35 protein-coding genes, 1 tRNA gene and 1 pseudogene are annotated in these 42,578 nt (G+C 70.3%); 16 read left to right on the forward strand and 21 right to left on the reverse strand.

Going from position 1 to position 42,578, the window contains the following annotated elements; translation table 11 throughout:
- Window positions 1-154: 154 nt before the first annotated feature.
- Both ACIRVK_RS23025 and ACIRVK_RS23030 read right to left on the reverse strand, forming a co-directional pair.
- A complete protein-coding gene (locus ACIRVK_RS23025; RefSeq protein ID WP_404249862.1) occupies window positions 155-607 on the reverse strand; it encodes a DoxX family protein in 453 nt (150 codons plus the stop codon).
- Between the two features lie 89 nt (window positions 608-696).
- Window positions 697-1,596 carry an acyltransferase domain-containing protein gene (locus ACIRVK_RS23030; RefSeq protein WP_404249938.1) on the reverse strand — a complete coding sequence of 300 codons (900 nt, stop codon included), beginning with the start codon at window positions 1,594-1,596 and terminating at the stop codon, window positions 697-699.
- A gap of 81 nt (window positions 1,597-1,677) precedes the next feature.
- Here ACIRVK_RS23030 and ACIRVK_RS23035 point away from each other — a divergent pair, with 81 nt between their 5' ends.
- A complete protein-coding gene (locus ACIRVK_RS23035) occupies window positions 1,678-1,947 on the forward strand; it encodes a DUF6343 family protein (RefSeq protein WP_404249864.1) in 270 nt (89 codons plus the stop codon).
- A 1-nt stretch (window position 1,948) separates the two neighbouring features.
- Here ACIRVK_RS23035 and ACIRVK_RS23040 read toward each other — a convergent pair whose 3' ends face one another.
- The 4 genes from ACIRVK_RS23040 to rpsA all read right to left on the reverse strand — a co-directional run bounded on the left by ACIRVK_RS23040 (window position 1,949) and on the right by rpsA (window position 5,751).
- Window positions 1,949-2,335, reverse strand: a complete 387-nt coding sequence (locus tag ACIRVK_RS23040; RefSeq protein ID WP_404249866.1) for a tetratricopeptide repeat protein — start codon at window positions 2,333-2,335, stop codon at window positions 1,949-1,951.
- 50 nt (window positions 2,336-2,385) lie between these two features.
- Complete coding sequence (gene coaE / locus ACIRVK_RS23045) at window positions 2,386-2,991, reverse strand: dephospho-CoA kinase (protein WP_404249868.1); 606 nt, start codon at window positions 2,989-2,991, stop codon at window positions 2,386-2,388.
- A 45-nt stretch (window positions 2,992-3,036) separates the two neighbouring features.
- Window positions 3,037-3,975, reverse strand: coding sequence for a PAC2 family protein (locus ACIRVK_RS23050; RefSeq protein ID WP_404249870.1), 939 nt, complete (start codon window positions 3,973-3,975; stop codon window positions 3,037-3,039).
- 279 nt (window positions 3,976-4,254) lie between these two features.
- Window positions 4,255-5,751: a 30S ribosomal protein S1 gene (rpsA, locus tag ACIRVK_RS23055; protein WP_289915893.1), complete on the reverse strand. Its 1,497-nt coding sequence runs from the start codon at window positions 5,749-5,751 to the stop codon at window positions 4,255-4,257.
- Between the two features lie 300 nt (window positions 5,752-6,051).
- Here rpsA and ACIRVK_RS23060 point away from each other — a divergent pair, with 300 nt between their 5' ends.
- On the forward strand, window positions 6,052-6,951 hold the full coding sequence (locus ACIRVK_RS23060; protein WP_404249940.1) for a class I SAM-dependent methyltransferase: 900 nt from the start codon (window positions 6,052-6,054) through the stop codon (window positions 6,949-6,951).
- 4 nt (window positions 6,952-6,955) lie between these two features.
- Window positions 6,956-9,481: an ATP-dependent helicase HrpB gene (gene hrpB, locus ACIRVK_RS23065; RefSeq protein WP_404249872.1), complete on the forward strand. Its 2,526-nt coding sequence runs from the start codon at window positions 6,956-6,958 to the stop codon at window positions 9,479-9,481.
- Here the strand turns inward: hrpB and ACIRVK_RS23070 are convergent.
- The 3 genes from ACIRVK_RS23070 to ACIRVK_RS23080 all read right to left on the reverse strand — a co-directional run bounded on the left by ACIRVK_RS23070 (window position 9,471) and on the right by ACIRVK_RS23080 (window position 12,496).
- On the reverse strand, window positions 9,471-10,463 hold the full coding sequence (locus tag ACIRVK_RS23070) for a DUF3068 domain-containing protein (RefSeq protein ID WP_404249874.1): 993 nt from the start codon (window positions 10,461-10,463) through the stop codon (window positions 9,471-9,473). The genes hrpB and ACIRVK_RS23070 overlap by 11 nt on opposite strands.
- Before the next feature lie 21 nt (window positions 10,464-10,484).
- On the reverse strand, window positions 10,485-10,619 hold the full coding sequence (locus ACIRVK_RS23075) for an SPW_0924 family protein (RefSeq protein WP_404249876.1): 135 nt from the start codon (window positions 10,617-10,619) through the stop codon (window positions 10,485-10,487).
- A 146-nt stretch (window positions 10,620-10,765) separates the two neighbouring features.
- A complete protein-coding gene (locus ACIRVK_RS23080) occupies window positions 10,766-12,496 on the reverse strand; it encodes a lytic transglycosylase domain-containing protein (protein ID WP_404249878.1) in 1,731 nt (576 codons plus the stop codon).
- A 245-nt stretch (window positions 12,497-12,741) separates the two neighbouring features.
- On the opposite strand from ACIRVK_RS23080, the gene ACIRVK_RS23085 reads away from it, so the two are divergent.
- A complete protein-coding gene (locus ACIRVK_RS23085) occupies window positions 12,742-13,602 on the forward strand; it encodes a DUF4184 family protein (RefSeq protein ID WP_404249880.1) in 861 nt (286 codons plus the stop codon).
- 235 nt (window positions 13,603-13,837) lie between these two features.
- On the opposite strand, the gene ACIRVK_RS23090 is transcribed toward ACIRVK_RS23085, so the two are convergent.
- Window positions 13,838-14,197, reverse strand: coding sequence for a hypothetical protein (locus tag ACIRVK_RS23090; RefSeq protein WP_404249882.1), 360 nt, complete (start codon window positions 14,195-14,197; stop codon window positions 13,838-13,840).
- A gap of 211 nt (window positions 14,198-14,408) precedes the next feature.
- Complete coding sequence (polA, locus tag ACIRVK_RS23095) at window positions 14,409-17,135, reverse strand: DNA polymerase I (protein ID WP_404249884.1); 2,727 nt, start codon at window positions 17,133-17,135, stop codon at window positions 14,409-14,411.
- Between the two features lie 240 nt (window positions 17,136-17,375).
- Here polA and ACIRVK_RS23100 point away from each other — a divergent pair, with 240 nt between their 5' ends.
- The 8 genes from ACIRVK_RS23100 to ACIRVK_RS23135 all read left to right on the forward strand — a co-directional run bounded on the left by ACIRVK_RS23100 (window position 17,376) and on the right by ACIRVK_RS23135 (window position 26,843).
- Window positions 17,376-19,655: an FdhF/YdeP family oxidoreductase gene (locus ACIRVK_RS23100; RefSeq protein WP_404249886.1), complete on the forward strand. Its 2,280-nt coding sequence runs from the start codon at window positions 17,376-17,378 to the stop codon at window positions 19,653-19,655.
- A gap of 51 nt (window positions 19,656-19,706) precedes the next feature.
- Window positions 19,707-20,192: a PaaI family thioesterase gene (locus ACIRVK_RS23105; protein ID WP_404249888.1), complete on the forward strand. Its 486-nt coding sequence runs from the start codon at window positions 19,707-19,709 to the stop codon at window positions 20,190-20,192.
- 420 nt (window positions 20,193-20,612) lie between these two features.
- Entirely contained in the window at window positions 20,613-20,963 is a 351-nt protein-coding gene (locus ACIRVK_RS23110; protein ID WP_404249890.1) for a hypothetical protein, read from the forward strand.
- Between the two features lie 227 nt (window positions 20,964-21,190).
- Complete coding sequence (locus ACIRVK_RS23115; RefSeq protein WP_404249942.1) at window positions 21,191-22,411, forward strand: branched-chain amino acid ABC transporter substrate-binding protein; 1,221 nt, start codon at window positions 21,191-21,193, stop codon at window positions 22,409-22,411.
- A 142-nt stretch (window positions 22,412-22,553) separates the two neighbouring features.
- The gene (locus ACIRVK_RS23120) at window positions 22,554-23,483 is read left to right on the forward strand and encodes a branched-chain amino acid ABC transporter permease (protein ID WP_404249892.1); all 930 of its coding nucleotides are present in this window, start codon (window positions 22,554-22,556) and stop codon (window positions 23,481-23,483) included.
- A gap of 4 nt (window positions 23,484-23,487) precedes the next feature.
- Window positions 23,488-25,299: a branched-chain amino acid ABC transporter permease gene (locus ACIRVK_RS23125; RefSeq protein ID WP_404249894.1), complete on the forward strand. Its 1,812-nt coding sequence runs from the start codon at window positions 23,488-23,490 to the stop codon at window positions 25,297-25,299.
- Window positions 25,300-25,305: 6 nt separating this feature from the next.
- Window positions 25,306-26,130: an ABC transporter ATP-binding protein gene (locus tag ACIRVK_RS23130; protein WP_404249896.1), complete on the forward strand. Its 825-nt coding sequence runs from the start codon at window positions 25,306-25,308 to the stop codon at window positions 26,128-26,130.
- Window positions 26,127-26,843, forward strand: coding sequence for an ABC transporter ATP-binding protein (locus tag ACIRVK_RS23135; protein WP_404249898.1), 717 nt, complete (start codon window positions 26,127-26,129; stop codon window positions 26,841-26,843). The genes ACIRVK_RS23130 and ACIRVK_RS23135 overlap by 4 nt, the downstream gene beginning before the upstream one ends.
- Before the next feature lie 82 nt (window positions 26,844-26,925).
- On the opposite strand, the gene ACIRVK_RS23140 is transcribed toward ACIRVK_RS23135, so the two are convergent.
- Window positions 26,926-27,582, reverse strand: coding sequence for an ANTAR domain-containing response regulator (locus ACIRVK_RS23140; protein ID WP_404249900.1), 657 nt, complete (start codon window positions 27,580-27,582; stop codon window positions 26,926-26,928).
- 103 nt (window positions 27,583-27,685) lie between these two features.
- On the opposite strand from ACIRVK_RS23140, the gene ACIRVK_RS23145 reads away from it, so the two are divergent.
- Both ACIRVK_RS23145 and ACIRVK_RS23150 read left to right on the forward strand, forming a co-directional pair.
- Window positions 27,686-27,769 (forward strand) — tRNA-Leu (locus ACIRVK_RS23145).
- 87 nt (window positions 27,770-27,856) lie between these two features.
- Window positions 27,857-28,308: pseudogene (locus ACIRVK_RS23150) on the forward strand (helix-turn-helix domain-containing protein); the annotation flags it as partial.
- Between the two features lie 66 nt (window positions 28,309-28,374).
- On the opposite strand, the gene pyk reads toward ACIRVK_RS23150, so the two are convergent.
- The 9 genes from pyk to ACIRVK_RS23195 all read right to left on the reverse strand — a co-directional run bounded on the left by pyk (window position 28,375) and on the right by ACIRVK_RS23195 (window position 39,506).
- Window positions 28,375-29,811, reverse strand: coding sequence for a pyruvate kinase (gene pyk / locus ACIRVK_RS23155; RefSeq protein ID WP_404249902.1), 1,437 nt, complete (start codon window positions 29,809-29,811; stop codon window positions 28,375-28,377).
- 176 nt (window positions 29,812-29,987) lie between these two features.
- Window positions 29,988-30,707 carry an SIMPL domain-containing protein gene (locus tag ACIRVK_RS23160; RefSeq protein WP_404249904.1) on the reverse strand — a complete coding sequence of 240 codons (720 nt, stop codon included), beginning with the start codon at window positions 30,705-30,707 and terminating at the stop codon, window positions 29,988-29,990.
- Window positions 30,708-30,746: 39 nt separating this feature from the next.
- Window positions 30,747-31,907 carry a GDSL-type esterase/lipase family protein gene (locus ACIRVK_RS23165; RefSeq protein WP_404249906.1) on the reverse strand — a complete coding sequence of 387 codons (1,161 nt, stop codon included), beginning with the start codon at window positions 31,905-31,907 and terminating at the stop codon, window positions 30,747-30,749.
- Between the two features lie 52 nt (window positions 31,908-31,959).
- Window positions 31,960-33,375, reverse strand: a complete 1,416-nt coding sequence (locus ACIRVK_RS23170; RefSeq protein WP_404249908.1) for a lysine N(6)-hydroxylase/L-ornithine N(5)-oxygenase family protein — start codon at window positions 33,373-33,375, stop codon at window positions 31,960-31,962.
- Window positions 33,372-34,742, reverse strand: a complete 1,371-nt coding sequence (locus ACIRVK_RS23175) for a pyridoxal phosphate-dependent decarboxylase family protein (RefSeq protein ID WP_404249910.1) — start codon at window positions 34,740-34,742, stop codon at window positions 33,372-33,374. The genes ACIRVK_RS23170 and ACIRVK_RS23175 overlap by 4 nt, the downstream gene beginning before the upstream one ends.
- 190 nt (window positions 34,743-34,932) lie before the next feature.
- Entirely contained in the window at window positions 34,933-37,419 is a 2,487-nt protein-coding gene (pepN, locus tag ACIRVK_RS23180) for an aminopeptidase N (RefSeq protein ID WP_404249912.1), read from the reverse strand.
- A 69-nt stretch (window positions 37,420-37,488) separates the two neighbouring features.
- Window positions 37,489-38,019, reverse strand: coding sequence for a two-component system response regulator (locus ACIRVK_RS23185; protein WP_404249914.1), 531 nt, complete (start codon window positions 38,017-38,019; stop codon window positions 37,489-37,491).
- A 231-nt stretch (window positions 38,020-38,250) separates the two neighbouring features.
- Window positions 38,251-38,604, reverse strand: a complete 354-nt coding sequence (locus ACIRVK_RS23190; RefSeq protein WP_404249916.1) for a chorismate mutase — start codon at window positions 38,602-38,604, stop codon at window positions 38,251-38,253.
- A gap of 11 nt (window positions 38,605-38,615) precedes the next feature.
- Entirely contained in the window at window positions 38,616-39,506 is an 891-nt protein-coding gene (locus tag ACIRVK_RS23195) for a helix-turn-helix domain-containing protein (protein WP_404249918.1), read from the reverse strand.
- A 121-nt stretch (window positions 39,507-39,627) separates the two neighbouring features.
- Here ACIRVK_RS23195 and ACIRVK_RS23200 point away from each other — a divergent pair, with 121 nt between their 5' ends.
- Window positions 39,628-41,379 carry a beta-galactosidase family protein gene (locus ACIRVK_RS23200; protein ID WP_404249920.1) on the forward strand — a complete coding sequence of 584 codons (1,752 nt, stop codon included), beginning with the start codon at window positions 39,628-39,630 and terminating at the stop codon, window positions 41,377-41,379.
- A gap of 88 nt (window positions 41,380-41,467) precedes the next feature.
- Window positions 41,468-42,364 carry a hypothetical protein gene (locus ACIRVK_RS23205; protein ID WP_404249922.1) on the forward strand — a complete coding sequence of 299 codons (897 nt, stop codon included), beginning with the start codon at window positions 41,468-41,470 and terminating at the stop codon, window positions 42,362-42,364.
- Window positions 42,365-42,578: the final 214 nt, after the last annotated feature.

The following is a 42,578-nucleotide window of genomic DNA, read 5'->3' on the forward strand; positions in this document are numbered from 1 at the left end:
GGGGGCGCGGGGGGGGGGGGGGGCCCGCCCCGCGGGGGGGGGCGCCCCCCGGCCCGGGGTCCGGGGGGGGGGGGGGGGGGGGCGCCGGGCGGGGCCCCCGCCCCCCCCCACCGCCGTCGTGCGGACGTCGAGGACGTGGGCGACGTCACGGTCGTCACGGCCGCCGGCGCACCAGCCGCAGCAGATCCTGGTTCGAACCCCGCCGCGCCCAGGCGATGAGGACCAGCGGCACGATCAGGATCAGCGGGGTCGCGGCGTTCTCGCCATGGAAGACGATCATCTGGACGAAGAACGCGCCGAGCATCAGTGCGCTCAGCGCGGTCGCGGCCACCGACTGCAGCAGCGGGACCAACAGGGCCAGTCCACCGGCGAGTTCGAGCGCGCCGATGGTGTACATGCCCGCGCTGCCCCAGCCGATCCGGTGGAAGGAGTCGACGGCGTACTGGTTGGCGATCAGCTTGGGCAGGGCGCTGGCGACGACGTAGAAGAGGCCGAGCACCACCTGCAGGGTGCGCAGGGCGATCCGTCCGCGGCGCCGGCGGACGGCGGGGGTGGTGGAGGCGGAGGCGGAGGCGACGGTGGTGACGGGGACGGTGGTCTCGGACATCGGGTTCTCCTGTGGTGAGCGGTTCGTGTCGCTGTCACAGAGTTGGACCCGGGCTCCCGTCCGAACTCATCGGTCGCCGCGCCCCTTTCTCACAGCGGCATCCATCCGTGCCCGATGTACCAGTGCCCGCCCGCCCGCAGATGGTCGCCCACGACGCGTTCGACCGTCGTCCGCCGGGGCAGGCCCTCGATGGGCAACTCCGGGTCGCCGAACACGAACTGCACGGGTTCCCGGTCGGACGGCTCGGCGTCCACGCGAATGACCCGGAAGCGCTCCTGGAAGCCGACGATGTTGGAGTCCGCCGGCAGGTGCTCCGTCAACTGCGGGTCCAGCAGCCAGGAGTGGCACAGCCCGGCCCGGTACTTCTCCTCGGGAAAGTACCGGGCGAAGAACTCGGCGGCCAGCGCGAGCGAGCGGTCGCAGGCCTCGGGCGACAGCGGGCCGAGGAAGTCGGGGATGTGGAGGTTCAGGCACGGGGTGCCCGGTCCGGCGTCCAGCCCGGCCGCCGCGAGCGCCTCCCCCGTACGCTGCCCGAGCCGCGCCCGCTCGAACTGCAGCCGTCCCAGTTGGTAGAGCTCGCCCCGGAAGTGGTGGGCGAGCCATCGCGGGGCCTGCACACCGGCCAGCCCGTGGCATCGGCGGTGGACGGCCATGTTCCGCCCGAGGTCGGCGAGACTGCGCCGGGAGACGTCGTCGGGGATGCCCCGGGAGCGGTGGTAGGCGCGCGTGTGCGGCAGCACGGCCACGTAGACGTACGCGGGGAAGCAGCGTTGCAGTGGGCCCGACGCCCAGTCGAGCTCGGGCAGCTCGAGCGGGGCCTCGACCTCCCCGATGCCGCTCACGATCTCCGCGACCGCGGCCTCCAGTGCTCGTCGCAGCTCCGGGTCGTCGGTGATCCGTCGCCCCATGCGGACGACCTCGTTGATGTCCTCATGCGGCACGGCGAGGTCCACCAGCACCTCGGCGAGCTCGTCGGCGTCCGGCAGCAGCACGCGTTCCCCCTCGTCCAGACCTCTTTGGTGAACGTCCGCAACGAAGAGTACGTTGCAAACAGGAGTGGTGATCGGACGATGCGTACCGGCAGTGAGCCCACAACCGCGCGCAGTGCGCTGCGAGCGCGGTTCTGGCTGAGCGTGTGGGGCCTGGTCTGGACGGTCTTCGGCACGGCCGCGTTCGCGCTGGCGGGTCGGCCCGGGTGGGCGGCTGCCTGCGGGGCGCTGTGGCTCGTGGTCACCGTCGACATGACGATCATCCTCAGGCACATCCGCCAGGGCCCGCACTACCAGCCGGGCCCGGACGTCCCGCCCTACCGCCCGCCGGAGAGCCGGCCGCGCAACTGACTCACGCCGAGTCGTCGAAGCGCGCGGCCTTGAGGTACTGCGGGTTGGGGTCCAGTGCGGCCGCCAGCCGGAAGTGGCGCTTGGCCTGGTCGCCGCGCCCCTGGCGTTCGTAGGTACGGGCCAGGGCGAAGTGCGCGAACGAGTTGTCCGGCTCGCGCTCCAGGACGATGGTGAACTCCAGCTCGGCGGGCCGCAGTTGGGCGGCGGCGAAGAAGGCTCTCGCGCGCAGCAGCCGGGCGGCGGTGTTCTCGGGGTGCGCGGCGATCACCGGGTCGAGCAACTTCACCGCGCCCCGCGGGTCCCGTGCGTTGAGCAGCTGCTCGGCGGCACGGAAGTCGATGACATGCGTCTCCGGAGTACGTCCGGTCGAACCGCTGGTCTCGGGCACGGCAGAGTCCTTCCCTCACTGGCCGGTTTCAACGCACCGCGAGGGCACCGCTATTCCCCGAGCCGGGCTCTGCGCACGAGATCGGCCCAGACCTCCTTGACCCGGCGCTCCAGCTCCTCCAGCGGTACGTCGTTGTCGATGATGACGTCCGCGATCTCCCGGCGCTGCTCGCGGGTCGCCTGGGCGGCCATCCGCGCGCGTGCGTCCTGCCCGGTCATGCCCCGCAGCCGTACCAGCCGGTCGAGCTGGGTCTCGGGGCTCGCGTCGACGACGATCACGACGTCGTAGAGCGGGGCAAGGCCGTTCTCGGCGAGGAGCGGCACGTCGTGCACGACGACGGCGTCCTCGGCGGCGGCCTGCTCCAGCTCCCTGGACCGGGCGCCGACGAGGGGGTGCACGATCGAGTTCAGCACGGCCAGCCTGTCCGGATCGGCGAAGACGATCGACCCGAGCCGGGGCCGGTCGAGGCTGCCGTCGGCGGCGAGCACCTCCTGGCCGAAGGCCTCGACGACGGCGGCGAGTCCCGGCGTACCGGGCTCGACGACCTCACGGGCGATGCGGTCCGCGTCGATCAGCACCGCCCCGCACGCGACGAGCAGCCGTGACACCTCGCTCTTGCCGGCACCGATCCCGCCGGTCAGGCCCACTGTCAGCATGAGCGAAAGCTTAGGCGGTGCCACTGACAGCGGGACCGCCGGAGGTCAGTTGTCGCCCTCGCGCTCCGCCAGGAACTTCTCGAACTCACGCCCGATCTCGTCCGCCGACGGGATGTCCACCGGCTCGGCGAGCATGTTGCCCCGGCTCTCGGCGCCCGCGACGGCGTCGTACTGGTTCTCCAGGCCCGTGACGAGGGCGGTGAGTTCCTCGTCGCCCTCCTGGACCTGCCGGTCGATCTCGGTCTGGGTGCGGTGGGCGTCGTTGCGCAGGGCGTGCGCGATGCCGGGGAGGACCAGGCCGGTGGCGGCCGTGACGGCCTCCAGCACGGTCAGGGCCGCGTCCGGATACGGCGAGCGGGCGATGTAGTGCGGCACGTGCGCGGCGACGCCCAGGACGTCGTGGCCGGCCTCCATCAGGCGGTACTCGACCAGCGACTCGGCGCTGCCGGGGACCTGGGCCTCGTCGAAGGGGCTCTTGTGGCCGGGGACGAGGTCGGTGCGGTTGCCGTGCGGGGTCAGGCCGACCGGGCGGGTGTGCGGAACGCCCATCGGGATGCCGTGGAAGTTCACGGACAGGCGCACGCCGAGCCGCTCCACGATCTGCTGGACGGCCGCGGCGAAGCGTTCCCACTCCACGTCCGGCTCCGGGCCCGACAGCAGCAGGAAGGGCGCCCCGGTGGCGTCCTGGACGAGCCGCACCTCGATGGTGGGCTCCTCGTAGGCGGTCCACCGGTCGCGCTGGAAGGTCAGCAGCGGGCGGCGGGCGCGGTAGTCCACGAGCCGGTCGTGGTCGAAACGGGCCACGACCTGGTGGGGCAGCGAGTCGAGCAGCCGGTCGACGATCTGGTCGCCGGTCTCGCCCGCGTCGATGTATCCGTCGAAGTGGTAGAGCATGACAAGCCCGGCCGATTCCTGGGCGAGCGCCATGTCGACGACGGCCAGCCCCTTCGGCTCCCATGCGTACAAACCCTGCGGATCAAGCACAGTGACCGCTCCTCCTCGTGTTCATACGCTTCAACACCCCCTGGAGCAGCGGCATTCCCGCCAGGGCCCTTGATCAGCCATCTCTCGCGGACTTTCATGACTGGGCGCAGGGCAACGCCCTTTCTTCAGGGGCGCGGGGCTGTATCGATGTGCGGCTCCGCCGCGTGGGCGCGACAAGCCCCCACCGGCAGCCGGCCGAAACACAACCAGACCAACACTGAGGGGCCGCACCCTCGAAAGGTACGGCCCCTCAGTTCAGGAGCTACTGCTCAGTGAGCGTCAGCTCTGACCACCCGCGAGCTTCTCGCGCAGAGCGGCAAGCGCCTCGTCCGACGCCAGCGCACCGGAGGTGTCCGCACCCTCGGAGGAGTACGAACCGCCACCCGCGGCCGGAGCCGCACCCGCGGCGTCGCCACCCTCGGCAGCGGCGGCAGCGTCGGCCTCGCGGCTCTTGATGACCTGCTGCTGGTGCTGCTCGAAGCGCTGCTGCGCCTCCGCGTACTGGGACTCCCACGCCTCGCGCTGGGTCTCGTAGCCCTCGAGCCAGTCGTTGGTCTCGGGGTCGAAGCCCTCGGGGTAGATGTAGTTGCCCTGGTCGTCGTAGGACGCGGCCATGCCGTACAGGGTCGGGTCGAACTCGACCGACGCCGGGTCGGCACCGAAGGACTCGTTGGCCTGCTTGAGGGACAGCGAGATCCGGCGACGCTCGAGGTCGATGTCGATGACCTTGACGAAGATCTCGTCGTTGACCTGGACGACCTGCTCCGGGATCTCCACGTGGCGCTCGGCCAGCTCGGAGATGTGGACCAGACCCTCGATGCCCTCGTCGACGCGGACGAACGCACCGAACGGAACCAGCTTCGTGACCTTGCCGGGCACGACCTGGCCGATCTGGTGGGTGCGGGCGAACTGCTGCCACGGGTCTTCCTGGGTCGCCTTCAGCGACAGGGAGACGCGCTCGCGGTCCATGTCGACGTCGAGGACCTCGACCGTGACCTCCTGGCCGACCTCGACGACCTCGGAGGGGTGGTCGATGTGCTTCCAGGACAGCTCGGAGACGTGGACCAGACCGTCGACGCCACCCAGGTCCACGAAGGCACCGAAGTTGACGATCGAGGAGACCACACCGGAGCGGACCTGACCCTTCTGGAGGGTCGTGAGGAACGTCTGGCGGACCTCGGACTGGGTCTGCTCCAGCCAGGCACGGCGGGACAGGACCACGTTGTTGCGGTTCTTGTCCAGCTCGATGATCTTCGCCTCGAGCTCCTTGCCCACGTAGGGCTGGAGGTCGCGGACGCGGCGCATCTCGACCAGGGAGGCCGGGAGGAAGCCACGGAGGCCGATGTCGAGGATGAGACCACCCTTGACGACCTCGATGACGGTACCGGTGACGATGCCGTCCTCTTCCTTGATCTTCTCGATGGTGCCCCAGGCACGCTCGTACTGGGCGCGCTTCTTCGAGAGGATCAGGCGGCCTTCCTTGTCCTCCTTCTGGAGGACCAGGGCCTCGATCTCGTCGCCGACGGCCACGACCTCGTTCGGGTCGACGTCGTGCTTGATCGAGAGCTCGCGGCTCGGGATGACACCTTCGGTCTTGTAACCGATGTCGAGCAGGACCTCGTCCCGGTCGACCTTCACGATGACGCCGTCGACGATGTCGCCGTCGTTGAAGTACTTGATCGTCTCGTCGATCGCGGCGAGGAAGGCTTCCTCGTTACCGATGTCGTTGACCGCAACCTGCGGGGTGGTGGCGGTGGTCTCGGTGCTGCTCGTCATGTGGGAAAGGGCTCCGGTACGGACATTGAAGTCGTAGGTACTGCTTACGCCGGGAGCCCGTTTCGCTCTGCAGAAGCCGGACAGCCAAGGAAGCGCCACACAAAACCACTGGTGGCGCCTCGAGAACCGAGGGGACATACAACAGATGCGAGCGCAGCCTGCTACGTCTGAGGTGCGCAGGCCCGCAGCGCAACTTGTAGCATACGGGGGCAGCCAGGCAGGGTCAATGCGCGAAGGCGCACACCCGGGGCGGATCGCCGCATACCCGGCACAAGAACTGTCTCTGGAGGCCAAGCAGGCCTGCCAGACCCCTTCCGTGACACCTCCGGGCGTCGGGTTGGAGGGAAGAGCCCGCACACTAATACGAGGGAGCCGATCATCCAAGAGCCCGTTTCCTCCCAGCCCGCGTTCGAGCCGGAGGCCGTCCGACGCACGGCGGACGTCACGGAGAGCGCCCGGGCCAACCGGGGCTGGTGGGACCGCAACGCCGACGAGTACCAGGTCGAACACGGCACGTTCCTCGGTGACGACCGGTTCGTGTGGGGCCCCGAGGGCCTCGACGAGGTCGAGGCCGAGCTGCTGGGTCCCCCGGAGGAACTGAAGGGCAGGGACGTCCTGGAGATCGGCGCCGGCGCCGCCCAGTGCTCGCGCTGGCTTGCCGCGCAGGGCGCCCGTCCCGTCGCCCTCGACATCTCGCACCGCCAGTTGCAGCACGCCCTGCGCATCGGCGGGTCGTTCCCGCTGGTGTGCGCCGACGCCGGCGCCCTCCCCTTCACGGACGCCTCCTTCGACCTGGCCTGCTCGGCGTACGGGGCGCTGCCGTTCGTGGCCGATCCGGTGCGGGTGCTGACCGAGGTGCGCCGGGTGCTGCGCCCGGGCGGGCGTTTCGTCTTCTCGGTGACCCATCCCATCCGCTGGGCGTTCCCGGACGAGCCGGGCCCCGAGGGCCTGTCCGTCTCCGCCTCCTACTTCGACCGCACCCCGTACGTCGAGCAGGACGAGAAGGGACACGCGGTCTACGTGGAGCACCACCGGACGATCGGCGACCGCGTGCGGGACGTGGTGGCCGGCGGCTTCCGCCTGGTCGACCTGGTGGAGCCGGAGTGGCCGGCCTGGAACACCTCCGAGTGGGGCGGCTGGTCGCCGCTGCGCGGAAACCTGATCCCGGGCACGGCGGTCTTCGTCTGCGTACGAGACTGAGCAGGTGATCCGTTACGACGCCTTGGGCGCCCTGCCCGTACGCTCCGCGCTGCCCGCGCTGGTCGACGCGCTGGAGGGGCACGGCACCGCGGTGCTCGTGGCGCCCGCGGGCACGGGCAAGACCACCCTCGTGCCGCTCGCGCTGGCCGGGCTGCTCGACGACGGACCCGCTCGCCGGGTGCTGGTGGCCGAGCCACGCCGTATCGCCGCCCGCGCCGCGGCCCGGCGGATGGCGTGGCTGCTGGGCGAGAAGCCCGGCGGGAGCGTCGGGTACACCGTGCGCGGCGAGCGGGTCGTAGGGCCACGCGCGCGCGTGGAGGTCGTCACGACCGGTGTGCTGCTGCAGCGTCTGCAACGGGACCCGGAGCTGACGGGCGTGGACGTGGTGGTGCTCGACGAGTGCCACGAGCGGCATCTCGACGCGGACACCGCGGCCGCGTTCCTGTGGGACGTACGGGAGACGCTGAGGCCCGAGCTGCGGCTGGTGGCCGCCTCGGCGACAACGGACGCCGCGGGGTGGGCGCGGCTGCTGGGCCACGCGCCCGTCGTCGAGGCGTCCGGCGTCTCGCACCCGGTGGAGGTCGTCTGGTCGCCGCCGGACCGTCCCGTGAGGCCGCCGCACGGCACGCGCGTGGATCCGGCGCTGCTGGACCATGTGGCGTCGACGGTGCGGCGGGCGCTGCGCGAGCGGGACGGGGACGTGCTGTGCTTCCTGCCCGGGGTGGGCGAGATCGCGCGGGTGGCGGGGCGGTTGGGGGACCTCTGCGATGTCGACGTCCTCCAGGTGCACGGGCGGGCCCCGGCGGCGGTGCAGGACGCGGTGCTGACTCCGGGCGATCGGCGCCGGGTGGTCCTTGCGACGTCGGTGGCGGAGTCCTCCCTGACGGTGCCCGGGGTGCGGGTGGTCGTCGACTCCGGGCTGGCGCGCGAACCCCGCGTCGACCACGCGCGCGGGTTGAGCGCGCTGGCGACGGTACGGGCCTCACTGGCCGCGGGGCGGCAGCGGGCGGGACGGGCCGGGCGTGAGGCGCCGGGGGCGGTGTACCGCTGCTGGGCGGAGACCGAGGACGCGCGTCTGCCGCGTTTCCCCTCGCCGGAGATCAAGGTGGCCGACCTGACGGCGTTCGCGCTCCAGACGGCCTGCTGGGGCGATCCGGAGGCCTCCGGGCTGGCGCTGCTGGATCCGCCGCCGGGCGGGGCGATGGCGGCGGCGCGGTCCGTGCTGAGCGCCGTCGGGGCGGTGACCCCCGCGGGCGGGGCCACGGACCGGGGCGTGGCGCTGGCCCGGCTGGGCCTGCATCCGCGGCTGGGGCGGGCCCTGCTGGACGTGGGCGCCGAGCGGGCCGCCGAGGTGGTCGCCCTGCTCAGCGAGGAGGCGCCGCGCGAGTACGGTGACGACCTGGCCGGCGCGTTGAGGACCGCTCGGCGCGGCGGCGACAGTTACGCGGGACGGTGGCGGACCGAGGTCCGCCGACTGCGCGCGCTCACCACCGCCGCCGACAAGACACGCGCGCCACTGGCCCCTCCCCCGGACGACGCGTACCCCGCCTCCGGCGGCGACGACGCGCTTGCCGGCACCGTCGCCGCTCTCGCCTTCCCGGAGCGGGTCGCCAAGGCCGATGGCGGTTCCTACCTGATGGCCTCCGGGACGCGTGCCGAACTCCGCGCCGGCAGTCCCCTGCGCGGCGCCCCGTGGATCGCCGTCGCCGTCGCCGACCGACCCGTCGGCAAGGGGCACGCGCGTGTGCAGCTCGCCGCCGTGATCGACGAGGACGTGGCCCGGCGTGCCGCCGCGTCCCTGTGCTCGACTGTCCAGGAGGTCCACTGGGCCGGCGGGGACGTGGTGGCGCGGCGGGTAGAGCGGCTCGGGGCGATCGAGCTGGCGGTGCGGCCGTTGAGGGACGCCGACCCCGTCCTCGTACGCGAGGCGCTTCTCGAGGGGCTGCGGCAGGAGGGGTTCGGCCTGCTGCGGTGGTCGCCCGACGCCCTCGTGCTGCGGCAGCGGCTCGCGTTCTTGCACCGGCGGCTCGGGGAGCCGTGGCCGGACGTGTCCGACGACGCGCTCCACGCGCGCGTGGACGAGTGGCTGGAGCCGGAGCTCGGGCGGGCCCGCCGGCGGGCCGACCTCGCGCGGATCGACGCGGGAGGTGCGCTCGGCCGTCTGCTGCCGTGGGCCTCCGGGCAGGCCGCGCGGCTGGACGAGCTGGCGCCCGAGCGGATCGCCGTACCGAGCGGGTCCCGGATCCGGATCGACTACGGCGACCCCGAACAGCCCGTTCTCGCCGTGAAGTTGCAGGAGATGTTCGGGCTGCACGAGTCGCCCGCCGTGGCCGGGGTGCCGTTGCTCGTGCACCTGCTGTCCCCCGCCGGGCGGCCCGCCGCCGTCACCGCCGACCTCGCCTCCTTCTGGAGGGACGGCTACCAGGGGGTGCGCGCGGAGTTGCGCGGGCGGTATCCGAAGCATCCCTGGCCCGAGGACCCCGCCTCCGCCGAGCCGACCCGGCACACCAACGCGCGGCTCAGGCGGTGACCGGTTCCTGCTCCGAGGACTCGACGGGTTCCGGATCGCCGGGGCGGCGGCCGCGGGCCTCCAGCCACAGGGACAGGGCCAGCAGCAGGGTGCCGAGGATCAGGAAGCCCCAGGGGAGGTAGGAGGTCATCAGCAGGACGAGGGTGCGGTTGGACTTGACCAGGGCGACGGTGTGCTCGACGAAGTCCTCGCGCATCTTCACGTCCCCCGCGAAGGCCGTGACCTTGGGGCGGTCGCCGAGGAGGGTGCCGCCGCGCAGCTCCTCCTTGTGGATCTCCTCGCCGTTGACGGGGGCGCCGGTGACCGGCTCGACCCAGAACTTGCGGACCGTGGTGTACCAGCGGGTGGTGCCGGTCTTCGCGACCGACTCGGGGGTGATGCCCTTGACCGGCATGACCTTGGGGAACTTCACCTGGGTCCAGGGGATGGTCTGTTCGAAGTAGTAGACCGTCAGACCGCGGAAGGTCTGGGTGCCCTTGTAGTGGATGGGGTTGGTGGTGCGGGTCTGCGCGTCGAAGTACTCGTAGTCCCGTTTCTGCGTGAGGAACGGGAACTTGAACTCGATGCCGGTCCGCTTCACGGGGTCGCCGTCGACCATCTCACCGGTCGCGTGCACGGGGGCCTGGCTGTGCGCGTCGAAGATGTAGCGCTCGGGGATGCTGGAGACCATCTTGCCGTCGGGGCCCTGGACGTAGGAGAGGCCGTCCCAGACGACGACGTCCCGGCCCACCGTCCGGTCGATCTCCTTCGCGGCCTGCACGTTGCCTTTGAGCGTCTGCACGATGGTGACCTTGGGGACGGTGCGCGCCTTCATGGTGCCGTAGTCGAGGAGCGTGGCGTTCTTCGCCTCCAGGACCACGTCCTGGTACTGGTCGGCGGGGATCTTGGCCAGGCGCGGGAAGGCGTACCAACGCAGCAGCGGGGACAGGGCCGCGAAGAACACGGCGAAGGCGAGCAGGACCAGACTGGCCTTGCGGCGCATCTCGGCCTCCCGGGCGGACGGCTACGGGTGTGCGGGCACCGTCGTCAGCAGCGGTTTGGGGGACGTCTTTCCCGTCGGCGTCCCCATCGCGGTGATCGTGAGGACCAGCGCGAACGCGAGGGCGAGACCGGTCGCGGCGGCGATCAGGGCGCGCATTCCTGCCTCCCGACGGACTGGAACTGATACATCGTCAGGTCCGGCACCGTAGCAACGGGTGGGCGAGATGAGAACACGTCGCACACACAACGACGGCGCCCCTCTTCGCTCAGGGGCGCCGTCGGTGTTCGCAGGAGTACCGAGGACTACGTGCTGGGGCTCGCCGAAGGACTCGGCGAAGGGCTCGTCGAGGAGCCGGCCGCGGCGACGTTCAGCTGGACGTCGAGCGTCGCTCCGCCGGCCGTGGTGATGCGCAGGACGAACGTGCCGGTGGTGTCGTCGGCATACAGCTTGGGCAGCTTCAGCAGGCCGCCTGCGTCCGTCTGCAGGCCGGTCAGGGTGCGCACGGTCTTGCCGTCGGCGTCCTTGAAGTAGGGGCCCTTGTCGTTCACGGTCGGGTCGAGCACCGACTTGACGAGGGTGGCGGTGACACCGACCTTGCCGGCGACGGCGCCCTTGTAGGTGGCCTTCACCTCGACCTGGTCGGCGAACTCGCCGCCCGGGGTGCAGGTCAGCGCGGTGTCGCTGGTGCGGACGAGGGTGTCGGCGACGCGCTCGGTGACGCTGGCCGGGTAGTCGAGGCCGGCGACCGCGCGGCCGACGACGGTGGCGCGGACGGTGAAGTCGCCGGTCTTCTCGCCCGCCTGCAGGGCCGGTGCGACCGCCACGCCGGTGCTGTTGGTGACGACCGTGGCGACGGTCTCGCCGCCGGTGAAGGTGGTGTCGGTCGTGCCGACGACGGTGAAACGGACGCGGACCTTGGCGACGGCCTTGCCGGCCTTGGTCACGGCCTTGGTGCTGATCTTCTGGGTGAAGGCGTCCCCGGCCATCGCGGTGAGCTTCAGGGTGCCCGCGTCCGCCAGGTGGTCGACCGTGTCGGTGGGCGTGGGCGTGGGTGGCGTCGGGTTGCCCGGCGTCGGCGGCGTGCTCGGGCCGCCGGACGGCGGGGTGGGGCTCGGCGAGCCCTTGCCCGGCGGGGTCGTCCTGCCCGGCTTCGTGGGCGTCGGCTTCGGGTTGGCCTTCTGGGTGTTGTCGCTGCGGTGGGAGGGGACCGTGCCGGTGCCGTCCGGGATCTGGTGGGTGCCCTTGCGGTAGTACTCCAGCCACGACAGGACGGTGTTCAGGTAGTCCTGCGAGTTGTTGTAGCTGAGGATCGCGCTGTTGAGGTCCGTCTGGTTCGACAGGTCCCAGTCGTTGCGGCACAGGTAGTGGGCGGCGGCGAGGGCGGAGTCGTAGACGTTGTTGGGGTCCTTGACCCCGTCGCCGTTGCCGTCGCGGCCCGCCCAGGCCCAGGTCGACGGAATGAACTGCATGGGGCCGACGGCCTGGTCGTACTGACTGTTGCCGTCGTACTTGCCGCCGTCGGTGTCCTTGATCATCGCGAAGCCGTTGCCGTCGAGCACCGGGCCGAGGATCGGGGTGATCGTGGTGCCGTCGGCGGTGACCTCACCGCCGCGGGCCTGACCCGACTCGACCTTGCCGATGGCTGCGAGCAGCTGCCAGGGCAGGTTGCAGCCGGGCTTGGCCTGCTTGAGGGCCGCCTCGGCCTTCTTGTAGGCGTCGAGGACGGTCGCGGGGATGCCTGCCTCCGCGGCGCCCTGCGCGATCGGGGTGCCGCCCGCGGTCGGCGAGGAACTCGGGCTGGGGTTCGGGCTGTTGAGCGGCGGCAGGTCCGTGTAGTACGGCGAGTTGCCGGTCGCGGCGCCGGTGTCGGCGGACGCGTCGGGTGAGGGCTGGGCGCTGGAGGCGGTCTGTCTGCCGTGGTCGTCGACCGGCGCTCCCGGCGCCTGGGACGCGGACAGAGCGGCGACCGCGACCGCCGCCACGGCGCTGGTCGCCGCACCCTTGGCCAGCCTCCTGCCGAATTGCGCCGCCATAGAGTGAACCCCTCCCGTGGACGCCCGAGCGCCCGTCCTTCGTCTGTGTGCTCGCCTTGTTGTGACGATCACCCCACGGTGCAGGTTGCCCTCGTGGGGCTGTGACCCAGGCGACCCTACGACAACTTGCTTTCCAGGTGCACCCGTTCGTGCCCGGTTTTCACCGGTTGGTCATCCGGGGGTTGACCGGAACGTGCCCCGCATACTGGATCCTCCCTAACGAACGTCCCCTCCGAGGAGCCCTGTTGCCGTTCACCCTGAGCCATGCGGCGGCGGTCCTGCCGGCCGTGCGATCCGACGGAGACGGGCGCGGCCGACTGGTTCCGGCCGTTCTGGTGGCCGGTTCCTTCGCACCCGACATGCCCTACTTCGCGGCGAGTGTCGTATCCGGCGGGATGGAGTTCGGAGACGTCACCCACTCCTTCCCCGGTGTCCTCACCGTCGACGTGCTGATCGCCTGGGCGCTGACCGGTCTGTGGCTGCTGGTGCGCGAGCCGGCGCTCGCGCTGCTCCCACGGTCCTGGCAGCCGCGCCCGGCCGCACTGCTGCGCTGCGGTGCGCCAAGCGCGCGGGTACGGCCGTCCTCACTGGCCCGCTGGTACGCGTCGGCGGCGCTCGGCGCGCTCACCCACGTCGTGTGGGACGGGTTCACCCACCACGACCGCTTCGGGACACGCCTGTTCCCCGTGCTCGCCCACACGATCGCGGGCTCCCCCGTGTACTCGTACCTGCAGTACGCCAGTTCCGTGGCCGGCGCGCTGGTGATCGCCGTGTGGCTGGCCCGCTCCCTGCGACGGGTGCCGCCGAACACGGCCGCGACACTGGCGGTTCCCCCGTTCTCGACGCGGGACCGCTGGTGGGCCACCGTCCTGCTCGCCGGGTGCGCCGCAGCCGGCGCCGTGGAGCGGGCGGCACGATGGTGGGCGTACTGGGGCGCAACGGCGAAACCCTGGGAACTGATCCCGTCCCTGTGCTTCGGGGCAGGCGCAGGCCTCGCCCCCGGGCTGCTCGTGTACGTCCTGGCGGTACGGCTGCGGCGCCCGACTCCGCCCGCCGCACAACCGGAACGGGTCAGCACGGAGCCGGGCCGCCCCGCCGGTCGGTGAGACCATCGGCGGTCACGTGGACCGGGCACGCGAGTCGCACCCGGCTACCCGTCTGCGTCGCGGGGTACAGGTCCGCGTCTGCCCCGGACGCCGACGAATCCGAGCGGGCCGTCAGACCCGTCGGGGAGACCGCCCACGGTCCCGAGGAACGGGCGCGCGAGTCCTGGCCGGCTGCTCGACCACCTCGGGGGTGCGGGGCGGCGTCCAGCTCCGCGCGTCGGCGGATCGGAGCGGGTCAGCGTCGAGTCGGGCCGTTCGGGCGGTTGGGGCCGGCGGTCACGACGAACACGGTGACGGTGCGGGGGCGGGTTCGGCGGACGTGGCTCGCCAGGTGCCGGACGCGTCGGGCGCATCCGGCCGCGTAGCCGAGGCCCAGGCCGGCCCACAGTCGCCACAGGGGCGGTTCCCCGGGGGTGGTGGCGAGTCTGCGGCGCAGGGCGGCGGCCGTGCGGCGCAGGGTGGTGGCCAGGTCGGTGGGGATGCGGGCGGTGCTCGCGGTGGCGGCGTGGGCCGGGACCGGGGCGAGGGGCACGACGGGGGCCGGCTCGGCACCCTGCGCTCTCGCCGGGCGGCGGTGGAGCATGCGTATACCCATGCCCGCATCCTTACGGCAGCGGCCGGGCGTGGGCGCCTTTGCGGGGGCCACGAGAGTGACGGGACCGCCAGGCTCGAGGGCCGGGCGGACCGGCGAGGTCGGCTGCGGTTCGCCCGCGCCCCAAGGGGGCGCGGGAAGCTGCGCGACCAGCCGCGACGCGCCGTCAGCCGGCCACGGCCCGTCGCGGCACTTCCCGCGGAGCGCAGAGCGCTCAGTGCGCCGCCGACTCCCAGTCCGGGCCCGCGCCCACCGACACGCCCAGGGGTACGTTCAGGTGGACCGCGTCGGACATCTCCCTGCGGACGATCTCTTCCGCGGCCGCGCGCTCGCCGGGGGCGATCTCCAGCACGATTTCGTCGTGGACCTGCAGCAGCATGCGGGAGGTGAGGCCGGCCGCCCGCAGCGCGCTGTCGACCTTGAGCATGGCGATCTTGACGATGTCCGCCGCCGTGCCCTGGATGGGCGCGTTCAGGGCCATGCGCTCGGCGGCCTCACGGCGCTGCCGGTTGTCACTGTTGAGGTCGGGCAGATAGCGGCGCCGGCCGAAGAGGGTGGCCGTGTAGCCCGTCGCCCTCGCCTCGTCGACCGCGCGGCGCAGGTAGTCGCGGACGCCGCCGAAACGCTCGAAGTAGGCGTCCATCAGGGCCCGTGCCTCACCCGCGTCGATGTTCAGCTGCTGGGACAGGCCGAAGGCCGACAGCCCGTACGCCAGGCCGTAGGACATGGCCTTGATCTTGCGGCGCATCTCCGCGTCCACGGCGGTGGGCTCGACGGCGAAGACCTGGGAGGCGGCCGTGGTGTGCAGGTCCTCACCGGAGGTGAACGCCTCGATGAGGCCCGCGTCCTCGGAGAGGTGCGCCATCACGCGCAGTTCGATCTGGCTGTAATCGGCGGTCATGAGGGATTCGAAGCCCTCCCCGACGACGAAGCCCCGACGGATCGCGCGGCCCTCGTCGGTGCGGACCGGGATGTTCTGCAGGTTCGGGTCGGTGGAGGACAGGCGGCCCGTCGCGGCGACCGTCTGGTTGAAGGTGGTGTGGATGCGGCCGTCCGCGGCGATCGTCTTGATCAGACCCTCGACGGTGACCCGCAACTTGGCCTGCTCGCGGTGACGGAGCATGATCACCGGCAGTTCGTTGTCCGTCTGGGTGGCGAGCCACGCCAGCGCGTCGGCGTCCGTGGTGTAGCCGGTCTTCGTCCGCTTCGTCTTCGGCAGTGCCAGCTCGCCGAAGAGGACCTCCTGGAGCTGCTTGGGCGAGCCCAGGTTGAACTCGTGCCCGGCGGCCGCGTGCGCCTCCTTCACCGCCTGCTGCACGGCGCCCGCGAACATCTGCTCCATGGCCTCCAGGTGGGCCCGGTCGGCCGCGATGCCGTGCCGCTCCATGCGGGCGAGCAGGGCGGAGGTGGGCAGCTCCATGTCCCGCAGCAGGTCGGCCGCGCCGACTTCCCGCAGGCGGCTGTCGAAGGCTTCGCCCAGGTCGAGGACGGCGCGGGCCTGGACCATCAGGGCCTCGGCCTCGGCGCCGTCGTCCGTGCCGAAGGCGAGCTGTCCGTCGGCCGCGGCGGCGGGCGCCAGCTCGCGGTGCAGGTACTCCATGGACAGGGCGTCCAGGTCGAAGGAGCGGCGGCCGGGCTTGACCAGGTAGGCGGCGAGGGCGGTGTCCATGAAGACGCCGCCGACGCTCCAGCCGTGCTCGGCGAAGACGCGCATGGCGCCCTTGGCGTCGTGCAGCACCTTGGGCCTGGCGTCGTCGGCGAGCCAGGCCGCGAAGGCCTTCTCGTCGGCCTCGTCGAGCTGCGAGGGGTCGAACCAGGCGGCCGGCCCGTCGGCGGCGGCGAGCGCGACCTCGGCGACCGAGCCGGTGCCGAGCGCCCAGGTGTCGACGGTGGCGACACCGAGGGTGCCGGTGCCGTGCTCGGCGAGCCAGGGCGCGACCTCGCCCGTGCCCAGCACGGCGGTGTCCAGCTGCACGCCGTCCGTCGTGACCGGGGTGGCCTCCGCCTCCTCGGCGCCCGGGTCGACGGCGAACAGCCGCTCACGCAGGGACGGGTTACGGATCTCCAGGGTGTCCAGGATCATCGCGACGGCCTTGCGGTCGTACGCGGGACGCTCGAGGTCGGTGACGGCCTTGGGCAGCTGGACCTGCCGCTCCAGCTCGGTCAGGCGGCGGTTGAGCTTCACGGCCTCCAGGTGGTCGCGCAGGTTCTGCCCGGCCTTGCCCTTGACCTCCTCGACGCGCTCGACCAGCTCGGCGAACGACCCGAACTGGTTGATCCACTTCGCGGCCGTCTTCTCGCCCACGCCCGGGATGCCCGGCAGGTTGTCGGACGGGTCGCCGCGAAGGGCCGCGAAGTCGGGGTACTGCGCGGGCGTCAACCCGTACTTCTCGAAGACCTTCTCGGGGGTGAACCGGGTCAGCTCGGAGACGCCCTTGGTCGGGTAGAGCACCGTGGTGTGCTCGGAGACAAGCTGGAAGGAGTCCCGGTCGCCGGTCACGATCAGCACCTCGAAGCCCTCGGCCTCGGCCTGGGTGGCGAGCGTGGCGATGACGTCGTCCGCCTCGAAGCCGTCGACCGCGAACCGCGAGACGTGCATCGCGTCCAGCAGCTCGCCGATCAGCTCGACCTGGCCCTTGAACTCGTCCGGGGTCTTGGAGCGGTTGGCCTTGTACTCGGTGAACTCCTCGGAGCGCCAGGTCTTGCGGGAGACGTCGAAGGCCACCGCGAAGTGCGTGGGCTCCTCGTCACGCAGGGTGTTGGCCAGCATCGACGCGAAGCCGTAGATCGCGTTCGTCGGCTGGCCCGTCGCCGTCGTGAAGTTCTCCGCGGGCAGCGCGAAGAACGCGCGGTACGCCAGCGAGTGCCCGTCCATGAGCATGAGGCGGGGGCGGCTGCCGCCGGTGGTCGTCTCGGTCTTCTTCGATGCTGTCTCTGCCACGTCCCCGATCCTGCCACGCCCCACTGACAGTCGGCTGCCATCGGGGGCCACGGCCGGGAAATGGAGTGGGCGGGAGCAGAACGGGCCGGGAGGAGCCACCGACGGTCGTTGCCTCTTCCGCAACTATTGCCTGATACGCAACCATGGGAGGGTTCCGTACACACCCCTCGGCCTCGTCGTCGGCGGTGCGTGCGAGGATCGGAGATGTAGCGCACGGGCGCCGGTGAAGGAGACGCAGCGATGGCAACGAAGCCGCCCAAGGGCGATCCGGTTCAGGACGCGCCGCAGGTCGCCGGGCCGAAGCACGCGGCGGCCGGCCTGCCGGCCCTCGGGCACACCCTGCGCATCGCGCAGCAGCAGATGGGTGTGAAGCGGACCATGCTGACGCTGCTGAGCGTCAACCAGAAGAACGGCTTCGACTGCCCCGGCTGCGCCTGGCCCGAGCCCGACCAGCGGCACACGGCCGAGTTCTGCGAGAACGGCGCGAAGGCGGTGGCCGAGGAGGCCACCCTGCGCCGGGTCACCCCGGAGTTCTTCGCCGCGCACCCCGTCGCCGATCTCGCGACCAGGAGCGGCTACTGGCTGGGCCAGCAGGGCCGCCTCACACACCCCATGTACCTGCCCGAGGGCGGCGAGCACTACGAACCGGTGAGCTGGGAGCGGGCCTTCGACATCATCGCCGAGGAGATCGCCCGGCTGTCCTCCCCCGACGAGGCCGTCTTCTACACCTCGGGCCGCACCAGCAACGAGGCCGCCTTCCTCTACCAGCTGTTCGCCCGCGAACTGGGTACCAACAACCTGCCCGACTGCTCCAACATGTGCCACGAGTCGTCCGGCTCGGCCCTGACGGAGACCATCGGCATCGGCAAGGGCAGCGTCCTGCTGGAGGACCTCTACAAGGCCGACCTGATCATCGTCGCCGGACAGAACCCGGGCACGAACCACCCGCGCATGCTCTCCGCCCTGGAGAAGGCCAAGGCGGGCGGGGCGCAGATCATCAGCGTCAACCCGTTGCCCGAGGCCGGACTGGAGCGGTTCAAGAACCCCCAGACCCCGCAGGGCATGCTCCGGGGCGCCGCCCTCACCGACCTGTTCCTGCAGATCCGCATCGGCGGCGACCAGGCCCTCTTCCGCCTCCTCAACAAGCTGATCCTCGAGACGGACGGCGCGGTCGACGAGGAGTTCGTACGCGAACACACCCACGGCTACGAGGAGTTCACGGCCGCCGCGAAGGCCGCCGACTGGGACGAGACCCTCGCCGCGACCGGCCTCACGCGCGCGCAGATCGAGCAGGCCCTCGTCATGGTGCTCGCCTCGAAGCGCACGATCGTGTGCTGGGCGATGGGCCTGACCCAGCACAAGCACTCCGTGCCCACCATTCGCGAGGTCGTCAACTTCCTGCTTCTGCGCGGCAACATCGGCCGCCCGGGCGCGGGCGTCTGCCCCGTGCGCGGCCACTCGAACGTGCAGGGCGACCGCACCATGGGCATCTTCGAACGGCCCGCGCCCGCCTTCCTGGACGCCCTGGAGAGAGAGTTCGGCTTCGCACCCCCGCGCGAGCACGGCTACGACGTCGTACGGGCCATCCGCGCCCTGCGCGACGGCGAGGCGAAGGTGTTCTTCGCGATGGGCGGCAACTTCGTCGCCGCCACTCCCGACACCGACGTCACGGAAGCCGCCATGCGCCGCGCCCGCCTCACCGTGCACGTGTCGACCAAGCTGAACCGCTCGCACGCCGTCACGGGCGCACGCGCCCTCATCCTGCCCACCCTCGGCCGCACCGAGCGCGACCTGCAGGGCAGCGGCGAGCAGTTCGTGACCGTCGAGGACTCCATGGGCATGGTGCACGCCTCCCGCGGCCGCCTCGAACCCGCCGGCAGGCAACTGCTGTCCGAACCGGCCATCGTGTGCCGGCTGGCCCGCCGCGTGCTGGGCGAGGGCAGCGTGGTGCCGTGGGAGGAGTTCGAGAAGGACTACGCCACCATCCGCGACCGCATCGCACGGGTCGTGCCCGGCTTCCAGGACTTCAACGCACGCGTGGCCCGCCCCGGCGGCTTCGCCCTCCCGCACGCCCCCCGCGACGAACGCCGCTTCCCCACCAGGACCGGCAAGGCCAACTTCACCGCCGCCCCCGTGGAGTACCCCGAACTGCCCGAGGGCCGGCTGCTGCTGCAGACGCTGCGCTCCCACGACCAGTACAACACCACCATCTACGGCCTCGACGACCGCTACCGGGGCATCAAGAACGGCCGCCGGGTGATCCTCGTCAACCCCGAGGACGCACGCGCGCTGGGCGTGGCCGACGGAGCGTACGTGGACCTGGTCGGCGAGTGGAAGGACGGCGTCGAGCGGCGCGCGCCCGGCTTCCGCGTCGTGCACTACCCGACGGCCCGCGGCTGCGCGGCCGCCTACTACCCCGAGACCAACGTCCTGGTCCCCCTGGACCACACCGCGGACACCAGCAACACCCCGGCCAGCAAGTCCGTCGTCGTCCGTCTGGAACAATCGGCAACCGACTGAGCGTTTGCTCAGCCGGCTTGCAGACTGATCGAGACGAACGGAGCCAGGCCCATGGGCGAACAGCAGCACGTGACGTTCCCGCAGGAGGTCATCGACGAGTACGCCGCACTCGGCGTCGACCTCCCCGCGCTGTTCTCCGCGGGCCACCTCGGCACCCGCATGGGCGTCCAGATCACCGAGGCCTCCGCCGACCGCGTCGTCGGCACCATGCCCGTCGAAGGCAACACCCAGCCCTACGGACTCCTGCACGGCGGCGCCTCCGCCGTACTCGCCGAAACCCTCGGCTCCGTCGGCTCCATGCTCCACGCCGGCAGCACCAAGATCGCCGTCGGCGTCGACCTCAACTGCACCCACCACCGCGGCGCCCGCTCCGGCCTCGTCACCGGCGTCGCCACCCCCCTGCACCGCGGCCGCTCCACCGCCACCTACGAAATCGTCATCAGCGACGAGCAGGGCCGCCGCGTGTGCAGCGCACGCCTGACCTGCCTGCTGCGCGACGTGAGGCCCGGCGACGCACCCACCGCCGCCACCGACTAGACCACACCCCGAAAGGTGCCGGCGGACCGCCTCCACCGGCACCTTTCCCCACCCGCGACCCTCACCTACCGTTTCCCCATGAGGCTGCGGACATGAGCGGCATCGGCCCCGTCGAACCCGTCGACCAGACCGGGCCACACGAAGCCCACGACATCATCGGCCACGACACCCCACGCCTCACCGACCAGGCCGCCCGCCACTGGCACGCCCTGCCACCACGAGCCCGCCGCACCGCCGTCACCCTCACCGTGATCGCCGCCGGCGCCCTCGCCGTCCTGCTCGCCCCCTCCACCGGCAGCCCCGACACCCCCACCCCGCCCGCCCCCGTCCCCTACCCCGCCAACGTCACCTCCTGGCACTACCTCGGCCCCCGCACCACCCCCCCGCCCACCCACCACCAGCGGCCTGTTCCGCTTCGCCGTGACCGTCAACAGCGGACCACCCGTCACCCTCACCGTCATCGACGCCGCCTTCGCCGGACTCACCGCCCACTCCACACCACGGCCCGACATCACCGTCACCGCCGGCACCACCCGCAGGGTCACCGTCAGCATTTCCGTATCCGACTGCAACGGCCTCCCACTGAATGCCGACCTACCCTTTCTCGACGTAACGCTGCGTAACAAGCGCGCAATACAGCGCCACAGTTTCATCTTCGGCAGCGCATACGCCCACGACCTTTCCCGGCTGCTTCACACAGCCTGCGACCACTCGCCCGCCAGCCTGCCCTCACGGCCAAGCGGAAGTGCAGGTTCTCAGAATGCGGACTGAAGGGAAATTCCACCAAAACGGCCAAGAGCACCCCTCACCCAGCCCGACAAACCACCCCGTCATAACAAGAGAGTCACAAGCCAGTGCACAGCCGTGCCGCTGCCTACAGACCGGGCTTAGAGTCACGCCCAGTCACCGCTCCATCGGGAGTTCGGTACCAGCGCGGCGACACCGCCCCCACGGGGTGGACCCGCCTGCGGAAAGGACTGATTGTGCGACAGCGTTCCCTGGTGATTCTTACCTCCGTGCTCACAACCGGGGCTCTGACTCTCACCGCCTGCGGCTCCCGGGACAACGGCAACAAGAGCGGTAGCGGCAGCTCCGGCACCACTCTGACCATCGGTGTCGACGCCCCGCTGTCCGGCGAGAACTCCACCACCGGTCTCGGCATCCAGTACGGCGTCCAGATCGCCGTGGACGACGCCAACAAGAACAACTGGGTCCCCGGCGTCAAGTTCCAGGTCAAGGCCCTCGACGACAAGGCACAGCCCGCCACCGGCCAGTCCAACGCCACCGCCCTCGTCGGCGACAACTCCGTCGTCGGCGCCGTCGGCCCGCTGAACTCCGGCGTCGCCCAGTCGATGCAGCAGGTCTTCAACTCCGCCAACATGGTCGAGATCTCGCCCTCGAACACCAACCCCACCCTCACCCAGGGCAAGGACTGGCAGACCTCGAAGACACGTCCCTACAAGACGTACTTCCGCACCGCCACCACCGACGCCCTGCAGGGCAGCTTCGCCGCCGACTACGCCTGGAACGGCCTCAAGAAGAAGAAGGCCTTCGTCGTCGACGACAAGCAGACCTACGGCGCCGGCCTCGCCGGCATCTTCAACGGCGCCTTCAAGAAGCTCGGCGGCGGCATCGCCGGCACCGACCACGTCAACACCGGCGACACCGACTTCAGCTCCCTCGTCACCAAGATCAAGGCCTCCGGCGCCGACATGGTCTACTACGGCGGCCAGTACGACGAGTCCGAGAAGATCACCAAGCAGCTCAAGGGCGCCGGCGTCAACATCCCGCTCATGGGCGGCGACGGCATGTACGCCACCACCTACATCCAGACCGCCGGCAAGGCCGCCGAAGGCGACCTCGCCACCTCCGTCGGCGTCCCCGCCGACACCCTCCCCGCCGCGAAGAACTTCGTCGCCACCTACAAGTCCAAGGGCTACAAGGGCGACTACGGCGCCTACGGCGCCTACTCCTACGACGCCGCCACCGCCATCATCAAGGCGGTGAAGGCAGTCAAGGACGCCAACGGCGGCAAGCTCCCCAGCAGCAACGACCTGCGCTCCAAGGTCGTCGACGCCGTCCAGAAGTCCAACTTCCAGGGCATCACCGGCACCGTCTCCTTCGACCAGTACGGCGACACCCAGAACAAGCAGCTCACCGTCTACCAGGTCAAGAACGGCAAGTGGACCGCCGTGAAGACCGGCACCTTCAACGGCTGACCGGCACCACCCGGCACCACAGCCCAGAAACACCGCACCACGGGCCGCGCGGAAGGAGGACCCCGACCGCGCGGCCCGTTCTCACACCCACCCCACGCACACGACCAGTGCATACGACCACCAGCGACATGGAGGCCACGCGGTGCACACTCTGCCGCAGCAGCTGGCCAACGGGCTGCTCCTAGGCTCGATGTACGGGCTGATCGCCATCGGCTACACGATGGTGTACGGCATCGTCCAGCTCATCAACTTCGCCCACGGCGAGATCTTCATGACCGGGGCCTTCGGCGCCCTCACGGTCTACTTCTACATCCTGCCCGCCGGCACCTCGATGTGGGCCGCGGTCCCCCTCATGCTGATCGGCGGCGGGATCGTATCCGTTCTCGTCGCGGTGGGAGCAGAACGATTCGCCTACCGCCCCCTGCGGCAAGCACCACGCCTCGCCCCCCTCATCACCGCCATCGGCCTCTCCCTGACGCTCCAGGAACTCGTCCGCAACTTCTACCCCGGCGCCGACAAGTCCCGCTCCTTCCCCAGCCTCGGCGGCACCCACAGCTTCGGCTCCGTAGACATCACCGACGCCGACATCTTCCTCGTCTGCGCCGCCATCGTCTGCATGTCCTCCCTCGCCTGGTTCGTCCGCAAGAGCCGCACCGGCCGCGCCATGCAGGCCACCGCCCAGGACCCCGACACCGCACAACTCATGGGCATCGACACCAACCGCATCATCGTCGTCGCCTTCGCCATCGGCGGCTTCTTCGCCGCCGTCGCCGCCGTCTCCTACGGCCTCAAATACGGCAACATCGACTACCGCATGGGCTTCCTCATGGGCCTCAAGGCCTTCACCGCGGCCGTCATGGGCGGCATCGGCAACATCTACGGCGCCATGCTCGGCGGCCTCGTCCTCGGCGTCGCCGAAACCATGGCGTCCGCCTACATCAGCCACATCCCCGGCATGCAACAACTCGGCGGCCAGAGCTGGGCCAACGTCTGGGCCTTCGTACTCCTCATCCTCGTGCTCCTCTTCAGGCCCCAGGGCCTGCTCGGCGAGCGCGTCGCGGACAGGGCGTGATCACATGACCGAGACGACCAAGACCCCCGCCACCCCGCCCGCCGACGCCACCCCCACACCCGCGGCCCGCGGCCTCGTCCCCCTCCCCCCCGCCACCGCCCACGCACTCCTGCTCGTCGGCGGCATCGCCACCGCGGCCTCCGCCTTCCTCGCCTGGACCTGGACCAGCGACTTCCCCGGCGACCTCACCGTCTACGGATACCCCGGCGGCCTCCAATGGCTCACCTTCGTCGCCGGCCTCCTCACCGCCCTCTTCGCCCTCGCCTCCTACGGCGTACGCGGCCTCGGCTGGCTCCTGCCCGCCCGCAACAACGCACCCCTCGTCCTCACCGCCCTCGGCGGCTTCGGCGTCACCTGGTTCACCGCCATCGAGATCGCCGCCAAACTCGGCGGCCTCGCCAACTGGGAACCCGGCACCTACATCGCCGTCATCGCCTCCCTCATCCCGGTGATCGGCGCCTTCGCCCTCCCCCAGCAACCCGGCGAAACCACCAAGGAAACCCTCAAGGCCTACATCGCCAAACCCGACGCGATCCCCGCGCCACAACCCCTCTCCCCCTGGATCCAGCGACTGATCATCACCATCGTCGCCGCCCTCGGACTCGGCATCTTCGCCTACGGCATCGACACCCAGTACGGCGAAATCTTCATCGGCTTCCTCATCGTCGTCGTCTTCGGCGCCTGGGCCCTGCACACCGCCGGCCTCCTCGACCGGTTCTCCAGCCTCGTCGCCGCGAACCGCAGCTTCAGCCTCGCCATGGGTTTCGTCGCCGCCATCGCCTTCCCCCTCACCCAGACCGACGACCACTACGCCAACATCGGCGTCAACATCCTCATCTTCGGAACCGTCGCCCTCGGCCTCAACATCGTCGTCGGCCTCGCCGGCCTCCTCGACCTCGGCTACGTCGCCTTCCTCGGCGTCGGCGCCTACACCGCCGCCCTCGTCTCCGGCTCCGAATTCAGCCGCTTCTCCGGCGTCCAGTTCCCCTTCTGGGCCGCCGCCCTCGCCGGCGCCGCCGCCTCCCTCATCTTCGGCGTCCTCATCGGCGCCCCCACCCTGCGGCTACGCGGCGACTACCTCGCCATCGTCACCCTCGGCTTCGGAGAAATCTTCCGCCTCGCCGTCAACAACATGGACGGCGTCTCCGGCCCCGACATCACCAACGGCCCCAACGGCATCCCCTCCATCCCCGACCTCAAGCTCTTCGGCTTCAACTTCGGCCAACCCCACAACCTCGGCAGCTTCACCATCGGCCGCTTCGCCAACTACTACCTCCTGATGGTCCTCGTCATGGCCATCGTCGTCACCATCTACCGACGCGCCGCCGACTCCCGCATCGGCCGCTCCTGGATCGCCATCCGCGAAGACGAAACCGCCGCCACCGCCATGGGCATCAACGGCTTCCGCGTCAAACTCGTCGCCTTCGCCCTCGGCGCCTCCCTCGCCGGCCTCGCCGGCACCGTCAGCGCCCACGTCACCTACAACGTCGTGCCGAACCCGTACCAGTTCGCTGGCGCCGCCCCGCCCAACTCCGCCTTCCTGCTGGCCGCCGTCGTCCTCGGCGGCATGGGCACCGTCTCCGGACCCATCCTCGGCGCCGCCCTCCTCTACCTGCTCCCGGAGAAGCTCGTCTTCCTCCAGGACAAGTCACTCCTCGCGTTCGGCATCGCGCTCATCCTCCTCATGCGCTTCCGCCCCGAGGGCATCATCGCCAACCGCCGCCGCCAACTCGAATTCCACGAGACCGGCCAACTCGACGTACCAGAAACCACGACGCTGACCGACGAACCGGCCGCGACCAAAGCAGGGGCGTAAAGAACCATGACGACACCTGTACTCGAAGCCCGCGACGTCACCATGCGCTTCGGCGGCCTCACCGCAGTCCGCTCCGTCGACTTCACCGTCAACAGCGGCGAAATCGTCGGCCTCATCGGACCCAACGGCGCCGGCAAAACAACCTTCTTCAACTGCCTCACCGGCCTCTACGTCCCCACCGAAGGCACCGTCTCCTACAAAGGAAACGTCCTCCCCCCCAAACCCCACCTCGTCACCAAAGCCGGAATGGCCCGCACCTTCCAGAACATCCGGCTCTTCGCCAACATGACGGTCCTCGAAAACGTCCTCGTCGGCCGCCACACCCGCACAAAAGAAGGCCTCTGGTCCGCCCTCCTCCGCGGCCCCGGCTTCAAAAAAGCCGAAAAAGCCAGCGAAACACGCGCCATGGAACTCCTCGAGTTCATCGGCCTCGCCCACAAACGCGACCACCTCGCCCGCAACCTCCCCTACGGCGAACAACGCAAACTCGAAATCGCACGAGCACTCGCCAGCGAACCAGGCCTCCTCCTCCTCGACGAGCCCACCGCCGGCATGAACCCCCAAGAAACACGCGCCACCGAAGAACTCGTCTTCGCCATCCGCGACCAAGGCATCGCCGTCCTCGTCATCGAGCACGACATGCGCTTCATCTTCAACCTCTGCGACCGCGTCGCCGTCCTCGTCCAAGGCGAGAAACTCGTCGAAGGCACCTCCGACGTCGTCCAGGCCGACGAGCGCGTCATCGCCGCCTACCTCGGCGAACCCTTCGAAGGCGACCCAGGAGCCGGCGACGCACCCAGCACCACCAGCACCAAGGGAGACGCCCAGTGACCGCCCTCCTGGAAGTCGAGGACCTCCACGTCGCCTACGGCAAAATCGAAGCCGTCAAAGGCATCTCCTTCACCGTCGAAGCAGGCCAGGTCGTCACCCTCATCGGCACCAACGGCGCCGGCAAAACCACCACCCTGCGCACCCTCTCCGGCCTCCTCAAACCCAGCGCCGGAAAAATCACCTTCGACGGCAAACCCCTCACCGGCGTCCCCGCCCACAAAATCGTCGCCCTCGGACTCGCCCACTCCCCCGAAGGCCGACACATCTTCCCCCGCCTCACCATCGAAGAAAACCTCCAACTCGGCGCCTTCCTCCGCAAAGACAAAGAAGGCATCGAAAAAGACATTCAGCGCGCCTACGACCTCTTCCCCATCCTCGGAGAACGCCGCAAACAAGCCGCCGGCACCCTCTCCGGCGGCGAACAACAAATGCTCGCCATGGGCCGCGCCCTCATGTCCCAGCCCAAACTCCTCATGCTCGACGAACCCTCCATGGGGCTCTCCCCGATCATGATGCAGAAAATCATGGCGACCATCGTCGAACTGAAAGCCCAAGGCACGACGATCCTCCTCGTCGAACAGAACGCCCAGGCAGCCCTCTCCCTCGCCGACCAGGGACACGTCATGGAAATCGGCAACATCGTCCTCTCCGGCACCGGACAGGACCTCCTCCACGACGAGTCGGTACGCAAGGCCTACCTCGGCGAGGACTGACAACCTCACCGAACCAAAACGACGAGGCCCGCGCCCCTGAACACTCAGGGACGCGGGCCTCGTCGCAGCTGCGATGCGGGAATCAGCCCTTGGACGCCTTCTTCTCATCCGCGTCCAGGATGACCGCCTCCGCCACCTGCTGCATCGACATCCGCCGATCCATCGACGTCTTCTGAATCCACCGGAACGCCGCCGGCTCCGTCAACCCGTACTCCGTCTGCAGAATCGACTTCGCCCGATCGACAAGCTTCCGCGTCTCCAGCCGGAGAGTCAGGTCCGCGACCTCCTTCTCCAGCTCCTTCAACTCCGTGAACCGCGAAACAGCCATCTCGATCGCCGGCACGACATCACTCTTGCTGAACGGCTTCACCAGGTACGCCATCGCCCCGGCATCCCGAGCCCGCTCCACCAGATCGCGCTGCGAGAACGCCGTCAGCATCAACACCGGGGCGATCCGCTCCTCCGCGATCTTCTCCGCGGCCGAGATGCCGTCCAGCTTCGGCATCTTCACGTCCAGGATCACCAGGTCCGGCTGGTGCTCACGGGCCAGCTCGACGGCCTGCTCACCGTCGCCGGCCTCACCGACGACGCTGTAGCCCTCCTCCTCCAGCATCTCTTTGAGGTCGAGCCGGATCAGGGCCTCGTCCTCGGCGATGACGACACGGGTCGTCAGCGGAGGCACGTGCGACTTGTCGTCGTCGGGCGCGTCTACGGGCTGGGGCGACTCGGGGGCGGTCACGGGGGCTCCTTGTTGCGGGCCGGGCAAGTGCTGCTCCCCCAGAGCCTACCTAGCTGCGGCATCTCGTGGTGACCCGGTACACTTCCCAACAGTTCCACGGCCTGCCCGGTTGGAGGAATCTGGTCAGACTCGCGGTGCTCAAACCACCGTGCCTTCGGGCATGTGGGTTCGAATCCCACACCGGGCACAGCAAACCAGGAAGCGGAAGGTCATGTTCGCGTGATCTTCCGCTTTTTGCTGCTCACAGCAACGATGAGTTACTCACAGTGTCCGTATGAGCTTTCACACTACTGAGGTTCGACAGCGCGCGGTCACGCTCCTCAGGGACGGCAACAAGAACGCAGACGTGGCCAGGGCACTCAACATTCCGGTCGGCACAATCGGCTATTGGAAGCACCTGGATCGCGCCAAGCGGGGGGAGTGTCCCGGCGCCCACAATCCGGCATGTCCCCGATGCGACGGACGCCCTCTCGACCTGCCCGCGTACTCCTACCTGCTGGGCCAATATCTCGGAGACGGGCACGTCAGCCACTATCCGCGCCATCGCGTGCCGAGCCTGATGATCACCTGTGCCGATGCCTGCCAGGCGCCGCCTTCGAGACCGAGGCCGCGATGCGCGCAGTCTTCCCAGAAAACGGTGTGCATCGACTACAGCGCACCGGTTGCCAGAACATCAAGGTCTACTCCAAGCATCTGACCTGCGTGTTTCCCCAGCACGGTCCCGGCACCGCAAGGCCTCCGTAGCCCTCATGGACGCCCACGTCGGCCCCAAGCACTAACCACCCCGCCCCCCTACTTCGGGCTGTCGTCCTCCCCGATGTGGTGCACGCGCACCATGTTCGTGGAGCCCGAAACCCCGGGCGGCGAGCCGGCCGTGATGACGACCACGTCGCCCTTCTGGCAGCGGCCGTACTTCAACAGCAGCTCATCGACCTGTTCGACCATCGCGTCCGTGGAGTCGACGTGCGGCCCCAGGAACGTCTCCGCGCCCCACGTCAGGCTCAGCTGCGAGCGCGTCGCCGGCTCCGGTGTGAAGGCCAGCAGGGGGATCGGTGAGCGGTAGCGGGACAGGCGGCGGGCGGTGTCGCCGGACTGGGTGAAGGCGACGAGGAACTTGGCGCCGAGGAAGTCGCCCATTTCGGCTGCCGCTCGGGCCACCGCGCCGCCCTGTGTGCGGGGCTTGTTGCTGTCGGTCAGGGCCGGCAGGCCCTTGGCGAGGATGTCTTCCTCCGCCGCTTCGACGATCTTCGCCATGGTGGTGACGGTCTCGATGGGGTACTTGCCGACGCTGGTCTCGCCGGAGAGCATCACCGCGTCCGTGCCGTCGATGACGGCGTTGGCGACGTCGGAGGCCTCCGCTCGCGTCGGGCGGGAGTTCTCGACCATGGAGTCGAGCATCTGGGTCGCCACGATCACCGGTTTGGCGTTGCGTTTGGCGAGTTTGATGGCGCGTTTCTGAACGATGGGGACGTCTTCCAGGGGCATTTCCACGCCGAGGTCGCCGCGCGCGACCATGATGCCGTCGAAGGCGGCGACGATGTCGTCGATGGCGGCGACGGCCTGGGGTTTCTCGACTTTGGCGATGACGGGGAGGCGGCGGCCTTCTTCGTCCATGATGCGGTGGACGTCGTCGATGTCGCGGCCGGTGCGGACGAAGGAGAGGGCGATGACGTCGAAGCCGGTGCGCAGCGCCCAGCGCAGGTCGGTTTCGTCTTTGCCGGAGAGGGCGGGGGCGGAGACGGCGACGCCGGGCAGGTTGAGTCCTTTGTGGTCGGAGACCATGCCGCCTTCGAGAACGGTGGTGTGGACTCGGGGGCCGTCGACGTCGGTGACTTCCAGGCAGACTTTGCCGTCGTCGACGAGGATGCGTTCGCCGGGGGTGACGTCGGTGGCGAGGCCGGGGTAGGTGGTGCCGCAGGTGTGGCCGTCGCCTTGGGCGCCTTCTTCGACGGTGATGGTGAAGGTGTCGCCGCGTTCAAGGAGTACGGGGCCTTCGGTGAAGTGGCCGAGGCGGATCTTCGGTCCTTGAAGGTCGGCGAGGAGTCCGACGCTGCGGCCGCTTTCGTCGGCGGCTTTGCGGACGCGGTGGTAGCGCTCCTCGTGTTCGGCGTGGGTGCCGTGGCTGAGGTTGAAGCGGGCGACGTCCATTCCGGCGTCGACCAGGGCTTTGATCTGGTCGTACGAGTCGGTGGCGGGGCCCAGGGTACAGACGATCTTTGCTCGGCGCATGGTTTGAGCCTAGGCCTTACCGGCGGGTAGCGAATTGGGTGTGCGTGACTACTCAACAACCTCTGGGTGAAGGGTTGTTGACAAGTATTGAATTGTGCACGGGGCCGCTCTGATGAGCATTCGAGCGGCCCGGATGTGGTCGGCGGATTTGCTTCCGTGACACCCTGCGCTGATCGTCAGAGCTGGGGTGGTGCCATGGTGAAGCGTGCGTTGACGGTGGCGTGGACGTGCTGTCGTTGGGGTTCGAGGTCGAGTGCTGGGGCGGTGTCTTCGGCGGGTGCTCCGTAGGCCATGGAGCGCATGCGGCCACCGGGCGCCGCGGGGTACGGCGATGGGACGCCCTCGGCTCCGATGTCGGCGAGTTCGACGAGGGCGGCGAGGGTGGTGCCCAGTGCCTCGGCGTACTCGCGCGCCCGTTGTACGGCTTCCCTCACGGCCTGTTGTCTGGCTTGTCGGTGGGCGGGTGAGTCGGGGCGCAGGGCCCACCAGGGGCCGTCGACGCGGGTGAGTTCGAGGTCGGCGAGGCGGGTGGTGAGTTCGCCGAGGGCGGTGAAGTCGGTGAGTTCGGCGGTGATGTGGACGCGCCCGTGGTAGGCGTGGATGCGTTCGCCGCGGCCTTTGTCCTTGAGTTCGGGGCTGATGGAGAAGGCGCCGGTTTCGAGGTGTTCGACGGCGTCGCCGTAGGTTTTGACGAGGTCGAGGGCGGTGGTGTTGCGTCGGGTGAGGTCGTCGAGGGCGGCGCGGCGGTCGCGGCCGCGGGAGGCGACGGTGATGCCGATGCGGGCGATTTCGGGGTCGACTTCGAGGCGGGCTTCGCCGCGGACGGCGATGCGGGGTGCGTCGGGGGTGCCGTAGGGGACGGCGGGGTGGGGCGCGTCGGGGGAAGGGGTGGTCATGCGCCCCACTCTGTCACTTCTTGGCTGGACAGGTCTTGGTCAGGGCGTGTTCTCAAGGTCGAAGAGGGTGAGGTCGATGGCGTCGGCGATGGCCTTGGCGCCGGCGTCGTTGTGGTGGAGGCCGTCGCCGCCGTTGAACTCGGCGCGGATCCGGTCGGGTTGGTCCGGGTCGGCGACGGCGGCGGCGATGTCGATGACGGCGTCGAAGGGGTGGTCGTCGCTGAGCAGCCAGGCGTTGATGTCGTGGCGTACGGCTTGTCCGGTGTCGGTGTCGTAGCCGTTGTGGACGGTTCCTCGGTAGGGGCCGATGGTGGAGCCGATGACGGTGAGTCCAGTTGCGTGGAGTCGGTCGGCGAGGGTGGTGAGGCCGGCGGTGAATTCGGCGGCGGTGGGGCCTTCGGCGGGGTCGGGGTAGGCGATGGTGCCGGGGAGGCCGAGGTCGTTGAGGCCGATGTGGATGAGGACGTGGCTGACGCCGGGGACGGCGAGGACGTCGTGGTCGATGCGGGAGAGCAGGTGGTCGCCGATCTCGTCGGTCAGCAGGCGGTTGCCGGAGATGCCTTGGTTGACGATCCAGCCGTGGGTGAGGCGGCGGCTGAGTTGGGAGGGGAAGCTGTTGTCGGTGCCGGGGGTGGTGAAGGCGCCCTCGATCCAGGAGTCGCCGAAGGCGACGGCGATGCGGGTGGTTGCGGGGGCGAGGACGTCGACGCCGGTGAGGTAGTGGCCGAGGGGCAGTTCCTCGGCGTCGGTGAGTACTTCGGTGGAGAGCTGGTCGCCGGGGACGGCGTACCCGGTGTCATAGGGGACGGCGCTGTAGGTGCTCAGGCCGGTGTCGCCGGGCAGGTGGAGGCTGATGGTCAGCTCCTCGCCGGCGCTGACGGGCAGTTCGACGGGGTCGCTGACGGTCTCCTCGCCGACGGGGATGTCGACGGTGTGGGCGCCGGAGAAGTGCAGGGGGGTGTCGCTGGTGGGGTCGATGCCGCTGCCTCGGGTGCGGGCGGCGAGGTGGGCGCCGCCGATGTGCAGGGGCTCTTTGCCGTAGCGGTTGCTGAGCCGTACGCGTAGCGCTTCACCTCCTCCCGCGAGGCGTAGGGACTGCCTGATGGTCTGGTTGTCGAAGCCGCGGGGTTCGAAGAGGTGGAAGGTTTCGTGCGGGTTGATGACGGCGGTGCGGTGGGCTGCGATCCATGTGGTGGTCATGTGCGGAGCCAACAGCGCCGCCGCCGTGTGTCTTCCTTCCTGGGCGGTTTGTTTACCTTCCCTCGATGAGGTGGGTGAGGGTTTGGGTGGCTTGCCGGGGTTGTGGCATGTGGGGTTGGTGGTGTTCGAGTCCGAAGGTGGTGAAGGCGGTGCGGGCTGGTAGGGGGTAGGGCTCTTTGCCGGTGAGGGAGTTGAGGATGGTGGCGCTGCGCCAGGCGGCGAGGCCGAGGTCGGGGGTGCCGACGCCGTGGGTGTGGCGTTCGGCGTTCTGGACGTGGAGGGCGCCGGTGACGGTGGGGTCGAGGACGAGGCGGAAGTGGTTGTCGACGCGGGGGCGGTCGCGGCTGTCGCGGCGCAGGTAGGGGTCGAGGCCGGCGAGGAGGCGGTCGAGGGGGCGGTCGTGGTAGCCGGTGGCGAGGACGACGGCGTCGGTGGTGAGGCGGGAGCGGGTGTTCTGCTGGGTGTGTTCTAGGTGGAGTTCGATCTTGGTGGTGGCGATGCGGCCGGCGGTGCGGACGCGGACGCCGGGGGTGAGGACGGTGTCGGGCCAGCCGCCGTGGAGGGTGCGGCGGTAGAGCTCGTCGTGGATGGCGGCGATGGTGTCGGCGTCGATGCCTTTGTGGAGTTGCCATTGGGTGGTGGCCAGGCGGTCGCGGACGTTTTCGGGCAGGGCGCGGAAGTAGCGGGTGTAGTCGGGGGTGAAGTGTTCGAGGCCGAGTTTGGAGTACTCCATGGGTGCGAAGGCCTCGGTGCGGCCGAGCCAGTGGAGTCCTTCGTGGCCGACGGGGCGGGCGCGCAGCAGGTCGAGGAAGACTTCGGCGCCGGACTGGCCGGAGCCGATGACGGTGACGTGGGGGGCGGTGACGAGGGTGTCGCGGTGGGTGAGGTAGTCGGCGGCGTGGATGACGGGGACGGTGGGTGTTTCGACGAGGGGTTTGAGGGGGTCGGGGACGTAGGGTTCGCTGCCGACGCCGAGGACGACGTTGCGTGTGTAGGTCCGCCCGAGTGCCTCTGCTTCTCCGTCGGCGTCGAGTTGTGTGTAGTCGACTTCGAAGACGTCGCGTTCGGGGTTCCAGCGGACGGCGTCGACCTGGTGGCGGAAGTGGAGGCCGGGGAGGTGGTCGGTGACCCAGCGGCAGTAGTTGTCGTACTCGGCGCGTTGGATGTGGAAGCGCTCGGCGAAGTAGAAGGGGAAGAGCCGGTCGTGGGCTTTGAGGTAGTTGAGGTAGGTCCAGGGGCTGGTGGGGTCGGCGAGGGTGACGAGGTCGGCGAGGTAGGGGACTTGGATGCGGGCGCCGTCGATGAGGAGGCCGGGGTGCCAGTCGAAGCGGGGGCGTTGTTCGTAGAAGGCGGTGTCGAGTTCGGTGAGGGGGTGGGCGAGGGCGGCGAGGGAGAGGTTGAAGGGGCCGATGCCGATGCCCACGAGGTCGCGGGGTGCGTGGGCCTCGTGGTGGGGGGTGGTGCTCATCGGGGGGTGTTTCCTTCCACGAGTTCGTCGACCGCTTGGAGGAGGGCGGTGAGGTCGGCTGGGCGGATGTGGGGGTTGAGGAGGGTCGCCTTGAGCCAGAGGCGGTCGGCTGTGTGGGCGCGGCCGAGGACGGCGCGACCGTGGTGGAGGAGTTCCCGGCGTAGGGCGGCGACGGTGGCGTCGGTGGCGTGGGCGGGGCGGAACAGGACGGTGCTGATGGTGGGGTGGTCGTAGAGCTCGAAGCGGGGGTGATCGGCTATGAGGTCGGCGAGGTGGTGGGCGTGGGCGCAGACCTGGTCGACGAGGGTGCCGAGGCCGTGGCGTCCGAGGGTTTTGAGGGTGACGGCGATTTTGAGGACGTCGGGTCGGCGGCTGGTGCGCAGGGAGCGGCCGAGGAGGTCGGGGAGGCCGGCGTCGGTGTCGTCGTCGGCGTTGAGGTAGTCGGCCTGCTGTTTGAGGGCGATGAGGTCGTCGGGGTCGTGGACGGTGAGGAGGCCGGCGGCGACGGGTTGCCAGCCGAGTTTGTGCAGGTCGAGGGTGATGGTGTGGGCGTTCTCGAGCCCGATGAGGCGGTGGCGGTGGCGGTCGCTGAACAGGAGGGCGCCGCCGTAGGCCGCGTCGATGTGGAGGCGGGCGTTATGGGCTGTGCACAGGCGGGCGATGTCGGGGAGGGGGTCGATGAGGCCGGCGTCGGTGGTGCCGGCGGTGGCGGCGACGAGGTGGGGGCCGGGGAGGGTGGTGAGGGCTTCTTGGAGTGCGGCGGGGTCGAGGGTGCCGGTGGGGGCGGGGAGGGTGACGGGTTCGGGCAGGCCGAGGAGCCAGGCGGCGCGGGGCAGGGAGTGGTGGGCGTTGGCCGCGACGAGGAGCCGGAGGGCGGGGCCGTGTTTCTCGCGGGCGAGGAGCAGGGCGAGTTGGTTGGATTCGGTGCCGCCGGTGGTGATCAGAGCGTCGGTGGCGCCTGTTTCCTGGGCGAGGGCGCGGGTGACGAGTGCTTCGAGGGCGGAGGCGGCGGGGGCCTGGTCCCAGGAGTCGAGGAAGGGGTTGAGGGCGCTGGCGGCGAGGTCGGCGGCGGTGGCGACGGCGAGGGGCGGGCAGTGGAGGTGGGCGGCGCACAGGGGGTGGGCGGGGTCGGCGGAGCCTGCGGCGAGGGCGTGGACGAGGGTGCGCAGGGCGTCGGGGTCGCCTTGTGGGGGCAGGACGTCGCCGAGGGCGGCCTTGATGTGTGCGGTGACGGCGTCGGGTCCGCCGGCGGGCAGGGGGCCTGGGCGTGCCCGGGTGCCGTCGGTGAGTGCGTGGAGCACGGTGTCGAGCAGGGGGCGCAGGGCGTGCGGGCCTTCGGGGCCGGAGGCGAGGCTCGGTGTGCTCATGGGTTCCTCCCGGGCACGCGCGCTGAGTTGGGTTCCAGCTTGTGCGTGGTGGGGTGCGCGTGCCCGAAAGGTTCAACGAGAGGTACCCGAAAGGGTGTCCTGGAAAGACACGATCGAGGGGTGGCGTCGGGTGGCGGCCTGACGGGGGCCGCCGCCCGGAGGGTCGGTCCTGGGGTCCTTCTGACGGATCCTAGCCGTTCCTGACGCGCAGGGCCCGTCGCAGGTCGTCGAGTTGGTCGACCAGTTTGCGGCGCAGGGAGGGGGTGGGGTCGGCTTCGGCGAGGCAGGTTTCGCCGAGGTGGAGGGTTTCCTCGTCGACGGCGTGGGTGGGGAAGGCCCAACGGCCGGCGGCGTCGGCGATGGCGGGGCCGCGGCGGGCGGCGACGGTGACGGCGTCGTCGTAGTAGCGGGGCACGTAGGGCCGTGTCAGGTCGGCCTGTTCGGGTTGCCAGAAGCCTTGGGCGGTGGCGGTGAAGAGGTAGTTGGAGAGGTCGTCGCGTTCGAACATCGACGCCCAGGCCCGGGCTTTGGCCTCGGGTTCGGGCAGGGCCGCGCGGCAGCGGGCGGCGCCTTCCTGGCCGGTGGCGGAGGGGTCGCGGTCCAGTTCGGCGGTGATGGCGTCGTCGTCGGTCGCGCCGAGGACGGCGAGGCGGGCGAGGACGCGCCAGCGCAGTTCGGGGTCGAGTTCGGGTCCGCCGGGGACGGTGGTGTCGGCGAGCCAGGCGGCGATGGTGTCGGGCTGGGCGGCGACGTCGATGAAGTGGCGAACGGCGATCAGGCGCAGGCCGGGGTTGTCGCCGTCCTCGGTGCGGCGGATGAGGTCGCGGCACAGGGAGGTGAGGGTGGCGAGGGCGGCGGGGCGTTGTTCGGGGGTGAGGTAGCGGTTGGTGATGTGGGTGGCGGCGAAGGCGAGGACGCCTTGGACGAGGGCGAGGTCGGTTTCGTGGGGGAGGTGGGTGCGGGCGGCGTCGAGGTAGGCGGTGGGGGGGAGTTCGCCGTCGCGGACGCTGTCGCGCAGGGCGTTCCAGACGACGGCGCGGGTGAGTGGTTCGGGCAGGCCGGAGAGGTTCGCGGTGACGGTGTCGAAGGATTCGGGGTCGAAGCGGATTTTGGCGTAGGTGAGGTCGCCGTCGTTGAGGAGGAGCAGGGCGGGGCGTTTGCCGAGGGGGTGGGGTTCGCTCTGCGGGATGTCGAGGTCGAGGCGTTCGCGCAGGACGAGGTGGCGTCCTTCGTCGGTGATGTCCTGGTCGTAGAGGCCGACGGCGATGCGGTGCGGGCGGCTGCCGGTGTGTTCGACGGTGAGGGCGCAGGTGTGGTCGGTGCCGGGGGTGACGGTGGGGGTGAGGGTGTCGACGCCGGTGGTGCGCAGCCAGGTGTCGGCCCAGGCGTGGACGTCGCGTTCGGTGGCGGAGGCGAGGGAGTCGATGAAGTCGGCGAGGGTGGCGTTGGCGAACTTGTGGCGGGCGAAGTGGGTGTTGATGCCGGCCAGGAAGTCCTTCTCGCCGAGCCAGGTGACGAGTTGGCGTAGGGCGGAGGCGCCCTTGGCGTAGGAGATGCCGTCGAAGTTGAGGAGGGCGGAGGCGGTGTCGTCGACCTTCTCGGGGGCGACGGGGTGGGTGGAGGGGCGTTGGTCGGCGTCGTAGCCCCAGGCTTTGCGGGTGACGCCGAAGTCGGTCCAGGTGTCGGTGTAGCGGGTTGCTTCGGTGAGGGTCTGGTAGCCCATGTACTCGGCGAAGGACTCGTTGAGCCAGATGTCGTCCCACCAGCGCAGGGTGACGAGGTCGCCGAACCACATGTGGGCCATTTCGTGGGCGATGACCATGGCGCGGGTCTGGCGTTCGGTGTCGGTGACGGCGGAGCGGTAGACGAACTCGTCGCGGAAGGTGACGAGGCCGGGGTTCTCCATGGCGCCGGCGTTGAACTCGGGGACGAAGGCCTGGTCGTAGGAGTCGAAGGGGTAGGGCTCGGCGAACTTCTCGTGGTAGCGGTCGTAGCACTGCCGGGTGATCTCGAGCAGTTCGTCGGCGTCGGTGTCGAGGTGGGGGGCGAGGGAGCGGCGGCAGTGGATGCCGAAGGGCAGGCCGCGGTGTTCGGTGCGTACGGAGTGCCAGGGGCCGGCGGCGACGGCGACGAGGTAGGTGGAGATGGGTGGGGTGGGTGCTGCCTGCCAGCGGCCGTCGGGGAGTTGTTCGGTGATGCCGTTGGCGAGGACGCTTGAGCCTTCGGGGGCTGTGACGGTGAGGTCGAAGACGGCTTTGAGATCGGGCTGGTCGAAGGCGGCGAAGACGCGTTGGACGTCCTCCATGAAGAGTTGGGTGTAGAGGTAGGTCTCGCCGTCGGTGGGGTCGGTGAAGCGGTGCATGCCTTCGCCGGTGCGGGAGTAGCGCATGCGGGCGTCGACGTGGAGTTCGTGTTCGCCGGCGGTGAGGCCGGTGAGGGGCAGGCGGTTGTCGTCGAGGGTGTCCGGGTCGAGGGGGTGGCCGTCGAGGTGTGCGCTAAGGAGTTCGGCCGGTTTGAGCTCGACGAAGGTGTCCGCGTCCGCGCGGGCCGTGAACCGGATGACGGTACGGGAGGTGAAGTGCTCGTCCCCTGCGGTCAGATCGAGGTCGATCGTGTAGCGGTGGACGTCGAGGAGCCTGGCACGGGTCTGCGCTTCGTCGCGCGTCAGTACGGACATGCGGGTAATGCTGCCCGATGCCGCTGACGAGGCACAGGGGCGCATGGGGACACGATCGGTGCCCCGGAGTCAGGTGCGGTCCTGGGCGGGGGTGGTGTCGTCGGTGTCGCGTTGGAGTGGAACGCGGGCGTCCAGGTGGGGTAAGGCGGGGCGGGGGCTGGCGGTGTGGTCTTTGATGAGGGCGCGCAGGTCGCGGATCTCCTGTTCGAGGGCGAGGCTTCGGCGGTGGGCGTCGTAGAGGTAGCGGACCTTGGTGCGCAGCGCCCAGGGGTCGACGGGTTTGGTGATCAGGTCGGCGACGCCGAGGCCGAAGGCGGTCGCGGTCAGTTCGTGGTCGAGTCCGAAGCCGGTGAGCAGGATGACCGGTATGTGCTGGGTCTGTTCCACGCGGCGCATGTAGCGGACCACGTCGAGGCCGGTGACGCCGGGCATGCGGACGTCGAGCAGGAGGAGTCCGACCTGTCCGCGGAGCACCTGCTTGAGTGCCTCGTCGCCGCTGGTGGCGCGGCCTAGCAGGTAGCCCAGCGGGGCCAGGGCGCTCTCCAGCGCGTACAGCGTGTCCTCGTGGTCGTCGACGATGAGGATCTTGGCATCCGGCATGGCCCGACGTCCCTCCCGCGTGGGACAACCAGCTTATGACCGAACAGCTGACGGAGGGTGCTCGCCGGCTGACGAGCAGTGCACGGCGCGGCATGCCGCGCGCGGGAGGGCGGGTGGTGTCCTCGGTGTCGTCCGCCCAGGGTCCTTTGACGGCTCTCCGCGGAGGAAGGAGCGGCGAGCGTGCGTGCCGGGGGTCGCGACGCCGCGGAGATCCGTCAGAAGGGCCCTAGGTCAGTCGGCGGTTCTCGCGGAGCCGTTGACGGCGTCGTCGGCGATGCGCTCGTGGTGGCGGATGACTTCGGCGATGATGAAGTTCAGGAACTTCTCAGCGAACGCCGGGTCGAGTTTGGCGCTTTCGGCGAGGCCTCGCAGGCGTTCGATCTGGCGTGCCTCGCGGGCCGGGTCGGCGGGCGGCAGTTGGTGGGCGGCCTTGAGGTGGCCGACCTGCTGGGTGCACTTGAAGCGTTCGGCGAGCATGTGGACGACGGCTGCGTCGATGTTGTCGATGCTGTCGCGCAGCCTGGCGAGTTCCTCGCGGACGGCGGGGTCGACCTGGCCGCCCGCCGCGTCGTTGCTGGTGGTCATGGGCGCAAAGCCTACGTGGAGGGGGTGCGTTCGATCATGGGTGGATCGTCGGGATCGGGGACCTGGTTGCTCCAGCCGCCGGGGACGGTGCGGAACTGCTGGGCGCGGAAGCGGACGGGTGCCATGCCGACGCGGCGGGTGAACAGGCGGGAGAAGTAGGCGGGGTCGTCGTAGCCGACGCGGCGGGCGACGGCGGCGACGGGCAGTTCGGTGGCGGCGAGGAGTTCCTTGGCGCGGCCGAGGCGGATGCCGAGGAGGTAGTCCTTGGGGCTGCAGCCGGCGCCGCGGCGTACGGCGGTGCGCAGTTCGGCGGGGGTCATGCCGTGCCGGGCGGCGTGGTCGGCGACGGTCAGCGGGAGGCAGGCGTCGCGGGCGAGGGCCTTGAGGACGGGGTCGCCGTCGGGAGCGAGGTCGGCGCGGGCGCGGCGCAGGGCGACGAGGAGTTCGTGGACGGCGGCGCCGGTCTCCACCTCCAGGAGGGGGTTGCCGCGGCGGGCGGCGCGCGCGATGCGGCCGATCACGGCTCGGGCGCCGGTGGCGTCGGAGAGGGGGACGACGGGGCGGTGCGGTTCGATGTAGCCGAGTTCGGTGTAGGTGGTGGCGGCTGGCCCGTCGAAGACGACGAAGCCCTCGTCCCAGCCGCCGTCGGGGTCGGGCCCGTAGTGGTGGGGCACGCCGGGGGTGAGCCACAGCAGCGCGGGTGCGGTGACGGCGGCGCGGCGGCCGTCGGCGCCGAGGAACCAGCCGCTGCCGGCGCTGACGACGACGGCGACGTGGTGGTCGAGGGTGCGGGGGCCGACGGTCGGCAGGGCGCCGTACTGGAGGCCGACGCCGAGGCAGACCAGGCCGAGCCGGTGGTGGGCGGGGCCGGGGGTGAAGAACCGCATCCAGGTGTGGTACATCCGCGCGTGTCCTTCCGGCGTCCGTCCTGACCGGTTCATTCTCGTCGTGTTCGCTTTTCGTCCAAGGAGCGCTGATCTTTGTCCATGGACGTGATCACCGCCAGGGGGGAGGCTTGCTCGCATGACCGATTTCAGGGTGGGGGAAACCGATTTCCTGCTGGACGGGCGCCCGGTGCGGCTGCTGTCCGGCGCGTTGCACTACTTCCGGGTGCACGAGGAGCACTGGGAACACCGGCTGGGGCTGCTGCGGGCGATGGGCCTGAACTGTGTGGAGACGTACGTCCCGTGGAACCTGCATGAGCCGGCGCCGGGGGTGTACGAGGACGTGGCGGCCCTCGGCCGGTTCCTGGACGCTGCCAAGCGTGCGGGGCTGTGGGCGATCGTGCGGCCGGGCCCGTACATCTGCGCCGAGTGGGAGAACGGCGGGCTGCCGCACTGGCTGACCGGTGAGCTGGGTACGCGCGCGCGTACCCGCGACGAGCGGTTCATGGCGCACCTGGAGCGCTGGTTCGGGGTGCTGCTGCCGCAGGTCGTGGACCGGCAGGTCGAGCGGGGCGGCCCGGTGATCATGGTGCAGGCGGAGAACGAGTACGGCAGCTACGGCTCGGACGCCGAGTATCTGGGCCGGCTGGCCGAGTTGCTGCGGACGCTGGGCGTCACCGTCCCGCTGGTCACCTCAGACGGCCCCGAGGACCACATGCTGTCCGGCGGTTCGATCCCCGGGGTGCTCGCCACGGTGAACTTCGGCTCGCACGCGCGTGAGGCCTTCGAGACGCTGCGCCGGCACCAGCCGCGGGGGCCGTTGATGTGCATGGAGTTCTGGTGCGGCTGGTTCGACCACTGGGGCGGCGAGCACATCACCCGGGACGCCCAGGACGCGGCCTCCGCGCTGCGCGAGATCCTGGAGTGCGGTGCCTCGGTCAACGTGTACATGGCGCATGGCGGCACCAACTTCGCCGGCTGGGCGGGCGCCAACCGCCCCGGCGGCGAGCTGCACACGGGGCCGCTGGAGGCGGATGTGACGTCGTACGACTACGACGCTCCGATCGACGAGTACGGGAACCCGACGGAGAAGTTCTGGCGCTTCAGGGAAGTGCTCGCCGCGTACGCGGACGGCCCGCTGCCCGAGCTCCCGCCCGCACCCGCGCGGCTGGGCGCGGAGGCCGGGGTACGGCTGACCGGCTGGACGCCCCTGGAGGCCGTGCTGGAGTCCCGGGGCGGCGCGGAGGTCGCGGCTCCGGTGCCGCCCACCTTCGAGGAGCTGGACGTGGACCGGGGCGTGGTGCGCTACGAGGTGACGGTGCCGGGCCCCAGGCCGCCGTACCCGCTGACGGCGCGCGGGCTGCGGGACCTCGCGGTGGTGTACGTCGACGGGGAGCGGGCCGGGGTGCTCACCGAGGGCGACGAGCAGCTGGCGAAGCCCGTCGCCGGGCACGCGCGCGTCGAGCTGTGGGTGGAGTCCCTGGGGCGGGTGAACTACGGGCCCCGCAGCGGCGAACCCAAGGGCATCACCGGGGGCCTGCTGCACGAGCGGCAGTATCTGCACGGGGTACGCGCGCGTGGGCTGCGCCTGGACGCTTTGGACGACATCGGGGACCTCGCGCTGTGGCCACTCGACGGGGACGTGGGGGCTCCGGGGCTGTACCGGGGGACGGTGACGGTGCGGGGGGCCGGGGACGCGCGGCTCGAAGTGCCGGGCTGGACACGGGGGTTCGTCTGGGTCAACGGGTTCAACCTGGGCCGCTACTGGGTGGCGGGACCCCAGCGCTCGCTGTACGTGCCCGGGCCGCTCCTGCGCGAGGGAGAGAACGAGGTGTGGCTGCTGGAACTGGAGGAGGCGGCGCCTCAGAGCGTCCACCTGCGCACCGTCTGAGTGCCCGACGCCCGGAACCCGACCAGGGAAAATCCGCTCCGCTGCCCGTAGAGTGGAGTCGGGTTCTGGGCGTCTTGGGGGTTCAGGCGTGGCGAACGGCGGACCGGTCGAGCACGGCTACCCACACCTGGAGACGGTGCGGGCCGCCATCACCGCGCTCTGGAAACGGTTGTCGCACGACACCGTGCAGACGTTCTCGACCAGCGTGGCCCCTGCGGACGTGGCCTTCTGCGACACCGACGACCTCTATCTGGGCGCCCAGCGCGTGGCCCGCGAACTGGTGCGGCACTACCGGCTGCCGGACGCCCGCCTGATCGTCGGCTTCCGCGAGATGACCCACGCCGCGAACGTCGAGCTGACGGCCGGGCCCGAGTACTTCGTGGAGCTGAACGACCGGTTCCGGACCCATCGCCGGGACATCGGTGCCGCCCTCGCCCACGAGGTCATGCACGTCTACCTGCACCGCCTGGGCCTGTCCTTCCCCGGCACCCGGGACAACGAGATCCTCACGGACACGGCGGCGACCTACCTGGGCGCGGGCTGGCTCCTGCTGGACGCGTTCCGGCAGGACTCGGTGTCCTCGCAGAAGCTGGGCTATCTGACCCCGGAGGAGTTCGGCTACGTCCTGGCCAAACGTGCCCTGGTCTTCGGCGAGGACCCGGCGATCTGGTTCACCAGCCCGCAGGCCTACGAGGCCTACGCCGAGGGCCTGGCGAAGGCCCGGCGCGACGAGCAGCAGCCCCCGCTGACGGCGGCAGGCTGGGCGGGCCGGCGCCGGTACGCCCGCGACCGCCGCCACGCCCAGGACACCCGCGCCCCCGCACCCCACCCCGGGGCGCCGTACGCCTTCACCCCGGACGGTCACGGCCCCCTCAGGGTGTCGTTCCCCTGCCCGACCTGCCACCAGCGGATCAGGGTGCCGGTGAAGGGCCGGGTCCGGGCGCGCTGCGGGCTGTGCAGGACCGTACTGGAGTGCGACACCTAGTGGCCCGCGGAACTTTGGGGGCCCAAGGGGTCTAGTAGACTGTCGCGACTAAGTGTCTTTCTGGTTGGTGGAGTTGGGGTCGGGCAGGCTTCGTATGATGCTTGCGTTCGGCCGGGCAGGGGGTGCCGTGTCCTCGCAGAAGAAGTATCCGGTTGTCTTGAGTGCCGAAGACCGTCGGGCGTTGGAGCGTGTGACGACGACGGGGGTGCGCAGC

This window comes from Streptomyces sp. NPDC101152 (assembly GCF_044768275.1).
Taxonomy (GTDB): Bacteria; Actinomycetota; Actinomycetes; order Streptomycetales; family Streptomycetaceae; genus Streptomyces.

What these genes read in the sequence shown, in the direction of transcription:
- coaE (WP_404249868.1), bottom strand. Translation starts at nt 2,991, where the DNA reads ATGCTGACAGTGGGCCTGACCGGCGGGATCGGTGCCGGCAAGAGCGAG.
- ACIRVK_RS23125 (WP_404249894.1), top strand. Translation starts at nt 23,488, where the DNA reads ATGACCGAGACGACCAAGACCCCCGCCACCCCGCCCGCCGACGCCACC.
- ACIRVK_RS23080 (WP_404249878.1), bottom strand. Translation starts at nt 12,496, where the DNA reads ATGGCGGCGCAATTCGGCAGGAGGCTGGCCAAGGGTGCGGCGACCAGC.
- ACIRVK_RS23170 (WP_404249908.1), bottom strand. Translation starts at nt 33,375, where the DNA reads ATGAGCACCACCCCCCACCACGAGGCCCACGCACCCCGCGACCTCGTG.
- ACIRVK_RS23090 (WP_404249882.1), bottom strand. Translation starts at nt 14,197, where the DNA reads ATGGGTATACGCATGCTCCACCGCCGCCCGGCGAGAGCGCAGGGTGCC.
- ACIRVK_RS23195 (WP_404249918.1), bottom strand. Translation starts at nt 39,506, where the DNA reads ATGTACCACACCTGGATGCGGTTCTTCACCCCCGGCCCCGCCCACCAC.
- ACIRVK_RS23075 (WP_404249876.1), bottom strand. Translation starts at nt 10,619, where the DNA reads ATGCGCGCCCTGATCGCCGCCGCGACCGGTCTCGCCCTCGCGTTCGCG.
- ACIRVK_RS23100 (WP_404249886.1), top strand. Translation starts at nt 17,376, where the DNA reads ATGGCAACGAAGCCGCCCAAGGGCGATCCGGTTCAGGACGCGCCGCAG.
- ACIRVK_RS23025 (WP_404249862.1), bottom strand. Translation starts at nt 607, where the DNA reads ATGTCCGAGACCACCGTCCCCGTCACCACCGTCGCCTCCGCCTCCGCC.
- ACIRVK_RS23105 (WP_404249888.1), top strand. Translation starts at nt 19,707, where the DNA reads ATGGGCGAACAGCAGCACGTGACGTTCCCGCAGGAGGTCATCGACGAG.
- ACIRVK_RS23165 (WP_404249906.1), bottom strand. Translation starts at nt 31,907, where the DNA reads ATGACCACCACATGGATCGCAGCCCACCGCACCGCCGTCATCAACCCG.
- pyk (WP_404249902.1), bottom strand. Translation starts at nt 29,811, where the DNA reads ATGCGCCGAGCAAAGATCGTCTGTACCCTGGGCCCCGCCACCGACTCG.
- ACIRVK_RS23190 (WP_404249916.1), bottom strand. Translation starts at nt 38,604, where the DNA reads ATGACCACCAGCAACGACGCGGCGGGCGGCCAGGTCGACCCCGCCGTC.
- ACIRVK_RS23200 (WP_404249920.1), top strand. Translation starts at nt 39,628, where the DNA reads ATGACCGATTTCAGGGTGGGGGAAACCGATTTCCTGCTGGACGGGCGC.
- rpsA (WP_289915893.1), bottom strand. Translation starts at nt 5,751, where the DNA reads ATGACGAGCAGCACCGAGACCACCGCCACCACCCCGCAGGTTGCGGTC.
- ACIRVK_RS23160 (WP_404249904.1), bottom strand. Translation starts at nt 30,707, where the DNA reads ATGACCACCCCTTCCCCCGACGCGCCCCACCCCGCCGTCCCCTACGGC.
- pepN (WP_404249912.1), bottom strand. Translation starts at nt 37,419, where the DNA reads ATGTCCGTACTGACGCGCGACGAAGCGCAGACCCGTGCCAGGCTCCTC.
- ACIRVK_RS23185 (WP_404249914.1), bottom strand. Translation starts at nt 38,019, where the DNA reads ATGCCGGATGCCAAGATCCTCATCGTCGACGACCACGAGGACACGCTG.
- ACIRVK_RS23070 (WP_404249874.1), bottom strand. Translation starts at nt 10,463, where the DNA reads ATGCGCCGCAAGGCCAGTCTGGTCCTGCTCGCCTTCGCCGTGTTCTTC.
- ACIRVK_RS23035 (WP_404249864.1), top strand. Translation starts at nt 1,678, where the DNA reads ATGCGTACCGGCAGTGAGCCCACAACCGCGCGCAGTGCGCTGCGAGCG.
- ACIRVK_RS23175 (WP_404249910.1), bottom strand. Translation starts at nt 34,742, where the DNA reads ATGAGCACACCGAGCCTCGCCTCCGGCCCCGAAGGCCCGCACGCCCTG.
- ACIRVK_RS23130 (WP_404249896.1), top strand. Translation starts at nt 25,306, where the DNA reads ATGACGACACCTGTACTCGAAGCCCGCGACGTCACCATGCGCTTCGGC.